57 protein-coding genes (2 of these 57 only partly in view) are annotated in these 56,532 nt (G+C 60.3%); 36 read left to right on the top strand and 21 right to left on the bottom strand.

Going from position 1 to position 56,532, the window contains the following annotated elements; translation table 11 throughout:
* The 15 genes from FRH_RS08870 to FRH_RS08800 all read left to right on the top strand — a co-directional run.
* Positions 1-611, top strand: the 3' portion of a protein-coding gene (locus FRH_RS08870) for an RNA methyltransferase (protein ID WP_139525060.1). The gene continues 136 nt to the left of window position 1, outside the view; the window shows 611 of its 747 coding nt (coding positions 137-747); its start codon lies off the left edge, out of view; the stop codon is at positions 609-611.
* A gap of 103 nt (positions 612-714) precedes the next feature.
* Complete coding sequence (cysE, locus tag FRH_RS08865) at positions 715-1,629, top strand: serine O-acetyltransferase (protein WP_331250811.1); 915 nt, start codon at positions 715-717, stop codon at positions 1,627-1,629.
* A 77-nt stretch (positions 1,630-1,706) separates the two neighbouring features.
* Positions 1,707-2,174 (top strand): Fe-S cluster assembly transcriptional regulator IscR, encoded by a 468-nt coding sequence (gene iscR / locus FRH_RS08860; protein ID WP_139525058.1) that lies wholly within the window; start codon positions 1,707-1,709, stop codon positions 2,172-2,174.
* A gap of 31 nt (positions 2,175-2,205) precedes the next feature.
* A complete protein-coding gene (locus FRH_RS08855) occupies positions 2,206-3,375 on the top strand; it encodes an aminotransferase class V-fold PLP-dependent enzyme (protein WP_139525057.1) in 1,170 nt (389 codons plus the stop codon).
* A gap of 43 nt (positions 3,376-3,418) precedes the next feature.
* A complete protein-coding gene (locus FRH_RS08850) occupies positions 3,419-3,745 on the top strand; it encodes an iron-sulfur cluster assembly accessory protein (protein ID WP_139525056.1) in 327 nt (108 codons plus the stop codon).
* 177 nt (positions 3,746-3,922) lie between these two features.
* Complete coding sequence (gene ndk, locus FRH_RS08845) at positions 3,923-4,348, top strand: nucleoside-diphosphate kinase (RefSeq protein ID WP_139525055.1); 426 nt, start codon at positions 3,923-3,925, stop codon at positions 4,346-4,348.
* 82 nt (positions 4,349-4,430) lie between these two features.
* Positions 4,431-5,615, top strand: a complete 1,185-nt coding sequence (rlmN, locus tag FRH_RS08840; protein WP_139525054.1) for a 23S rRNA (adenine(2503)-C(2))-methyltransferase RlmN — start codon at positions 4,431-4,433, stop codon at positions 5,613-5,615.
* A 115-nt stretch (positions 5,616-5,730) separates the two neighbouring features.
* Positions 5,731-6,465 carry a type IV pilus biogenesis/stability protein PilW gene (pilW, locus tag FRH_RS08835; protein WP_139525053.1) on the top strand — a complete coding sequence of 245 codons (735 nt, stop codon included), beginning with the start codon at positions 5,731-5,733 and terminating at the stop codon, positions 6,463-6,465.
* 40 nt (positions 6,466-6,505) lie between these two features.
* Positions 6,506-7,498, top strand: coding sequence for a RodZ domain-containing protein (locus tag FRH_RS08830; protein ID WP_139525052.1), 993 nt, complete (start codon positions 6,506-6,508; stop codon positions 7,496-7,498).
* 8 nt (positions 7,499-7,506) lie between these two features.
* On the top strand, positions 7,507-8,622 hold the full coding sequence (gene ispG, locus FRH_RS08825; RefSeq protein ID WP_139525051.1) for a flavodoxin-dependent (E)-4-hydroxy-3-methylbut-2-enyl-diphosphate synthase: 1,116 nt from the start codon (positions 7,507-7,509) through the stop codon (positions 8,620-8,622).
* Between the two features lie 69 nt (positions 8,623-8,691).
* Positions 8,692-10,002 carry a histidine--tRNA ligase gene (gene hisS / locus FRH_RS08820; protein ID WP_139525050.1) on the top strand — a complete coding sequence of 437 codons (1,311 nt, stop codon included), beginning with the start codon at positions 8,692-8,694 and terminating at the stop codon, positions 10,000-10,002.
* Between the two features lie 79 nt (positions 10,003-10,081).
* A complete protein-coding gene (locus tag FRH_RS08815; RefSeq protein WP_139525049.1) occupies positions 10,082-10,741 on the top strand; it encodes a tetratricopeptide repeat protein in 660 nt (219 codons plus the stop codon).
* On the top strand, positions 10,741-11,922 hold the full coding sequence (bamB, locus tag FRH_RS08810) for an outer membrane protein assembly factor BamB (RefSeq protein ID WP_281998089.1): 1,182 nt from the start codon (positions 10,741-10,743) through the stop codon (positions 11,920-11,922). The genes FRH_RS08815 and bamB overlap by 1 nt, the downstream gene beginning before the upstream one ends.
* The gene (gene der / locus FRH_RS08805) at positions 11,919-13,322 is read left to right on the top strand and encodes a ribosome biogenesis GTPase Der (protein ID WP_139525047.1); all 1,404 of its coding nucleotides are present in this window, start codon (positions 11,919-11,921) and stop codon (positions 13,320-13,322) included. The genes bamB and der overlap by 4 nt, the downstream gene beginning before the upstream one ends.
* A 189-nt stretch (positions 13,323-13,511) precedes the next feature.
* A complete protein-coding gene (locus tag FRH_RS08800; RefSeq protein ID WP_139525046.1) occupies positions 13,512-14,126 on the top strand; it encodes a hypothetical protein in 615 nt (204 codons plus the stop codon).
* 15 nt (positions 14,127-14,141) lie between these two features.
* Here the strand turns inward: FRH_RS08800 and FRH_RS08795 are convergent, their stop codons facing one another.
* A complete protein-coding gene (locus FRH_RS08795; RefSeq protein WP_219862834.1) occupies positions 14,142-15,014 on the bottom strand; it encodes an ATP-binding protein in 873 nt (290 codons plus the stop codon).
* Between the two features lie 97 nt (positions 15,015-15,111).
* Between FRH_RS08795 and FRH_RS08790 the strand changes: the two genes are divergently transcribed.
* On the top strand, positions 15,112-15,915 hold the full coding sequence (locus FRH_RS08790) for a M48 family metallopeptidase (RefSeq protein WP_139525044.1): 804 nt from the start codon (positions 15,112-15,114) through the stop codon (positions 15,913-15,915).
* Positions 15,916-15,934: 19 nt separating this feature from the next.
* Positions 15,935-16,192 (top strand): hypothetical protein, encoded by a 258-nt coding sequence (locus tag FRH_RS08785; RefSeq protein ID WP_139525043.1) that lies wholly within the window; start codon positions 15,935-15,937, stop codon positions 16,190-16,192.
* A gap of 42 nt (positions 16,193-16,234) precedes the next feature.
* On the opposite strand, the gene aroE is transcribed toward FRH_RS08785, so the two are convergent.
* From aroE to FRH_RS08760, 5 genes are all read right to left on the bottom strand, one after another.
* Positions 16,235-17,053: a shikimate dehydrogenase gene (gene aroE, locus FRH_RS08780; protein ID WP_219862832.1), complete on the bottom strand. Its 819-nt coding sequence runs from the start codon at positions 17,051-17,053 to the stop codon at positions 16,235-16,237.
* Positions 17,054-17,062: 9 nt separating this feature from the next.
* Positions 17,063-17,995: an oxygen-dependent coproporphyrinogen oxidase gene (hemF, locus tag FRH_RS08775; protein WP_219862830.1), complete on the bottom strand. Its 933-nt coding sequence runs from the start codon at positions 17,993-17,995 to the stop codon at positions 17,063-17,065.
* A 98-nt stretch (positions 17,996-18,093) separates the two neighbouring features.
* Positions 18,094-18,651 carry a Sua5/YciO/YrdC/YwlC family protein gene (locus FRH_RS08770; RefSeq protein ID WP_219862828.1) on the bottom strand — a complete coding sequence of 186 codons (558 nt, stop codon included), beginning with the start codon at positions 18,649-18,651 and terminating at the stop codon, positions 18,094-18,096.
* Positions 18,652-18,699: 48 nt separating this feature from the next.
* Entirely contained in the window at positions 18,700-19,821 is a 1,122-nt protein-coding gene (gene dprA, locus FRH_RS08765) for a DNA-processing protein DprA (RefSeq protein WP_219862825.1), read from the bottom strand.
* Positions 19,822-19,854: 33 nt separating this feature from the next.
* Entirely contained in the window at positions 19,855-20,901 is a 1,047-nt protein-coding gene (locus FRH_RS08760) for a LysM domain-containing protein (protein WP_139525038.1), read from the bottom strand.
* 176 nt (positions 20,902-21,077) lie between these two features.
* Between FRH_RS08760 and def the strand changes: the two genes are divergently transcribed.
* From def to FRH_RS08720, 8 genes are all read left to right on the top strand, one after another.
* Positions 21,078-21,590 carry a peptide deformylase gene (gene def / locus FRH_RS08755; RefSeq protein WP_281998088.1) on the top strand — a complete coding sequence of 171 codons (513 nt, stop codon included), beginning with the start codon at positions 21,078-21,080 and terminating at the stop codon, positions 21,588-21,590.
* Between the two features lie 137 nt (positions 21,591-21,727).
* The gene (fmt, locus tag FRH_RS08750) at positions 21,728-22,720 is read left to right on the top strand and encodes a methionyl-tRNA formyltransferase (RefSeq protein WP_219862821.1); all 993 of its coding nucleotides are present in this window, start codon (positions 21,728-21,730) and stop codon (positions 22,718-22,720) included.
* The gene (gene rsmB, locus FRH_RS08745) at positions 22,717-24,048 is read left to right on the top strand and encodes a 16S rRNA (cytosine(967)-C(5))-methyltransferase RsmB (RefSeq protein ID WP_281998087.1); all 1,332 of its coding nucleotides are present in this window, start codon (positions 22,717-22,719) and stop codon (positions 24,046-24,048) included. Before fmt ends, rsmB begins: the two co-directional genes overlap by 4 nt.
* A gap of 38 nt (positions 24,049-24,086) precedes the next feature.
* Positions 24,087-24,293, top strand: coding sequence for a dodecin (locus FRH_RS08740; RefSeq protein WP_044628944.1), 207 nt, complete (start codon positions 24,087-24,089; stop codon positions 24,291-24,293).
* Positions 24,294-24,404: 111 nt separating this feature from the next.
* Positions 24,405-25,778, top strand: coding sequence for a Trk system potassium transporter TrkA (trkA, locus tag FRH_RS08735; protein ID WP_219862816.1), 1,374 nt, complete (start codon positions 24,405-24,407; stop codon positions 25,776-25,778).
* Positions 25,779-25,826: 48 nt separating this feature from the next.
* A complete protein-coding gene (locus FRH_RS08730) occupies positions 25,827-27,275 on the top strand; it encodes a TrkH family potassium uptake protein (protein ID WP_139528406.1) in 1,449 nt (482 codons plus the stop codon).
* Positions 27,276-27,311: 36 nt separating this feature from the next.
* Positions 27,312-28,565: a TraB/GumN family protein gene (locus tag FRH_RS08725; protein WP_219862814.1), complete on the top strand. Its 1,254-nt coding sequence runs from the start codon at positions 27,312-27,314 to the stop codon at positions 28,563-28,565.
* Positions 28,562-29,473, top strand: coding sequence for a DMT family transporter (locus FRH_RS08720; protein WP_281998086.1), 912 nt, complete (start codon positions 28,562-28,564; stop codon positions 29,471-29,473). Before FRH_RS08725 ends, FRH_RS08720 begins: the two co-directional genes overlap by 4 nt.
* On the opposite strand, the gene FRH_RS08715 is transcribed toward FRH_RS08720, so the two are convergent.
* From FRH_RS08715 to FRH_RS08705, 3 genes are all read right to left on the bottom strand, one after another.
* Positions 29,470-30,255, bottom strand: a complete 786-nt coding sequence (locus FRH_RS08715; protein WP_219862810.1) for a DTW domain-containing protein — start codon at positions 30,253-30,255, stop codon at positions 29,470-29,472. The two genes, FRH_RS08720 and FRH_RS08715, sit on opposite strands and share 4 nt — an antisense overlap.
* 77 nt (positions 30,256-30,332) lie before the next feature.
* A complete protein-coding gene (locus tag FRH_RS08710) occupies positions 30,333-30,812 on the bottom strand; it encodes a hypothetical protein (RefSeq protein ID WP_219862808.1) in 480 nt (159 codons plus the stop codon).
* Positions 30,809-31,114, bottom strand: coding sequence for a nucleotidyltransferase domain-containing protein (locus FRH_RS08705; RefSeq protein WP_139528402.1), 306 nt, complete (start codon positions 31,112-31,114; stop codon positions 30,809-30,811). Before FRH_RS08705 ends, FRH_RS08710 begins: the two co-directional genes overlap by 4 nt.
* A 169-nt stretch (positions 31,115-31,283) precedes the next feature.
* Between FRH_RS08705 and bioB the strand changes: the two genes are divergently transcribed.
* From bioB to bioA, 6 genes are read left to right on the top strand one after another with little or no spacing between them, the layout of a single operon-like run.
* Positions 31,284-32,372 carry a biotin synthase BioB gene (gene bioB, locus FRH_RS08700; RefSeq protein ID WP_219862806.1) on the top strand — a complete coding sequence of 363 codons (1,089 nt, stop codon included), beginning with the start codon at positions 31,284-31,286 and terminating at the stop codon, positions 32,370-32,372.
* Positions 32,359-33,504, top strand: a complete 1,146-nt coding sequence (gene bioF, locus FRH_RS08695) for an 8-amino-7-oxononanoate synthase (RefSeq protein ID WP_219862803.1) — start codon at positions 32,359-32,361, stop codon at positions 33,502-33,504. Before bioB ends, bioF begins: the two co-directional genes overlap by 14 nt.
* On the top strand, positions 33,501-34,214 hold the full coding sequence (locus FRH_RS08690; protein WP_139528399.1) for an alpha/beta fold hydrolase: 714 nt from the start codon (positions 33,501-33,503) through the stop codon (positions 34,212-34,214). Before bioF ends, FRH_RS08690 begins: the two co-directional genes overlap by 4 nt.
* A complete protein-coding gene (locus FRH_RS08685; protein ID WP_153843499.1) occupies positions 34,211-34,996 on the top strand; it encodes a methyltransferase domain-containing protein in 786 nt (261 codons plus the stop codon). The genes FRH_RS08690 and FRH_RS08685 overlap by 4 nt, the downstream gene beginning before the upstream one ends.
* Positions 34,993-35,715 (top strand): dethiobiotin synthase, encoded by a 723-nt coding sequence (gene bioD / locus FRH_RS08680; protein WP_139528397.1) that lies wholly within the window; start codon positions 34,993-34,995, stop codon positions 35,713-35,715. Before FRH_RS08685 ends, bioD begins: the two co-directional genes overlap by 4 nt.
* Positions 35,712-36,980 (top strand): adenosylmethionine--8-amino-7-oxononanoate transaminase, encoded by a 1,269-nt coding sequence (gene bioA / locus FRH_RS08675; RefSeq protein WP_219862801.1) that lies wholly within the window; start codon positions 35,712-35,714, stop codon positions 36,978-36,980. Before bioD ends, bioA begins: the two co-directional genes overlap by 4 nt.
* 185 nt (positions 36,981-37,165) lie before the next feature.
* Here the strand turns inward: bioA and FRH_RS08670 are convergent, their stop codons facing one another.
* The 6 genes from FRH_RS08670 to FRH_RS08645 all read right to left on the bottom strand — a co-directional run bounded on the left by FRH_RS08670 (position 37,166) and on the right by FRH_RS08645 (position 44,221).
* On the bottom strand, positions 37,166-37,879 hold the full coding sequence (locus FRH_RS08670; RefSeq protein WP_219862799.1) for an NAD-dependent deacylase: 714 nt from the start codon (positions 37,877-37,879) through the stop codon (positions 37,166-37,168).
* Positions 37,880-37,911: 32 nt separating this feature from the next.
* A complete protein-coding gene (gene aceK / locus FRH_RS08665; RefSeq protein WP_219862797.1) occupies positions 37,912-39,678 on the bottom strand; it encodes a bifunctional isocitrate dehydrogenase kinase/phosphatase in 1,767 nt (588 codons plus the stop codon).
* A 97-nt stretch (positions 39,679-39,775) separates the two neighbouring features.
* Positions 39,776-40,285 (bottom strand): CIA30 family protein, encoded by a 510-nt coding sequence (locus FRH_RS08660; protein WP_139528393.1) that lies wholly within the window; start codon positions 40,283-40,285, stop codon positions 39,776-39,778.
* Between the two features lie 96 nt (positions 40,286-40,381).
* Positions 40,382-41,815 (bottom strand): ethanolamine permease, encoded by a 1,434-nt coding sequence (gene eat, locus FRH_RS08655; RefSeq protein ID WP_239295816.1) that lies wholly within the window; start codon positions 41,813-41,815, stop codon positions 40,382-40,384.
* Between the two features lie 155 nt (positions 41,816-41,970).
* On the bottom strand, positions 41,971-42,813 hold the full coding sequence (eutC, locus tag FRH_RS08650) for an ethanolamine ammonia-lyase subunit EutC (RefSeq protein ID WP_219862792.1): 843 nt from the start codon (positions 42,811-42,813) through the stop codon (positions 41,971-41,973).
* The gene (locus tag FRH_RS08645) at positions 42,806-44,221 is read right to left on the bottom strand and encodes an ethanolamine ammonia-lyase subunit EutB (RefSeq protein WP_219862790.1); all 1,416 of its coding nucleotides are present in this window, start codon (positions 44,219-44,221) and stop codon (positions 42,806-42,808) included. Before FRH_RS08645 ends, eutC begins: the two co-directional genes overlap by 8 nt.
* 212 nt (positions 44,222-44,433) lie before the next feature.
* On the opposite strand from FRH_RS08645, the gene FRH_RS08640 reads away from it, so the two are divergent.
* Complete coding sequence (locus FRH_RS08640; protein WP_219862787.1) at positions 44,434-45,402, top strand: helix-turn-helix domain-containing protein; 969 nt, start codon at positions 44,434-44,436, stop codon at positions 45,400-45,402.
* Here FRH_RS08640 and FRH_RS08635 read toward each other — a convergent pair.
* Entirely contained in the window at positions 45,383-48,187 is a 2,805-nt protein-coding gene (locus FRH_RS08635; RefSeq protein WP_139528388.1) for a GGDEF domain-containing protein, read from the bottom strand. The genes FRH_RS08640 and FRH_RS08635 overlap by 20 nt on opposite strands.
* A gap of 508 nt (positions 48,188-48,695) precedes the next feature.
* Here FRH_RS08635 and FRH_RS08630 point away from each other — a divergent pair.
* The 4 genes from FRH_RS08630 (at position 48,696) to zigA (ending at position 51,655) form a co-directional block, all read left to right on the top strand.
* A complete protein-coding gene (locus tag FRH_RS08630; RefSeq protein WP_176558260.1) occupies positions 48,696-49,058 on the top strand; it encodes a helix-turn-helix transcriptional regulator in 363 nt (120 codons plus the stop codon).
* Positions 49,059-49,271: 213 nt separating this feature from the next.
* Positions 49,272-49,886, top strand: a complete 615-nt coding sequence (locus tag FRH_RS08625; protein ID WP_153843489.1) for a class I SAM-dependent methyltransferase — start codon at positions 49,272-49,274, stop codon at positions 49,884-49,886.
* A 119-nt stretch (positions 49,887-50,005) separates the two neighbouring features.
* Positions 50,006-50,281 carry a TIGR03643 family protein gene (locus FRH_RS08620; protein ID WP_153843488.1) on the top strand — a complete coding sequence of 92 codons (276 nt, stop codon included), beginning with the start codon at positions 50,006-50,008 and terminating at the stop codon, positions 50,279-50,281.
* A 147-nt stretch (positions 50,282-50,428) separates the two neighbouring features.
* The gene (zigA, locus tag FRH_RS08615) at positions 50,429-51,655 is read left to right on the top strand and encodes a zinc metallochaperone GTPase ZigA (protein ID WP_219862785.1); all 1,227 of its coding nucleotides are present in this window, start codon (positions 50,429-50,431) and stop codon (positions 51,653-51,655) included.
* A gap of 87 nt (positions 51,656-51,742) precedes the next feature.
* Here zigA and FRH_RS08610 read toward each other — a convergent pair whose 3' ends face one another.
* The 5 genes from FRH_RS08610 to leuC all read right to left on the bottom strand — a co-directional run.
* Positions 51,743-53,056, bottom strand: a complete 1,314-nt coding sequence (locus FRH_RS08610) for a TRAP transporter large permease (RefSeq protein ID WP_139528383.1) — start codon at positions 53,054-53,056, stop codon at positions 51,743-51,745.
* Positions 53,056-53,562 carry a TRAP transporter small permease gene (locus tag FRH_RS08605; protein ID WP_139528382.1) on the bottom strand — a complete coding sequence of 169 codons (507 nt, stop codon included), beginning with the start codon at positions 53,560-53,562 and terminating at the stop codon, positions 53,056-53,058. Before FRH_RS08605 ends, FRH_RS08610 begins: the two co-directional genes overlap by 1 nt.
* Positions 53,563-53,622: 60 nt before the next feature.
* Positions 53,623-54,621 (bottom strand): TRAP transporter substrate-binding protein DctP, encoded by a 999-nt coding sequence (dctP, locus tag FRH_RS08600; RefSeq protein ID WP_139528381.1) that lies wholly within the window; start codon positions 54,619-54,621, stop codon positions 53,623-53,625.
* Positions 54,622-54,772: 151 nt separating this feature from the next.
* On the bottom strand, positions 54,773-55,411 hold the full coding sequence (leuD, locus tag FRH_RS08595) for a 3-isopropylmalate dehydratase small subunit (protein WP_281998085.1): 639 nt from the start codon (positions 55,409-55,411) through the stop codon (positions 54,773-54,775).
* Positions 55,408-56,532 carry the 3' portion of a 3-isopropylmalate dehydratase large subunit gene (gene leuC, locus FRH_RS08590; RefSeq protein WP_281998084.1) on the bottom strand. 309 nt of this gene lie beyond the right edge of the window, so only the last 1,125 of its 1,434 coding nucleotides appear in the window; the start codon falls outside the window, past its right edge; its stop codon occupies positions 55,408-55,410. The genes leuD and leuC overlap by 4 nt, the downstream gene beginning before the upstream one ends.

The following is a 56,532-nucleotide window of genomic DNA, read 5'->3' as shown; positions in this document are numbered from 1 at the left end:
ACAGCATCTCCCGCGCCTCTGGTGCGGACCACTTGTTGCATCAAGCCACAGTACACGCCACGCTCGAAGACGCGGTGGCCGACTGCACCCTGGCCGTGGGCGCCAGCGCACGCTCGCGCACGCTACCTTGGCCCATGATCTCTCCACGGGCGCTTGCCGAGCGCCTGCCGGGCGAGTGCCAGGCCGACAACGCCCGCGTGGCGCTGGTGTTTGGTCGTGAAGATAGTGGACTGACCAATGCCGAGCTGCAGCGCTGTCATGCCCACGTGCATATTCCCACCAACGCTGATTTCAGCTCGCTCAACCTCGCTGCGGCCGTTCAAGTGGTGGCTTACGAGTGCCGCATGGCGTGGCTTGGCCAATCCGAGGCCCCCGCAATGGCCGATGACAAGGACGAGCTGGCGACCCACGAGGAGCTCGAGCGTTACTTCGAACACCTGGAGCGCACGCTGATCGCTATCGAGTTCCACGACCCTGCACAGCCACGCCAACTCATGGCACGCCTGCGCCGCCTCTATTTACGGTCACGACCGGAAAAGATGGAAATGAACATCCTGCGCGGCATTCTGTCGGCCACTGAGAAAGCCGCCCAGCCACACGTAGAGAAGTAGGATGACAAGGCTAGACACGCGCGCCAGTCAAACGGCGATGACCTAAACTTGAAGTGGTGCTCACGCGCCCCAACATCGCACTGTCGACTGTCGCTGTGCGCTAATGACACGCCAACACCGACGTGCTGCCGCCCTCACCGCCCAAGGATCACCCATGTTTCAACGCCTGCGTGAAGACATCAATAGCGTTTTCGACCGCGACCCTGCGGCACGTAACTTTCTTGAGGTGCTGACCAACTACCCCGGCCTGCACGCCCTGCTGCTGCACCGCTGCAGCCATTGGCTATGGCAAAAGAACTTCAAATGGTTGGCACGGACGCTATCGACCTTTTCCCGCTGGCTGACCGGCATCGAAATCCACCCTGGCGCGTCCATCGGGCGACGCTTTTTCATCGACCACGGCATGGGGGTCGTGATTGGCGAAACCGCCCGCGTCGGCGATAACGTGACGCTCTACCAAGGCGTGACGCTGGGCGGCACGAGCTGGAACAAAGGCAAGCGTCACCCCACTCTGGAAGACGGTGTCATCGTCGGTGCCGGCGCCAAAATACTGGGGCCGTTTACCGTAGGAGCCGGTGCCAAGATCGGCTCGAATGCCGTGGTCACCAAAGAAGTGCCGGCGGGGGCAACCGTCGTGGGTATTCCTGGCAAAATCGTCAAGCGCGCGGATCCGGACGTAGAGGAGGCACTGGACATCGATCCCGCCCGCCGCGAAGCCATCTGCCAGAAATTTGGCTTCGATGCTTACGGCGTCAGCCAAGACATGCCCGACCCAGTGGCACGTTCGATGCAGGCGATGCTCGATCATATGCACGCCGTGGACGAGCGTATCGAGCGCATGTGCTCCACGCTGCGCAAGCTGGACGCTAACTACCGTGACGGCCAGTTGCCAGCCCTGCGGGACGAAGACTTTGCCGAGATTCTGGAGGAGAACGATACTGGCTGCCCTGGCTTGCGTCGCACCCCCCAGGAGCGTAGCGACGAGGCGGCCAAGAGCAGCACGACGCGCAATAGTTGACCAAAGCACTCAGGATTTCCATAATGGCGCAACATTTGCTGCCAGCGCGCTGAACGTTCAGCGACGAGGTACCTGACATGCGCTTGACCACGAAAGGCCGTTACGCCGTTACCGCCATGCTGGATTTGGCGATCAACGCTCCAAGCGGCCCCACCAGCCTGGGCGATATTTCCCAGCGCCAGGAGATTTCCCTCTCCTACCTAGAGCAGCTGTTTGCCAGACTGCGTCGGGCAGGGCTGGTCAGCAGCGTACGCGGACCGGGGGGCGGCTATCTCTTGGCTAGAGCGCCCGAGGCGATCAGCGTGTCTCAGGTGATCGATGCGGTCAATGAAACCGTCGACGCGACGCGCTGTCAGGGGCTTTCCGACTGCCAGCAGGGCGATACCTGCTTGACCCACCATTTGTGGTGCGAGCTGTCAGGGCAAATTCGCAGTTTCCTCGACGATATTACCCTGGCGCAGTTGATACAGCGTCCAGATGTCATTCGTATTGCAACCCGGCAACAGCAGCGGGTCGAGGCTGGCATCCTCGCCTCCTCACCTTGAAAGCCTTTATTTCACGCTGGATCCCATGACGATGACTGCTACCCCTTCGCTGCCCATTTATCTCGATTATGCCGCCACGACGCCGGTCGATGAGCGCGTGGCCGAGGTCATGCAGCGCTACCTCACCGTCGATCAACTGTTCGCCAACCCCGCCTCGCGTAGTCATATGCTGGGTTGGCAAGCCGAGCAGGTGGTCGAACAGGCGCGGCGTCAAGTGGCCGACATGATCGGCGCCGACCCGCGTGAGATCGTCTGGACCAGTGGTGCCACCGAAGCCAACAACCTCGCACTCATCGGCTTCATGCGCGCCAACCGCGAGCGAGGCATGCACCTCGTCACCTCGTGCATCGAGCATAAAGCGGTGGTAGATACCGCCAAGGCCCTTGAAAGCGAAGGCTTCGAAGTCACTTGGCTCACGCCTGGCCATGACGGTCGGGTCACGCCCGAGCAACTGCGCGCCGCCATGCGAGATGATACGGCGCTGGTATCGCTGATGGCGGTGAATAATGAATTGGGCAGCATCCATGATATCGCTGCTCTGGCAGAGGTCGCCCATGACTTCGGCGCGGCGTTTCATAGCGATGCTGCGCAGGCGGTGGGTCGGATTCCGCTCGACGTGGTCGCCCAGCATATCGATTTACTGTCGCTTTCTGGCCATAAGGCCTACGGCCCCAAAGGCGTCGGTGCACTGTACGTGAAGCGCCACCCAGACATTCGCATCGAAGCCCTGATTCATGGCGGCGGGCATGAGCGCGGCATGCGTTCCGGCACGCTGCCCACCCATCAGATCGCCGGGATGGGGGAAGCCTTTGCCATCATGCAGCAGCAACAGGGCGAGGACCAAACGCGCATTGCGGCGTTACGCGAGCGTTTGTTGAGCGGCTTGGCCGACCTAGAGGGCGTCGTTTCCAACTCACCGCTGGAACACGTCGTCCCTAACATACTCAACCTGGCCTTCGAGGGCGTGGATGGCGAGGCCCTGTTGATGGCGCTGCGAGACGTAGCGGTATCCACCGGCTCGGCCTGCAACTCGGCCAGCGTCGATCCCTCTTACGTCCTGTTGGGTATTGGTACGCCCCGTCGGCTGGCACTGTCGTCGCTACGACTCAGTATTGGGCGCTTTACCCAAGAGGCCGAGATCGATCACGCCGCCACCCTACTGCGCCATGCGGTGAGCGGCTTACGTGCCAACGCGCGCTAGACGGCTGACGCACGGCTAACGATTTCTCAAAGGAGAACGCTCCATGGCAACACTGAACATTACGCCCGCAGCGGCAGAACAGATTCACCGAGTGCTGGACGAGCGAGGCCAAGGTTTGGGCCTTCGCGTATCGGTCAAACCCAGCGGCTGCTCTGGCTACAGCTACGTACTTGATTTTGCCGATGAAGCCCAAGCAGATGACGTTCGGTTCGAGGCACATGGTGCCAGCGTGTATGTCGCTCCCGAGGCGCTCGAAATGCTCGACGGCAGCGAAGTGGACTACGTCAACGAAGGTTTGAACCGCTTTTTCCGCTTCAACAACCCCAATGTCAAAGATCAGTGCGGCTGCGGTGAAAGCTTCACGGTCTAGGCCGCACGTTAAAGACCTAGCGTATATCACCGGTATTCATCCCCACCGGGAGGCGCTATAATCGCGGCCACTCGGCAGCCGGTGAAGTAGGCGGCATTGGCCGACCCTTTTTTCCTGCGCCGCCTCGGCTTTCCGAGGCGGCAATTTCTGCTTTATCCCTTTTGAGGAGATTTCTGCATGGCGACTGAACGTACTCTTTCCATCATCAAGCCCGATGCCGTTGCTAAAAATGCCATTGGCGACATCATCGCGCGCTTCGAAAAAGCCGGCCTGAAGGTCGTTGCCGCCAAAATGATGCACCTCTCGGAAGACAAGGCTGGTGGCTTCTACGCCGAGCACAAAGAGCGCCCCTTCTTCAAAGACCTGGTCGGCTTCATGACCTCCGGTCCGGTCGTGGTACAGGTATTGGAAGGTGAAGGCGCCATTGCCAAAAACCGTGAGTTGATGGGCGCCACCAACCCGAAAGAAGCGGCTCCAGGCACCATCCGTGCCGACTTTGCGGAAACAATCGACGCCAACGCTGTCCATGGCTCTGATTCTCCGGAAAGCGCCGAGCGCGAAATTAGCTACTTCTTCGGTAACGACGAAATCTGCCCGCGCTAAATCAAGCGCTGCCGTTTCAACCTTCGTTGCCGGCCATTTTTGCGGGGGCTTTGCCCCCGCCTCTTCCTGAACGCTGACCGCCATGACCACCACCGTAGCTCAACACACGCCTGCCACTCGTACGACGCCGGACAACACCACGGCCGAACACCCAGCACCCGCTCGCCAGAACCTACTGGGACTCTCCCGCGAGCAGATGGAAGCGTTCTTTTTGTCGATCGGCGAAAAGAAATTTCGCGCCACGCAGGTCATGAAATGGATGCATCAGGAGGGCATCGACGACTTTACGGCGATGACCAACCTGTCGAAGGCCCTGCGCGACAAGCTCTCCCAGGTGGCCGAAATCCGCGGTCCAGGCGTCGTCTACGAAGGCACGTCTAGCGACGGCACGCGTAAATGGGTGTTAGAGGTAGAAGATGGCAGCTACGTCGAGACGGTGCTCATTCCTGCCGAAAACGGTAAGCGCCGCACGCTATGCGTCTCTTCCCAGGTGGGCTGCTCACTGGACTGCAGCTTCTGCTCGACCGGTAAACAGGGCTTTCAGCGTAATTTGACCGCCGCCGAGATCATCGGCCAAGTGTGGGTCGCCCAACGCAGCGTTGGCCCACGCCGTGATACCGCCAATCGCCCGGTGACCAACGTGGTCATGATGGGCATGGGCGAACCGCTGCTCAATTTCGATAACGTCGTGCCAGCCATGAAGCTGATGCTCGACGATAACGGTTACGGACTCTCCAAGCGCCGCGTCACGCTCTCCACTTCCGGCGTGGTGCCGATGATGGACAAACTGGGCGACGAACTGGATGTGAGCCTTGCCATCTCGCTACACGCCTCCACCGATGAGCTGCGCAACGAGCTGGTGCCGATCAACCGTAAGTACAACATCCGTGCGCTGCTGGACGCCTGCCACCGCTACCTGGCCAAGTGCCCCGATAATCGTCAGGTCACCATCGAATACACGTTGATCAAAGACGTCAACGATCAGCAGGAACACGCTGAACAGCTCGCGGCACTGCTCAAGGAGCTGCCGTGCAAGATCAACCTGATTCCGTTCAACCCGTTCCCTCATTCAGGGTACGAGAAGCCGTCACGCAACCAAGTGATGCGCTTTCAACAGTGGCTCTACGATTTGGAGTACAACGCCACCGTACGAACCACCCGAGGCGATGATATCGACGCCGCCTGTGGCCAGCTGGTGGGCCGCGTGAAGGATCGTACCAAGCGCAGCGCACGCTACATTCAGTCTGTACAGCTCGACGCTGACTGACCGCTGTCGTCTTGACTTCCAACCGACACAGCGCTTTGATGGACACGTTTTTTGCCGGGCGCTTGGCAATCGCCCGCTGTATGGCAATGGTTCAACCCGACACAAGAGGGCGTAGATGATCGGTCACCGCAGGCGCATTATTTCCATCAGGATGCCCATGCTGTCCGTGCTTGCTGGCAGCCTGCTGCTAGCGGGTTGCGCCACCTCTGGTCAGGCCGTTCGCAGCGATGCCAATCCCGCTGCGGTAGAGGCGTATACCCAGCTTGGCGTCGCCTACTTAGAGCGTGATAACCTGACTCGTGCCCTGAATGCCCTCGACCGCGCTTTGGAGCTAAACCCACGTCATCCCGAGGCACTTCAAGCCCTTGCGCTGGTCTACCAGCAGCAGGGAGAGAGCGAGCTTGCCAACCGTTATTTCGAACAAGCGCTAGATGCCGAGCCATCGTTCACCCGCGCACGTAACAACTACGCCGCGTTTTTGTACCAGCAGGAACAGTTTCCACAAGCCTGCGAACAGTTAGAAAGGGCATCCCAAGATGCCCAGTACGCCAATCGCGCCCAGCTATTCACCAACTTAGGGCAGTGCTATTTGGCCATCGACGAATTGGATAAGGCGCGCGAACGTTTGCAGCGCGCGCAAAGCATCGACCCGCGCAACCCCCGCGGGTATTTAATGTTAGCCGAACTGGAAATTTCACAGGGCAATTATGATCAGGCCTGGGCGCCGCTGCAGAACTACTTGCAGCTGGCAGGCCCCGACCCAGCAGCACTGGAACTGGCGATCGATGTCGCCCTCGCCCGCGGTGACGACGCCGCGGCCACCGACTACCAGCGCTTGCTCAACCGCTGATCAACGCTCTGATCACCACATTATTGAAGGATGCTCAGCCATGAGCGACACACAGTTACACGATAGCGTTACTCCAGCCCCCAGCACAGCAACCCCTGGTGAGTTGCTCTCGCGTCAACGCGAATCGCTTGGTGTTCCGTTAGCGGATGCCGCCCGCGCCCTCAACCTGCGCCCCGCCGTGGTAGATGGCCTAGAGCGCGATCACTACGAAGAGATTCCCGTCGCCGCCTATCGTCGCGGCTACCTTCGCGCCTATGCCAAATACCTGGGCATGGACGACCGCATGGTGCTCGACGCTTACCAAGCGCGCCATGGCACCAGCGATGCCGATCGCAAAGTAGCGCCAGTTGCCGTCACCAAGCCCCCCTCCAAGGTAGGTGCCTGGCTTTTCAAATTGGTCACCCTGTTGGTGATTGCGGGGTTGATTGCCGTGACGGTCGCTTGGTGGCAGAGCCGCGGCGGCAGCGAGCCGCCGAGCATTGGTACCTCTTCCACGATGGAAGATAACGAAGCGCCAATCAGCGAGCCAGCCCCCGAGCCCACGCCAGTCGCCACGCCGGTGATCACGCCCGAGCCTGCCGTCACGCAAGAGCCGACCAACGACACCGCTAGCGATGCCTCGCCCGACAGCGATCTCAGCGATGCGGCCACCGCACCGGTGGCGAGCAATGATGAGCCCGCACAGGCAAGCGATGAAACGCCTGCCGACCAAACGGCCGAGACCGAGGCCGCCGTCGAAGCCACCAACGCGCCTGAGGAAACCGTGGCCGAGGCGGCTCCCGCCGCCAACCCCAACCTGCTCGAACTGACGTTCAACGAGCAATCCTGGACCGAGATTTTCGATGCCAACAACCAGCGCGTGTTCGTCGGCCTGCAAAACCCCGGCACCACCGCCAGCGTTGAGGGCGAACCGCCTTTTCGTTTAACCGTTGGCAACGCCACTGGCGTGGAGCTGCGTTACCAAGGTGAGTTAGTCGACCTTGCCGAGCGCGCCGGTGCCAATAACGTTGCCCGCTTTACCCTGGGAGAGTGACCCGTCTTATGCACGCCCCTTCTCCGATCAAACGCCGCCCGTCACGCCAAATTCACGTTGGCAACGTCGCGGTGGGCGGTGATGCACCGATTTCGGTGCAAAGTATGACCAACACCAACACACTGGACGTCGAGGCCACTGTCGGACAGATCCAGCAGCTGGAAAAAGCCGGGGCGGATATCGTCCGCGTCTCGGTGCCCGATATGGATGCCGCAGAAGCCTTCGGCAAGATCAAGCAGCGCGTGGCCGTGCCGCTGGTGGCCGATATCCACTTCGATTACAAGATCGCGCTACGGGTCGCCGAGCTGGGCGTGGACTGTCTACGCATCAACCCCGGCAATATTGGCCGGGAAGACCGCGTGCGCGCGGTGGTGAGCGCCGCCCGCGACCACGGCATTCCGATCCGTATCGGCGTGAACGCGGGGTCCCTGGAGAAAGACCTGCAAAAGAAGTATGGCGAACCCACACCTGCGGCGCTGGTCGAGTCGGCGATGCGCCATATCGACCACCTGGATCGTCTCGATTTCCAAGAATTCAAAGTCAGCGTCAAAGCATCGGACGTGTTCATGGCCGTGGCCGCTTATCGCGACCTGGCAAACCGCATCGAGCAGCCGCTGCACCTGGGCATCACCGAAGCGGGCGGCTTGCGCTCGGGCACGGTGAAATCGTCCATTGGCCTGGGCATGCTGCTGATGGACGGTATCGGCGACACGATCCGCGTCTCGCTGGCCGCCGACCCGGTAGAAGAGATCAAAGTCGGGTTCGACATGCTCAAGAGCCTGAAGCTGCGCGCCAAGGGAATCAACTTCATTGCTTGCCCGAGCTGCTCGCGGCAGAACTTTGACGTTATCAGCACCATGAACCAGCTCGAAGAGCGGTTGGAAGACGTGATGACACCGCTGGACGTCTCGGTGATTGGCTGTGTGGTCAACGGCCCCGGCGAAGCCAAGGAGACCGATATCGGCCTCACCGGCGGCTCGCCTGCCAATTTGGTCTATATCGATGGCAAGCCGGCGAGCAAGCTGCGCAATGACCACCTCGTCGACGATCTGGAAAAGCTGATCCGCGATAAAGTGCGTCAAAAAGAGCAGCAGCAAGAGAACATGATTGCGCGCAGCGTCTAACGCCCGTGTCGCTGGCCGAGGCGATGTCGACGCCCGCCTCGTCCGCTGCCGCCCCATAAGGAGTTTTCATTGAGCAAGTCCGCCGCTAAAAAGATTCAAGCCATCCGTGGTATGAACGACCTATTGCCCAGCGATAGCCCTCGCTGGCAATTTTTTGAGGGCAAAGTACGCCAACTGATGCACCGCTATGGTTTCGATGAAATTCGTACGCCCATCGTCGAGCAAACGGCGCTGTTTGCCCGCTCGATCGGTGAAGTCACCGATATCGTCGAAAAAGAGATGTACACCTTCGACGACCGCAACGGTGACAGCCTGACGCTGCGTCCCGAAGGCACCGCCAGCTGCGTGCGGGCGGCCATGGAGCACGGCTTGCTGCATAACCAAACCCAGCGGCTTTGGTACCAAGGGCCGATGTTCCGTCACGAGCGCCCCCAAAAAGGGCGCTACCGACAGTTCCACCAAGTGGGGGTAGAGACGTACGGCTTCGAAGGCCCGGACATCGATGCCGAAGTCATCCTGCTCTCGGCGCGCCTATGGCAAGAGCTCGGCTTGATGGAGCACGTCACCCTGGAGCTGAACTCGCTAGGCTCCGCTGAGGCGCGTGCGGCCTACCGCGATAAGCTCGTGGCCTACTTCGAGCAGCACCAAGACGTACTCGACGATGACTCCCAACGCCGCCTGACCAGCAACCCGCTGCGCATTCTGGACTCCAAAAACCCGGACATGGCCGACATGCTCGATGCCGCCCCGCAGCTGATGGACCATCTGGACGACGAGTCCCGCACGCATTTCGAGCAGCTCAAAGCGATGCTGGAGGCTGCCGGTATACCGTACGTGGTCAACCCGCGCTTGGTGCGCGGCCTGGACTACTACTGCCGCACGGTGTTCGAGTGGACGACCACCGCGTTGGGCAGCCAAGGCACCGTGTGCGCTGGTGGCCGCTACGATGGCTTGGTCGAGCAGCTTGGTGGCAAACCCACGCCGGCCGTGGGCTTTGCCATGGGCATCGAGCGCCTGGTGCTGCTGCTGGAAACGCTCGACCTGGTGCCCGATGAGGCCATGGGCGGCTGCGACGTCTATCTGATGCCGATGGACGACAGCGCTAGTGTGGCCGCCCTGACACTCGCCGAGCAGCTGCGTAGCGCGCTGCCCACCCTGCGTCTGCAGCTGCACTGTGGCGGCGGCAGCTTCAAAAGCCGCATGAAAAAAGCCGACAAGAGCGCCGCGCCAGTGGCGATTTTGCTGGGCGAAGACGAGCTTGCCCACCAAACCGCCACACTGAAGTATTTGCGCGATGATCGCGAGCAGCAGCAAGTGGCCCAAGCCGAGCTGGCCGACGCGCTTCGCGAGATACTGTCGTCGAACGTACCGTCTCACTAACGTAACTGCCCAGCACGGTTTGGGCAGATGAACATCGTTGGCCGCAGCAGCGGTTGACCCATGGAACAGGAGGCCGCCCGTGGCGGAGCTGAGAAGCGAAGAAGAGCAGCTAGAAGTCGTCAAACGCTGGTGGAAAGAGAACGGGACCTCGCTGATCGCTGGTGCCGTACTCGCGGCGGCGGGTGTCTTTGGGTGGAACGCATGGCAAAACTACCAAGAAGGTAAAGCGGAAGCCGCCTCTGCCCGTTATCAGCAGCTCATCAATATGACGGCTGGCACGACCTTGGAAGACGACCAGCTGAGCGAAGCACAGACGCTGATCGATGAGCTCACCGACGACTACGGCAACACGCTGTATGCCGAACTGGCACAGCTCTTGGAGGCTCGTCTTGCCGTCGATCAAGACGATCTGTCCACGGCCAAGCAGGCACTGCAAGACGTCGCCAGCCACTCATCGCGCCGCTATGTGCAAAGCGTGGCGTGGCTGCGCCTAGCGCGCATCGAGGTCGCGCAGGGCAATCCAGAAGCCGCGCTCGCGCTGCTCGACCAGCCCATTTCCGATGCACTGGCGGCTCAACAAGCCAATGTGCGGGGCGATGCGTTCTTCGCACAGAACCAGCCCGAGCAAGCGCGCGAAGCGTGGCAAACTGCGCAGTCCATCGCCCAAAACCAGAACCAGCCGCTGTACGGCGTACAGTTCAAGCTCGACGATCTCGGCGCCGAGGAGGCGACACAGTGATGACGACTCACCCGTCTAAACCGCTCTTTTCCAAACACCTGATGCGTACCACCCTGGGAGCCCTCGCGCTAGCGCTGCTAGCCGGTTGTGCCAGCAAAGGCCAACCTGCTTTTACTCCCAAAGAGCTGCGCAGCTTCGATGAAACCTCGTCGCTGGATAGCGTTTGGGACCGCCGCGTCGGCGATGGCTTTGGTCGTGCCCGCTACCCCATCGCCCCGTCGCGTGAAGGCAATACGCTCTTCGCAGCGGATGCCAACGGTTTGGTCGCCGCGTTCAATGCCGACAGCGGCGCGCGTGAGTGGGAAGTCGAGCTGGATAGCCCGATTTCCAGCGCGCTGAACGCCATTGCAGGTCACGTCTATCTCGGTACCCGTAACGGTGAGGTGATTGCCCTCGACCAACGCGACGGCAGCGTTACTTGGCGCTCGCGGGTCTCCAGCGAAGTGCTGGCGGCTCCGCAGGCCAATCAACAATTGTTGCTGGTTCAGAGCGTGGACGGCCAGATCACGGCCCTGGATCGCGCTAGCGGCGAAGAGCGCTGGGTGTATACCAGCTCGCAGCCTGCCTTGACGCTGCGTGGTACCGGCACGCCAATGGTCATCGACCCGGTCACCTTCGTGGGCCTAGCCAACGGGCGTCTGGCCACGCTCGATAACCGTAGCGGCCAAGCGCTATGGGATATGCAGATTGCCACCCCACGCGGACGTAGCGATGTCGAGCGACTGGTAGACCTAGCGGGCCAGCCAGTGCTCAGTCCGGATGGCCGTCTGTTCGTGACTAGCTACAACGGCCGGGTTGCCGCACTGGAAGCCACCCGTGGCGGCGTGCTATGGGAAACCAGCCTCTCCAGCCGCCATACACCGATTCTAGTCGGTAATGTCCTGTTCGTAGTCAGCGACGATAGCCATCTCGTGGCACTCGACGCCAATAGCGGCCAGGAGATCTGGCGTAACGACGATCTCGAAGACCGCTGGCTCACCGCTCCCGCCTTTGCCGATGGCCGTATCGTCGTGGGCGATTTCGAGGGCTATGTCCATCTGATCGACGCCCGCGATGGCAATCTGGTCGGCCGCACCCGAATCGATGATTCGGGCATCAGCGTGCGCCCGGTCACGGAAGGCAGCACCATTCATGTCCAGGCCAACAATGGTCGCCTGGAAACCCTGGAAGTCACTCCATGACACCCGTCATTGCATTAGTCGGTCGCCCCAATGTGGGTAAATCGACGCTGTTCAACCGTCTGACCCGCTCGCGCGATGCGCTAGTGGCAGACTTCCCTGGCCTGACCCGTGACCGTAAATACGGTAACGGCATGCTGGGTGGAAAGGCGTACACCGTCATCGATACCGGCGGTATCAGCGGTGACGAAGAAGGCATCGATGCTGCGATGGCCGAGCAGTCGCTGGCGGCCATCGACGAAGCCGATATCGTGCTGTTCCTGGTCGATGCCCGCGCCGGACTGAACGTCGCGGACGAAGCCATCGCCAATCATCTGCGCGTCAATCAGAAAAAAACCTGGCTGGTGGTCAACAAGACCGACGGTTTGGAAGAGCACTCGGCCATGGCCGACTTCTGGACGTTGGGTCTGGGCGATCCCTGGCCGATTGCGGCTGCCCATGGCCGCAACGTGTCACTGCTGATCGATACGGTGCTCGAGCCCTTCCCTGAGCGGGATGCTAGCATCCCGGCCGACACGGGAACCAAAGGTATTCGTATCGGGGTCATCGGCCGCCCGAACGTGGGTAAATCCACGCTGGTCAATCGCCTGCTAGGCGAAGAGCGGGTGGTGGTGTTCGATGAAGCGGGCACCACCCGCGACGCCATCGAAATCCCCTTCGAGCGCAACGGCAAACCCTACGTGCTGATCGATACCGCAGGTATTCGGCGACGCAAGAACGTGCGTGAAATCGCTGAGAAGTTCTCGATCATCAAAACACTGGATGCGATCAAAGAGAGCCACGTGGCGGTGATGGTGCTGGATGCCCGCAGTGGTCTCGTCGAACAGGATCTTCACCTGCTGGATTACGTGCTCACCACGGGCCGTGCGCTGGTACTGGCCGTCAACAAGTGGGACGGCCTAGAGAGCGACGCCAAAGAGAAGATGCGCGCCGATATCAAGCGCCGTCTGGGCTTTGCTGATTACGCCGAGCTGCACTTCATTTCCGCGCTGCATGGCACGGCGGTGGGCGATCTCTACCCTTCTATCGAACGGGCGTTCAACGCTGCCAACGCGCACTGGTCGACCAACCGCCTGACCACGTTGCTGCAGGATGCGGTCAGCCAGCATCCGCCCCCCATGGTCAACGGCCGCCGCATCAAGCTGCGTATGGCGCACCAGGGCGGCAGCAATCCGCCGATCATCGTGGTACACGGCAACCAAACGTCGTCGCTGCCCGAAGCATATCGCCGCTACCTCACCAACACCTTCCGTAAAGTGTTGAAGGTGCGCGGTACGCCGATGCGCTTCGAGTTTCGTTCCGGCGACAACCCCTATGACCCTATGGCGGGGGCCAGCGACAAAGAGAAAGCCAAAAAGCGCGAGCTCAACCGTACCAAAGAGGCACGCAAAAGCCGCCGCTAAACGCGGCTTCGTGTCTTCACGCCCGCTGCTGTCGCAGCGGGCGTTTTTATTGTGTCATTACTGACAAATATGCTTGACAGAAACCCTCGCCCACCCTCAAATAGCGGCGCTTTTCTGGTCCAGCTTCATCGCTACTCACCTTACCTACCCTTAGCTCATTCACCCTTGTCCTTCTCAGGAGGGAGTCACATGCACGTTGTTTTTCGTCGCGGACGCGGCCTGGTGTTACTGCTGTTAGCCAGCCTGTTGACGGGCTGTTTGGCGCTGCCACAAACAGGGTTGTTTGCCTTTCGCTTGGCGGTCACCTCGCTCGGTATCGAAGACGTGCGTATTGGCCCCTATAGTGTCAATGCCGGGCTGGACACCAGCGACCTTTCGAGCCTGCTGGCCTCTAGCCTGGGCACAGGCAGTCTACCGGTGCAGGCCACGCTGGCGATGGGGCTTGGCTTACCCATTGGCATGCCGCCGGTCGAGATGTCAGGCTTTCGCTGGACGCTGGACATGCCTGGCGTGGACCCAGTGCAGGGCAATTATCAGCAGAACGTTACCCTCACCTCTGGCGAGGACGCCAATCTGCGCCTGCCGGTGGCGTTCGATATTCTCGCCGCCGACCGTCAGCAAATGACGCCGATGTTGACGTTAGCTCGCCAGCTCGCAAGCCAAGGGGAACTGCCCGCAGGCAGCGAACTGGCCATTACTCCTGGCGATTTGCGCGGATTGGGCATGACACTGCCGTCAGGCCTGCTCACTCCGACGATTCGCCTGAACGTCGGTGACGACGGGCAGCTCATTCCTCAACGCTGAGTCTTGCCAAGCGCGTTACTCACCGCGCTCATGCAGCCGTTTGCGGCCCACGTACTGGGCCGCAAATTGCCACGCCGTGCGGCCGCTTCGCCCTCCGCGCAGCGTGGCAAAGCGAATCGCCTCTGCCCGTGCCGCATCGTCCCAGTCCTGGGACGTGCCGATACGCCCCACCCAGTGTTCGCATACCTCCAAATAGGTCGCTTGGCTGAAAGGGTGGAAACCCAGCCATAGGCCGAACCGATCCGACAGCGAAATTTTCTCCTCCACCGCGTCGCCATGATGCAACTCCTCGCCGACCAGCCGTGAACCGCTGTTATCGTCCATGGACTCCGGCAACAGATGGCGACGATTCGAGGTCGCATAGAGCAATACGTTATCCGGTGGCCCGGTCAGCGCGCCGTCTAGCACGCTCTTGAGCGCCTTATACGCGTCATCGTTACCCTCGAAGGAGAGATCGTCACAGTACACCACGAAGCGTTGCGGCTGATGTCGAAGCTGTTCCACTAGCAGCGGAAGACTCGACAAATCATGTCGGTCAACCTGGATCAGCCGTAACCCCTCTGTGGCCAGCGAGTTGAGCAGTGCGCGTATCACCGATGATTTTCCGCTTCCACGGGAGCCCCACAGCAGCGCATGGTTGGCAGGTAGCCCTTGTAAAAAGGCGCGCGTATTATCGACCAACGCCAGCTTTTGCCGCTCGATACCGAGCAGGTCGTCCAGCGTCATCGTGTCTCTTGGCGGCACGGGCACCAACCGCCCACCCAGCGGGTGGCGTTGCCAAATGGCCGCCACGTGTTTTTCCCACTCGACCGGGACAGGTGCGGGTGGCAGCCAGTGGTCGACATGATCGAGTAATCGCGCCAGGCGTTGGCTTAATTCGGCATCCATCGTCATCCTCAGAGTGCGTTATGATAGGGGTTGATTTACCACGGTCAGTGGTTATCTTGTGTGCAAGGATACCTACTCGTCTATAAGGAAACTGTCTATGCGTTGGCTTCGCCCATTAGCGGTGACGGCGCTGTGCGCCTCGATCGCAGCCTGCTCGACCTCACCCACCGGCCGCTCACAGCTGTTGCTGCTCTCCGATGATCAGCTGAATCAAATGGGCCAGCAGGCCTTCGCCGAATATCAGCAAAACATTCCGACCGCTGGCCAGGCGAGCCACCGCTACGTGCAGTGCATCACCAATGCGATCGTCGACGTTCTCCCCAACGAACAGCGTAACCTCGATTGGCAAATTCGTGTCTTCGAATCCGAACAGCCGAATGCCTTCGCCCTCCCGGGCGGCTACATGGGCGTCAACACCGGCATGTTGGATATTGCCACCACGCAGGACCAGCTCGCCTCGGTCGTCGGCCATGAAATCGGCCACGTGCTCGCGCGTCATGCCAACGAGCGCGCCTCCACCCAAAGTGCCACGTCGCTGGGTCTCTCGGTCATTTCCAGCACCTCGGGGATGCAGACCCCGGCAGGCCAGCAGCTCATGGGCGTGCTCGGCTTGGGTGCCGAATACGGGATCGCGCTGCCGTTCTCCCGACGTCATGAGAGCGAGGCCGATGTGATTGGCTTACAGCTCATGGCGCAGGCGGGGTTCGATCCGCGCGAAAGCGTCACGCTATGGGAGAACATGCAGGCCGCATCGGGCGGCGGCGCGCCTCCCGCCTGGATGTCGACCCACCCGAGTCAAGGCCAGCGGATTCAAGGCCTGCAAGCCAACATGGATCAAGCGCTGGCCACCTACGAGCAGGCGCGCAGCAGCGGCCGCACGCCCAACTGCCCACGCCCGTAGCACCACTTAGAGGTTTTCGATGATCCGATTGGGTTTACTGCTATTAGTGCTACCAATTCTGGTGCTACTGGGCGTCTATTTTTGGGAGTTGGGGGACGTCCGCGCTTGTCAGCTCGATGGTGGCTATTGGAACTATCTGGATGGTGCATGCTATGACACGCCGCAGCCTTTCGTGTCGTGGCTCGAGCGTTCACCACTGCTGGTCAACGGCGGCATGCTGCTATCCGTGGTGGGGCTGGTGATGTGCATGGTGGGGTTTTATACCAAATCGCGTTAGGTCACGACGACACGATGGGGGCACTCGCCCCCATCGCCCTGCTCAATAATTGAGCGATTGACGTAGCAGCGTGCGTACGCTGGCCGTTTCGGGTCTCACGTTGCGCCATGCAAAGAACGACTCGGCCGCCTGCTCGACCAGCATACCCAAACCATCCAGCAGCTTTGCGCCGCGCGGTCCTGCCCACTGAAGAAACACCGTCGGCTCGGCGCCGTACATCATGTCGTAGGCCCAGGCACCTTCGCCAAACAGTGTCTCCGGTAGCGGCGGCAGCTCGCCTGACAGGCTGGCACTGGTGCCGTTAATGACCACATCGAACGGCCCCTCTACCGACGCAAAGCCACCGCCATGAATACGCCCCAGATCCACGAACGCCTCCGCCAACTGCTCGGCTTTTGCCACGGTCCGGTTGGCGACGACCACCTCGCTGGGTTTTTCGGCCAGCAGTGGCTCTAAAATGCCACGCACGGCACCCCCAGCGCCGAGCACCAGCACGCGCTTACCCGCCAGAGGGACGCGGTGATAGGCCAAATCACGCACCAATCCAATACCATCGGTCGTATCACCGTAGGTGCGCCCGTTACCCCCCACGATCAGCGTATTGACCGCTTGGGCGCGCTTGGCGCGATAGCTCAACGTATCGCAAAGCGCAAAAGCATCGCCTTTGAACGGTACGGTCACGTTGGCACCCCGGCCACCGCCCGACACGAAAGCTCGCCATGCGTCTGTAAAACCATCCTCAGGCGCCAGTTCCGCCGTGTACGTCATGGGCTGCTGGGTTTGACGGGCGAACTCACCGTGAATCAGCGGTGATTTCGAGTGTTTGATCGGATTACCAAACACGCAGTAACGGTCGCTCATCGACACTCCTTAGGCATGGCGCTGCTGGGCGGCTTCGGTCAGCCAATCGCGGGGCACCAGATAGTCGTGCAGCACGGCTTCACGGCTACCTGCCTCAGGCGTGAAGGCGTACTCCCAGCGGGCCAGCGGCGGCATGGACATCAAAATCGATTCCGTGCGTCCGCCGCTTTGCAAGCCAAACAGCGTGCCTCGGTCCCACACCAGGTTGAATTCGACGTAGCGGCCACGCCGATAGAGCTGGAACTCCCGCTCCGGCTGGCCCCATGCGTCCTGTTTCCGGCGCTCGACGATGGGGAGGTAAGCGTCCAGAAAGCTATCGCCTACCGCGCGCTGGAAGGCAAAACACTCTTCGAAGCTGCCCTCGTTCAGGTCGTCGAAGAATAGGCCACCCACCCCGCGAGTCTCGTCGCGGTGCTTGAGGTAAAAGTAGTCGTCGCACCACGCTTTGTAGCGCTCATAAACACCCTCTCCAAAGGGCGCGCAGGCGTCGCGTGCGACCTGATGCCAGTGCACTACGTCCTCGAACACGGGATAGTAGGGGGTCAGGTCGAAGCCCCCGCCAAACCACCACACCGGTGGCTCGCCCTCTTTTTCGGCAATGAAAAAGCGCACGTTGCCGTGGCTGGTGGGTACGTTGGGGTTCTCCGGGTGCATGACCCAAGAGACGCCGACCGCGTGAAAACTGCGTCCGGCCAGCTCCGGCCGTGCGGCGGTGGCAGAGGGCGGCAATTGTGCACCGTACACATGGGAAAAGTTGACGCCGCCTTTTTCGAAAACAGCGCCCGACTCCATCACCCGCGAGCGCCCTCCGCCCCCCTCTTCTCGCTGCCAACTATCCTCTTTGAACGCGGCCCGTCCGTCAGCGGCGGCAAGCCCTTCACATAGGCGCTCCTGAAGATCGAGTAGATACGCTTTGACGTCGTCTAGGTGCTCGTGGGCCACGTTGACTCCTGGTGAGGTGAATCGTGAATCGTGAATCGTGAATCGTGAATCGTGAATCGTGAATCGTGAATCGCTGACAGTGTGACGAAGCCGAGCGGCTAGTCACGCATCACTTTGCCGGTCACTAAATCGCGGATGGTGCTGGGTTTGGCATTGCCGCCCAATTCGCCCGCCACGATAGCTGCGACGTCTTCGCCAAAAATGGTGGCGACCTCTTCTGCGCTCATGGCAGGCGGGTCACCGGCTCGGTTGGCCGAGGTGGAAACGAGCGGACCACCAAACGCCTCGCACAGCGCTTTCATCAGCGGATGGTCGGTGACGCGTAGCGCCACGCTTTGATGAGCGCCGCGCACCAGGCCGTGGCTCCTGCCGTTATCGGGCACCAACCACGTATGGGGACCGGGCCAACTGGCGGCCAGCGGCGCATGTAACGCTAACGGTAGCTGATTGAGCCAGGGCTGAAACTGCTGAATGGTCGCCGCCACCAAAATCACGCCCTTGGCCGGGTCGCGCTCCTTCATACGCATGAGATGCGCCAGCGCTTCGTCATTATCGGGGTCACAGCTCAACCCCCACACCGCTTCGGTGGGGCAGGCAATCACACCGCCTTTACGCAGCGCAGCTACCGCCGCTTTCACGTCAACCGCCGGTTTCATAGACGCTCCTGATAAGCTCTCAGCCAATCGAACAAAGGTGACTGCATCTTACCACGGGGCCGTCACTCTCACCCAGCCACCTGCCTGCTGCGTCGCCTGACCTTCGAGCTCAAGCATTAACAGCCGCTGTTGGCAATCACTGACCGAGAGACCGGTGGTTTGCACCAGCAGATCGATCGGCGTTGGCGAAGTGCCCAGTGCATCGAGCAGCGGGTCGCCGGTGATAGGCGAAGGGCTGTCGGTGCCGTGGGAGACCGGCTTGGCACCGACAGCCGCCTCTTCGTGCAGGTAGTGGGGCGCCCATTGCTGCAATTCTTCGAGCATGTCGTCCACATGGCGCACCAGCGTGGCCCCGCTACGCAGGAGTTGCAGGCAGCCACGGGCTTGCACGTTATGCACCGAGCCCGGCAACGCAAAAAGCTCGCGCCCTTGCTCCAGGGCAAGGCGGGCGCTGACCAGCGAACCGCTTTTTTCGGTGGCTTCGACCACCAGAGTGCCAAGCGATAGTCCAGTGACGATACGATTACGGCGGGGAAAAAAGACCGGACGAGCCGTCGTGCCCGGCGGGTGTTCGGACAGCACCAAACCGCCGGCCTGGGTGCTGAGCTGTTCATAAAGATCCCGATGGCGTGCGGGGTAAATGACGTCGATACCGCTTCCCAGCACGGCAATGGAGGTGCCACCCGCCTCCAGCGCGGCACGCTGGGCAATGCCATCGACCCCCAAGGCCATACCGCTCACCACACACCAGCCGCGCCCAGCCAATTCGCGGGCAAACGCTTGTGCATTGCGACCGCCCTCCGACGTGGGCCGGCGGGTACCGACCATGGCAATGCCCGGGGCGCTCAGGGCACGTAAATCCCCCTGCGCCCACAGTACCACCGGTGGGTCTGGAAGCTGATCGAGTAACTCAGGCCAATCGGGATGATCGCGGTGTAGTAGATGACGATGAGGCGCGCCTTGCAGCCAGGTCAAGGTGTCGTCCACCGCGTGTTGCAAAGGGCTGCGCGTCGGGTGAGCGAGCCACAGGCGTAACGCATTGGCGGCACTACTGGGCAACGCCGCCAACCAGCCTTGCGGCCACGATGGCTGCCGCGCCACCAGTTGTGCAATGCGCGTTGCGCCCATCCCAGGCAGTGCATGCACTGCCAGCCACTCCTTGGCATCCATCGCTGTTCCCTCTTGTAACGGATGATTCGTTCGTTAGCGCGTGGGCGAACGCACGCGATCCCCGACGGCCAATACCCGTGACGCCTGCATGACCAGAGCGAAACTCATGTGATCGTAAGGTCGAAAAACCATCACCAGCCCCGCTTCAGTGTCAGGTAAGCGCAGCAGCTCTTGGGTGCGAGGATCGGTGACGAGCTCGCCCTGCTGGTCGACACGCAGGACGTGCCCCGGCTGCAGGCCATCCTGGGTGCCTAAGTCCAGCGCAACGATCTGTAGGCGCCCAATAAAACGCACCCCGCCCGGTACTGCAACGATCTGTCCAGAGACGTCATTCAACGGTGCGCGGGGCTCGAACGACGCGCTCAGCTCACGATCCTCTAGGGGCAGCAGAATGTCGTTGTTACGTACTTCCTGATAAGCACTGAGCACCTCGACCCGGGCGATATCGCCCTCGCTGCTGACGTAGCGCGCTTCGCCAATATTGATCAGCTCATCGCCCAACCGTGTGCCATCGGCGGCGATGTAGGGCTCGCCGGGTCGATAAATGCCTAAGCTCGCGCGCTCCGGCAGCTCTCCACGCACGTACAACCTATCGCCTGCCCCGCTAATCAGACGCTGGTTGTCGCCGCCTACCACGTAGGCGAGTTCCTGCAGGGGCTCGCCTGGCTCGACCACGCGATGCTCGCGCAAAAACGCGCGGACCACTTCCATCGGGATGGGAGTAATGGCCTCACGCTCTGGCACGGTGCGCATTTGCGGGGAGAGTTTGACGATGCTCTGACCACGCTCCAACGTGACGCAAGGCTGGCCTTCGCAGCTGCCCAGCAGCAGCACGTCGCCAGGATAAATGAGGTGTGGATTGCGCACCTGTGGATTCGACCGCCACAGCGACGGCCACTGCCACGGGGAGTGGAGGTAGCGGGCCGAGATATCCCATAGGGTATCGCCAGGCACTACCTCGTAGCGCTGCGGCGCATCGTGACGTAAGCCTTCCAGAGCTAAAACAGCTTGGCTGGACAACAGCACCCACGTTAAGAGCACGCCAAAGACGCTATAATAAAGAGGCTTTCGGGCCGCCATCCGGTTCTCTCCAGGCAGTCGTTGGTAAAGCAGAGGAAGAGGGCCACACGGTGTCGCGCGTGCCCAGGAACGCCATCAGCATGATATAGTGGCCCATAGTAAAGTAGTTAGGCGCGCTGACACAGGTTCGCCGCTAACTCATCTTAAAGACTCAGCATAACGGTGATTGTAACGCCATGGCCAAACTTCCTATTCTCGAATTCCCCGACGAGCGCCTGCGCACTAAGGCGGTACCGGTGGAAACCGTTGACGACGAGGTCCGCCAGCTCGTCGACGATATGTTGGAGACCATGTACGACGCACGCGGCATCGGCCTTGCTGCAACGCAAGTCGATGTCCATCGCCGCGTGGTCGTCATGGATGTCAGCGACGATAACTCCCAGCCGCTGGTGCTGATCAACCCGCGCTACGAGCCCATCGGTGATGCCAAAGAGCCGCTCTCCGAGGGCTGCTTGTCGATCCCTGAGTACTATGCCGAAGTACCGCGCTACCTGAAAGTGATGCTCAACGCGCTGGACCGTAACGGAGAGCCCTACGAGTTGGAAGCGGACGGCTTGCTGGCCCACTGCATTCAACATGAACTCGATCATTTAGAAGGTGTCCTGTTCGTGGATTACCTCTCTCCGCTCAAGCGCGACCGAGTGATGAAAAAAATGCAGAAGCGCCACAGGCTGATGAACGACGCCTAATCGGCACCTCATCACCTGGCCACTGGCCGAGCTGACACGCTGACTCACAGGCTGAATGCCTGCACGATAGCGCTGCCTCTCGGCCTTTGTGCGTTTCATAGATGGCACTTTCTCTCTTCTCCTAGGGGCTCTCCACCATGTCACCGTTACGCGTTGTTTTTGCTGGCACGCCAGACTTCGCCGCCTCCAGCCTTGCTGCCGTTCTCGACAGCGAACATGAAGTGGTGGCGGTTTACACCCAACCCGACCGTCCCGCTGGACGTGGCCGCAAGCTCACGCCCAGCCCGGTCAAACAGCTGGCACAAGCGCACGGGCTGCCGGTGGTCCAACCCGTCAGCTTGAAAGACGCCGATGCGCAAGCCGAACTGGCGGCGCTGAATGCCGATGTGATGGTGGTGGTCGCCTATGGGCTGCTGCTGCCCCAGGCGGTGCTGGATACGCCGCGGTTAGGCTGTATCAACGTCCACGCCTCGCTGCTGCCCCGCTGGCGCGGCGCGGCGCCGATTCAGCGCGCCATCGAAGCGGGTGATAGCGCCTCCGGCGTCACCATCATGCAGATGGACGCGGGGCTGGATACCGGCGCCATGCTCTACGACGTGCGCACCCCGATCACCGCACGCACCACGGGCGGCGACCTCCATGATCGGCTGGCCATTCAAGGCGCCAATGCATTGGTGACCGTACTCGATCAGCTGGACAGCGGAAGCCTGGAGGCCACGCCGCAGCCCGACGAGGGCGTGACCTACGCCGCCAAACTTAGTAAAGCCGAGGCCGAGCTCGACTTTAGCCAGCCCGCCGAGCAGCTGGCGCGTAAAATCCGCGCCTTCAACCCTTGGCCGGTGGCTTGGTGCACCCTGGGGAACGATCGTCTGCGGCTGTTGATGGCCAGCGTAGAGCCCGGTGAGCAGTCGCCCGTCGCCCCCGGTACGCTGTTGGCACATGGCGACGAACACCTGCGCATTGCCTGCGGTGCCCAGGGCCAGGAAGTGCTGTGCGTTAGCCGTGCCCAGCTGCCCGGCGGCAAAGCCATGGCAGTGCGTGATCTTTTGAATGCCCGCCAAACGCCCTTGAGCGAGGGTGTTCGCCTTGGACAGCCTTCACAGCCAGCCTCGCAAGGAGCGCACCCATGAGCGAGCGACCCACCAAAGGCGGTAGCGGCCTGGACGTGCGCGCGGCGGCGGCCAGAAGCCTGGTGCCGATTCTCACCGATAAAGGCTCCCTGGCCGGGCTCGATGAGCACAGCGTCATTGCCAGAGACCGCGCGCTGCTCAAAGAACTCTGTTACGGCACCTGCCGACGTTTGCCGCGCCTGCAAGCGTTGGCCAGCCGCCTGCTGAAGCAGCCCTTCAAAAAGCGTGACGCGGATATCCAGGCGCTGCTGCTGATCGGTATCTATCAACTGCTCTACATGCGCACACCTGCCCACGCCGCCGTGGGGGAAACCGCCGGGGCCGCTCGCCTGCTGGACAAAGAGTGGGCAACTCGCGTGCTCAACGGTTGCCTGCGCCGACTACAGCGCGAGGCCGATGCGCTGCAGGCCGAAGTGGACCGTGATGAGAGCGTGGCCTTGGAACACCCCCAGTGGCTGCTCGGCAAGCTGCGCAGCGCCTGGCCCGAGCAGTGGCGTGCCATTGCCGAGGCCAACAACGAACCGGGGCCGATGACGCTGCGCGTCAACCAGCGCCACAATGATCGTGAAGCGTACCTGCAGCGACTCACCGAGCAGGGCTTGGATGGCCACCTCTGCCTCCATGCCCCCGATGGCATCACGCTGACTCACCCTTGCGATGTCTCGACGCTGCCTGGCTTCGAACAGGGCCACGTCAGCGTGCAGGACGAGGCGGCACAGCTCTGCGCCGCGCTGCTGGGCCCGGCTCTCGCGCCACGTCCCGGCGCCCATGTACTGGACGCCTGCTGCGCCCCTGGCGGCAAAACTGCTCACTTGCTAGAGCAGTTCGACATTTCCCTGACCGCGCTGGATAGCGACAACCAGCGGCTGGCAAAAGTCGACGACACGCTCGGCCGTTTAGGGCTCAGTGCCGAACTAAAGCACGCCGATGCCACCACCCGCGACTGGTGGAGCGGCACGCCCTTTGATGCCATTTTGCTGGATGCCCCCTGCTCCGGCACCGGCGTGATTCGTCGCCATCCGGACATCAAAGCGCTACGCCGTAAAGAGGACATTCGCCAGCTTGCCAAGCTCCAGCAACGGCTGCTGGATAATCTATGGCCACTGCTACGCCCAGGTGGGACCCTACTCTACGCTACCTGTTCGGTGCTGCCCGAAGAGAACGCCGCACAAATCGATGCGTTTTTAGACCGCACCCCGGACGCCCATGCCACCACGCCCCATGACGTGGCCTGGGGTGAGCAAAGCGGCACGGGCCGCCAGCTGTTTCCTGCCGTGAACAGTCACGATGGCTTTTTTTATGCCAGACTAGAGAAGCGTACGGCTTAAGCACTAGGCCGCCTTTTCATGACACGCAAGGAGACAGCATGAGTCATCATACCTATAAACATATCGAGCTAACCGGTTCATCCGAAAAAGGAATCGAGGACGCCGTGCAGAATGCCCTGACCAAAGCCGCCGAAAGCGTTCGCAATATGCGCTGGCTTGAAGTCACCGACACGCGTGGGCACATCGAGGATGGCCGCGTGGCACACTGGCAGGTCACGATCAAAGTCGGCTTCACGCTGGAATAATCCCTACCTGCTTTTCGACGGCGGCTGGTTTACACTGGCCGCCGTCTTTGTTGCAGCGCACACTGCGTGCTGATAAAACGTTGGCGCTCATAACGGAACCGATGCTTAGCGATGAAAATCATCATTCTCGGCGCCGGCCAAGTCGGCGGCACCCTTGCGGAGCACCTTGCCCGCGAGGAGAACGACATCACCGTCGTCGATACCGACGGCGCAAAACTGCGCGAGCTGCACACCAAGCTGGATATCCGCACGGTGACCGGCGCAGGCTCCTACCCGATCGTGCTGCGCCAGGCGGGCTGCGAAGACGCCGATATGCTGATCGCGGTGACCAACACCGACGAGATCAATATGATCGCCTGCCAGGTGGCCCACACGCTGTTTCGCACCCCCACCAAAATTGCCCGGGTCCGCTCCACTGCCTATCTGACTCGTAAAGGCCTCTTTGCCCACGAAGCCATTCCCATCGACGTGCTGATCAGCCCCGAGCAGGTGGTGACCGACCACGTGCGCCGCTTGATCGAGCACCCCGGCGCGCTGCAGGTGCTGGAGTTTGCCGGCGGGTTGGTACAGCTGGTGGCGGTGAAAGCCTTCTACGGCGGTCCATTGGTGGGCCAGGATTTGGCCTTTCTGGGCAAGCACATGCCCAACGTGGAAACCCGTGTCGCGGCGATCTACCGCCGCAACCGACCGATCATCCCCCGGGGCGACACCATCATCGAAGCCGACGACGAGGTGTTTTTTCTCGCCGCCCGGCGAGATATCCGCGCGGTGATGAGCGAGCTGCGCAAGGTAGAGCGGGACTTCCGCCGGGTCGTCATCGCCGGAGGCGGCAATATCGGCGAACGCTTGGCGGAGCACTTGGAGCACAGCCATCAGGTCAAGATCATCGAGCACAGCCTGGAGCGCTGCACCACGCTCTCCGAGCGGCTGGATCGCACCGTGGTGCTTCACGGCAGCGCCACCAGCAAGCGGCTGTTGGAAGAGGAAAACATCGAAGACTGCGATATCTTCTGCGCGCTGACCAACGACGACGAAGTGAACATCATGTCGTCGCTGCTGGCCAAACGGCTGGGGGCGAAGAAGGTCCTCACGCTGATCAACAACGCGGCCTACGTGGATTTGGTGCAGGGTGGCGATATCGACATCGCCATCTCCCCCCAACAGGCCACCATCGGCAGCCTGCTGACCCACGTACGCCGGGGCGATATCGTCAACGTACACTCGCTGCGCCGGGGCGCGGCAGAGGCGATCGAGGCCATCGCCCACGGCGATAAGCAGTCGTCGAAAGTCGTGGGCCGCACCATCGCCGATATCGACCTGCCCGAGGGCACCACCATCGGCGCCATCGTACGCGGCAAAGAGGTGCTGATTGCCCACGGCGATGTGAAGGTGGAGAGCGGCGACCACGTGATTCTGTTCGTGATCGACAAGCGGCGTATTCGCGACGTGGAGCGTCTGTTCCAAGTCGGGCTAACGTTTTTCTAAGGAGCGTGCCAGCGTGATGACACAGCCACAACCGGGGCGAACAGCACGATGAGTTTGCGGGTCATTTTACGAATTTTGGGCCTGCTGCTGATGCTCTTCAGCCTAACGATGCTCCCTCCCATGCTCATGTCGCTCTGGTTTCGTGACGGCGTTTGGCATGCCTTCATGAGCGGTATTGGAATTACCGTCATGACGGGGCTGCTGCTCTATCTGCCCAACCGCCGTGCCCATAAAGAGCTGCGCATCCGCGACGGGTTCATCATCGCCGCCATGTTCTGGACCGTGCTGGCGCTGTTCGGCTCGCTGCCGCTGATGCTGTTTGGCGAAGATGCGCTAAGCATGACCGACGCGGTGTTCGAGTCGTTCTCCGGCCTGACCACTACTGGAGCCACGGTGATCACCGGCATCGATTTCTTGCCTGAGTCGATTCTTTACTACCGCCAGCAGCTCCAGTGGCTGGGCGGCATGGGGATCGTGGTATTGGCCGTGGCCATTTTGCCCACCCTGGGCGTCGGCGGTATGGCGCTCTATCGCACCGAGATCCCTGGCCCGCTCAAGGACTCCAAGCTCACACCACGCATCACCGAAACCGCCAAAGCGCTTTGGTACATCTACGCGACGCTGACCTTCGCCTGCACGGTTGCCTACATGCTGGCGGGCATGAACTGGTTCGATGCCCTGGGGCACAGCTTTTCCACTGTCGCCATTGGCGGCTTTTCTACTTACGATGCCAGCATTGGCTATTTCGATAGCGCCGCCATCGAACTCATCTGCGTGGCCTTCATGCTGATTTCCGCCTTCAGCTTTAGCCTGCACTTCATTGCCTGGCGGGAAAAGCGCTTGCTGCACTATTTCCAAGATCCCGAAGCGCGCTTTCTGATGCTGTTTTTAGCCGGGCTCACCACCATCACCGTGGTGACCCTATGGCTCACCGATACCTACGAGAGCATCACTGGTCTTCGGCACGCGCTTTTCGAGGTGGTCTCGGTGGCCACGACCGCGGGCTTTGCCGTGGCGGACTTTTCCGGTTGGCCAGGGGCGCTGCCGTTCTTGCTATTCGTGGCGGCATTCGTCGGCGGCTGCTCGGGCTCCACCGCCGGGGGCATGAAGGTCATCCGTATCATTCTGATTTTGAAGCAGGGCATGCGCGAGGTGATGCGTCTGATCCACCCCAACGCGGTGATTGCCGTCAAGGTCGGCAAAGTGAGCGTGCCTGATAGCATTGCGCAGGCCGTCTGGGGATTTTTCTCTGCCTATGTGATGCTGTTCTTTTTGATGCTGGTGGGTGTGATGGCGACGGGCGTCGATCAGGTGACGGCATGGTCGACCGTTGGCTCTGCACTGAACAACCTGGGTCCTGCGCTCGGTGAAGCCAGTAGCCACTATGGCGACTTGCCAAGCCTTGCCAAATGGATCTTAGTACTGGCCATGTTACTGGGCCGCTTGGAAATTTTTACGGTATTGGTGCTGTTTACCCCCGCCTTTTGGCGGCGTTAAACACACTGCGAGTGACTTATTCATTGAGACTTTTTAATGACCCAAGATGATGCAACACCGCTGGCTCAAGAGAGCCTCGTGCTGCCCACGACTAGCGGCCCGCTGACGACCGTTCAAGTGGGCACGACGCACTATACCCTGCTGGGAACGGCCCACGTGTCGGCCGAGAGCGCGGACGACGTTCGCCAATTGATCGACAGCGGCCAGTTCGACGCCGTGGCCATCGAGCTGTGCGACGCTCGTCACCAAAGCATGGACAATCCCGACGCCATGGGCGAGCAGGACCTGTTCCAGGTATTCAAGCAGGGCAAAGCGGGGATGGTCGCAGCAAGCCTCGCCCTCGGCGCGTTCCAGCAGCGTATTGCCGAGCAGTCTGGGATTCAGCCTGGCGCCGAAATGCGCGCTGCCGTGGAAGAGTGCCGCTCGCGCGACCTACCGCTACTGCTGGTCGACCGGGATGTAGGCATCACCCTCAAACGCATTTACCGCAACGTGCCCTGGTGGCAGCGCTTCTCGCTGTTTTCCGGACTAATTGGCAGCGTGCTCTCGCGTCAGGACGTCTCCAAAGAGGATATCGAAAAGCTCAAAGAGGGCGACATGCTGGAAGCGACCTTCAGCGAGTTTGCCGCAGAGTCGGAGGCACTCTATACGCCGCTGATTCGTGAACGCGACCGCTATATGGCACTGCGTTTGGCGGAAGACGCACCTCCCGGACGCTACCAGAACGTGCTGGTGGTACTGGGCGCCGGACATTTGAAGGGGACGAGCGAGCACCTGGAAGCACCGCTGCCGGAAAGCCCCACCATCGAGAGGGCGTCACTCGAAGCGACACCGCCGCCCTCCAAACTGTGGAAAGCCACTCCCTGGCTGATTACCGCGCTGGTCATTACCGGTTTCGTGGTGGGCTTTTCGCGCAATACCGAGCTTGGCTGGCAGCTAGTCATCGAGTGGTTTTTGATCAACGGAATTCTATCCGGCGGGGCCACCATTGCCGCTCTCGCCCACCCGGTGACGGTCATTGCCACCTTCTTTGCCGCGCCGCTCACATCGCTCAACCCAACGATTGGGGCCGGCTTCGTGGCCGCTGGGGTAGAGCTCTATATGCGCAAGCCCAAAGTGCGCGACTTCTCTAGTCTGCGACACGACGTGACGCAGCTGAAAGGCTGGTGGAAGAACCGCGTCTCGCGCACCCTACTGGTGTTCATTCTCGCTACGCTGGGGTCGGCAGTGGGCACCTGGGTCGCTGGGTTTAGAATCGCCGGTGCGCTATTCGGCAGCGGCGCTGCGTGAGTTCGATCAAGCAAGCCCCCTGGCAGGCCGACGCACTGCTTCTGCTGGTCACGGTCGTGGCGGCCGGTGGCTGGATATTCTCCAAGGAGGCGCTGGTGGGCATGCCGCCGCTGCTGTTCATCGGCACGCGCTTCTTACTCGCCGGGCTGATCCTACTGGGATTCTCTTGGCCTGCTCTGCGCCGTATGCCGATACGCCGGATCCGCCGTGGCCTGCTGGTCGGCGTTTTGTTCAGCGCCGCCATCGCGTTTTGGGTACTCGGGCTGCACTACTCCGATCACCTGGGTGAAAGCGCCTTCATCAATAGCCTGGGCATCCTGCTGGTTCCCGTCGTCGCTCGGCTGCTGTTTGGCGACCGCCCACCGCGCAGCACGTGGATCGCGCTGCCTATCGCGCTACTGGGTTTTGCCCTGCTCTCACTCAATGCGGGATTTCGGATCGAGGCCAGCCAGCTATTGATGGTGTGCGCCGCGCTCTGCTTTGCGCTTTTGATCAACGTCAATACCCGCGTGGTTCGTAACGTGGCGGCGCTGCCGCTAACGACGCTTCAGCTTATCTCGGTCGGCGTGGTGCTGACGCTGCTCTCTTTGGCAGTCGAGCATCAGCCGCTGGCGCTCGGCCCTTCGATTCTTGGCTGGTTCATGGCCAGCGTGCTGCTGGCTAGCTCGCTGCGCTTCTTTCTGCAAATCAAAGCGCAGGGCATGACCACGCCCAGCCACGCAGCGGTGATTCTGATGCTGGAAGCGGTGTGGACCGCACTGTTTGCCGCCTGGTGGTTTGGCGAAACCATGACCGCACTGCAACTGCTGGGCTGTAGCCTGATCTTCATGGCACTACTGATCAATCGCTGGTACTGGGTCCGCAAAGTGCTGCTGCGCTGGCTGCCCGGCACCACGCCTTCTCGCTAGTCGCGCTCGGCGGTTCCTGCTGCCCGCTGCCTCTCCAGCAGGCGCTGCATGGCCGCCGTCGGCTCTTCGATCTTGCGATAATAGCGGCTCTCTGCGTAGCTATCGTTGAACACGTCAAAGTAGTCATCCAGCACGCTAGCCGCTGCTTCATCGCCACTCTGACGCAGTAACTCAATAGCGACTTCAGCAGTGCACAGATGCGCTTTCGAGGCGGGCTTGCGCAGCCGGTAGCGGGTCTCCCGCTCGGTACGCAGCGGCAGCACCGGTAGTGCATCCAGGTAAGGGCTTTTGCGGAACATACGCCGCGCCTGACGCCAGGTGCCATCCAAAATGATGAATACCGGTATGCGCGCCTGCTGCTTGGCAGCATGCACCGCGCCGATATCCACCACGCGGTCGGCGTAATCCGGCTGATCATCGGGGAAAATCACGAACGGCGCGTAGCGCGGATCGTCCAACAGCGCCGCCAGCGTGTCGTCCGGCGCGGTGCGATACCAGGTGAAGACGCGGGTATTGGTGAGCACATCGCCAATCAAACGCCCGGTATTGGTCGGTTTGTAGTGCTCGATGGAGTGGGTCAACAGCCATACCTGAGCGTCGCTCTCCGCCTTGACCTGATACGGGCAGAGGCAGTTCAGCTCAGGTAAGTTGCAGCCCTCACAGCGCGTCACGAAGCTGCCCCGCGCTTTGAATTCACGACGAGGCGGGCGCGGATGCCCGGTGGCCGGGTCGCGGTCGGTCAATGCATCATGTTCAGGGGGCAGCGAGGTCGCGTCAGGCATCTGCGCTCCAGTGGGTCATCAAAGGGCGCAGAGTATAAAGCAGCGTGGGGTTGAACAGCCAGATGCTATTCCGGCAGCTATCTTTCAAATGTCAGCGACAACTTTTGGCCAATACGCTCAAGCATAGCCACCAAACTAGGCACAGATTCAATGGCGAGCATCAATATTGCGGCATTTTTATCCGGGTCGTCTGGATACTCATGGGCAAAGCGATTGCGAAGCATCCGTAGAGACTGCCACTGCTCACTTTCTTCCAAATAGCCCAATTTCTCTAAACGATGGAGCTTATCCAGCATTGGGCGATCTTCGTAGGGCTCTTGCAGGTAAAGCAGCACCGAGGGGAACAGCCGAGTCCCCATCGCATCTTGTAATTTGCCAAATCTTAGTACGAATTGATCCAAGCTTTGAATCTGCGCATCGTCCAGCGCCGCTAATTGACTCCCCGACAGCGGCAAGCATGGTGTAAGAGAGGAGAGCGCATAGTCAATAAAATGCATATGCCGTTGGCACTCACGCCATGCTTCTTGCAAACGTAGTAGTGCAATATCCTGTGTCATAATGGAAGCCCTGCCCGCTCAGCAATGCTAAAAATGGCCGGATAATTCTGGCGGTTGGGATAATCAATCAGCATATCGATTTTTTGCTCGCCGAGTAGCTGCTGAAGCTTTACTTGGCAGCGCATTTCAGCCCGTACTATGTCATTGACATCGCGGATATCGGTTGTGATCAGAAGATCAATATCGCCACCTTTGGCTTGATCATCCGTGCGGGAGCCAAAAAGCTTTACATTCGCTTGCGGCCCAAAACACGACTTCACGGCGCTGACGATGGCCTGACGCTGAACATCATTTAAGCGCATCGTTGACCTCCTTAGCCTACGCACTAGCCATTTATTACTTTCAAAAGGCTAGCATATTTTAGCCTTTCTTATCCCCACTCATGGTAAACCAACCCTCTTCAAAAAGTTGACACCTTCAGCACAGCCCCGCTAGAGTTCTGTCAACCTTCAAAAGAATATAGGTTTACCCGTGACCGCCACCTCGACTGCTTTTCACGCGGCGGATGCCGCGCCGCGCCACGACTGGACGCTTGACGAGATCAACGCGCTGTTTGCGCTGCCCTTTAACGACCTGCTGTTTCAAGCCCAGCAGGTGCATCGGGCGCATTTCGACGCCAACGCGGTGCAGGTGTCTACCCTGCTGTCGATCAAAACCGGGGCCTGCCCGGAGGACTGCAAGTACTGTCCCCAATCGGGTCACTACAACACCCAGTTAGAAAAAGAGAAGCTGCTGGAAATCGAGAAGGTAGTGGCCCAGGCCAAAGCAGCTAAAGAAGCAGGCGCCAGCCGCTTTTGCATGGGGGCCGCATGGCGTAGCCCACGGGATAAAGATTTAGTGGCGGTGGAAGAGATGGTGCGCCAGGTAAAGGCGCTAGGGCTCGAGACCTGCATGACGCTGGGCATGGTCGACGGCGAGCAGGCCACGCGGCTGGCCGCTGCCGGGCTCGACTACTACAACCACAACCTCGATACCTCCCCCGATTTCTACGGCGAAATCATCACCACCCGCACTTACAGCGACCGCTTAGAAACCCTGGCCACCGTGCGCGACGCCGGTATGAAAGTGTGCTCTGGCGGCATTTTAGGCATGGGTGAGGGCGCACAGGATCGCAGCGCATTGCTGCAGCAGTTGGCCAAGCTCTCGCCGCATCCTGAATCGGTGCCTATCAACATGCTGGTCAAGGTACCGGGGACACCGCTGGAAAACGTCGAGGATTTAGACCCGCTGGCGTTCATCCGCGCCATCGCCGTGGCCCGTATCATGATGCCCCAAAGCCATGTGCGGCTCTCTGCGGGTCGCGAGCAGATGAGCGAATCCACCCAGGCGCTCGCTTTCCTGGCCGGTGCCAACTCCATCTTCTACGGCGATAAGCTGCTGACCACCAGCAACCCTCAAGCAGAGCGCGACCGCGCGCTGTTTGCCAAGCTGGGCCTGCACCCCGAGCGCCGCGACACCTGCGAAGACGACACACAGCATTCCGAGCGGCTGGCCCAACAGGCGCAGCGACACGCCCAGGCCGAACGCGCTGCGGCGCTGGCGGTGGATGCCAGTGTCTGAGGTGTGGCACCAGCGCTTGGCGGCAGCCCGCCACGAGCGCGAGCGTCAGCAGCGCTGGCGCAGCCGCCGGGTTTCTGCCCATGGGGCACTCGACTTTTCAGGCAACGACTATCTAGGCCTTGCCCAAGACCCACGCGTACAGGCGGCTCAGGCGGAAGGCGCGAAACGCTTTGGCGCCGGGGCCGGGGCGTCGCACTTGGTCAGCGGGCACCTGGGCATTCACGATGCGTTGGAAGAGGCGCTGGCCGAGTGGACCGGGCGCGAGCGGGCGCTGCTGTTCTCCACGGGTTATATGGCGAACCTGGGCGTACTGCAGGCGCTAGCGGATTCGAACACCGCGGTATTTCAGGACCGTCTCAATCACGCCTCGCTACTCGACGGGGCCGCGCTGAGCGGCGCACGCTCCCGGCGCTATCACCACCGCGATGGTCACGATCTACAGCGCCTGCTCGAGCGCAGCACGGCCACCCATAAGCTGGTGGTCAGCGACGGCGTGTTCAGCATGGATGGCGATATCGCCGACATCGAGCAGCTCGCCCACCTCAGCCAGCAGCACGACGCCTGGCTGATGATCGACGACGCCCATGGTCTCGGTGTACTGGGTGAACACGGCGCGGGCTGCGTAGAAGGTTTTGATAGCCACGCCGTGCCGATCTTGGTCGGCACCCTGGGCAAGGCACTAGGCACCGCAGGCGCATTTGTGGCGGGTGACGCCGCGTTGATCGAACACCTGATTCAGTTTTCCCGCAGCTACGTGTATACCTCCGCCCAGCCGCCCGCGATTGCTGCCGCCACGTTAGAAGCACTCACCATCGTGCAGCGGGAGCCCGAGCACCGCCAGCGGCTCACTCGCCACATACACTACTTTCGCCAGCAGGCGGCCGCCTTAGGGCTGCCACTCGGCCACTCCCAAACGCCCATCCAGCCGCTGCTACTGGGGAGCGAACAGCGTACCCTGGCCTGGGCGTCCACGTTCGACCAGCACGATATCCAGGTAGGGGCGATTCGACCGCCCACAGTGCCCAACGGCGAGTCGCGGCTGCGCATCACCCTGAGCGCTCGCCACACCCAAAGCGATATCGACAGGCTCTTGGAGGTTGCTGCTGCCTGCCTGCGGGAGAAGCAACAATGAAGCTCATCCTGCTGTCAGGCTGGGGCGTTGATTACCGCATTTGGCAGACGCTGGCGGCGCACTGGCACCCTACCATCGAACCCACCCCAGTGGAGTGGCCCGGCTACGGTGAGTCTCCAGCGCTGTCCACGCCGATGAGCATCGCCGCCCTGGCCGAACGGATGGCCCCCGAGCTACCCAGCGATGCCGTCTGGGTAGGCTGGTCGCTGGGAGGGTTGCTGGCCACAGCGCTGCTCGATCACTTGCCGCCGCCCCAGGCCCTGCTGCTACTGGGTGCAGGCAGCCGTTTTTGCAGTGACGGGGAGGATGGCGGTGTGACGTATGAGGAGCTGGCCAGCTTTCAGCGCGCCTTCCATCGTGATCCGGTTGCCACGTGGCGGCACTTTCTACGCTGGCAGGCCCAAGGCGAGCCCAACGCCCGCGAGGCCCACCGCCAGCTACGCGCACGGTTAGGCGAGACTCCCCACGCCGATACCGACACGCTCGCGCAAGGGCTCATGTGGCTCGAGACGCTGGATAACCGAGCACTGCTCGCGCACCCTCCCTGCCCTATCCGCCGATTGGCGGGAGCCCATGACCCGCTGCTACCCGGCCGCTCTCGCCAGCAAGCGCTACGGCTGGAAGCCGCAGGACACTGCCCCATGCTCTCCCAGCCCGCCCCACTGGCGGCACGGCTGGCCGAGCAGGCCATCCTCCAGGAGCCGCGATGAACTCACCGGCTACCCCGCTTCCACTCACCCACTGGCAGGAGCGTGTGGCTCGGGCCTTTTCCCGAGCGGCACCACGCTATGACACCCTCGCCAGCGCCCAGCGCGATATCGGCGAGGCGCTTTGGCAAACGCTGCCCGAGAGGTCTCATCACGTGCTCGACCTGGGCTGCGGCACCGGCTACTGGACCCAGCGGCTAGCGGAACACTATCCCGATGCTGCCATCACCGGGCTCGATCTAGCGCCCGGTATGCTCGCCCAGGCACAGGCGCAGTATGGCGATGCCATACGCTGGGAGCAGGGAGATGCCGCCGCGCTACCGCTCAGCGATGCCAGCGTGGATCTCGTGTTCTCAAACCTGGCGATTCAGTGGTGTCCGGATATCGGCGCAGTGATGCAGGAGCTCGCCCGGGTGCTCGCCCCGGGTGGGCAGGCGCGCATCACCACCCTGCTGCCCGGCACGCTGAGCGAAGTCGCCACCGCTTGGCAGCGGCCCGAGGCGCTGCTGCAAACACCGGATGCCAGCACCGTACAGCGGGCGATTCAGCAAAGCGGCCTGCGCCTCATCCAGCATACCCGTGCGCAGCGGCGGTTTTTCTATTCCGATATGAACGCCGTCATGGCCTCCATCAAAGGCGTAGGCGCCCAAGTAGCCAGACCCAACGCTCGACTGACCCGCCAAGCGCTCATTAATGCCCAGGCTCGCTATGAATCGCTGCGCACACCGCAGGGGCTGCCGGTGAGCTACCACTGCCTGACGCTACGACTGGAAAGCGCGAGATGAACAACACTTATTTCGTTACTGGTACCGACACCGATGCGGGCAAGACCCTGGCCACCAGCGCGCTGCTGTGCGCCGCCCGCCAGCGCCAGCTCACCACGCTAGGGTTGAAGCCCATTGCCTCAGGTAGCGAGGCCACGCCCAACGGCCTGCGCAACCGCGATGCCCTGGCGCTACAGGCGCAAAGCTTCCCGCCAGTGGATTACCCAACGATCAACCCCTGGACCTTTGCTCCCGCCATTGCACCGCATCTCGCCGCCCTGGAAGCAGGTGCGGTGCTTAACGTGGCAAGCGTTACTCAGGCGCTCAGCGACACGTTAACCGGCACGCCACGGGATCTGACGCTAATCGAAGGCGCAGGCGGCTGGCGGGTGCCGCTGAATGATGCAGACGACTTTTCCGACCTGCCTTGCGCGCTCGGGCTGCCGGTGATCCTGGTGGTCGGGCTAAAACTGGGCTGCCTCAACCATGCTCGGCTCACTGCCGAGGCCATCGCTGCCGATGGCTTGACGCTGGCGGGCTGGGTGGGCAGCGTGGTAGATCCTGCCTTTGCCAGCGATAGCGCACGCTTCACGGCCAATGTGGCGCTGCTGAAGCGCGCCTTACCTGCTCCCTGCCTAGGGCTCATTCCTCATTTGGCACACGCCGATGCCTCCACCGCGCAGCGCTTTATCTTCCTTGATGCGTTGCTCCCTTTTGCCACCCAGGAAGCAACGCTATGAACTCTCCCGTTTGGCACCCCTACGCCCACCTCAAGACCCAAACGCCTGCGCCCAAGGTGGTGGGTGGCAGCGGCAGCTACTTTACGCTAGACAGCGGTGAGCGCCTGCTGGATGCCACCTGCTCCTGGTGGTGCATGATTCACGGCTACGGCCATCCGCGCCTCGTCGCCGCCATTCGCGAGCAGGCGGGGGAGCTTTGCCATGTGATGCTGGGTGGCCTCACCCACGACCCCGCCGACCAGCTGGCGCGGGCGCTGGTGCGCATTACCCCGCCGGGGCTGAATCATGTTTTCTTCTCCGATAGCGGCTCGGTGGGCATGGAAGTCGCCATGAAGATGGCGCTGCAGTACCAAGTGCTCTCGGGCCTCCCCGGCAAGCGCAAAATGCTCTCGCTGATGAAGGCGTATCACGGTGACACCACCGGCTGCATGGCGGTGTGCGATCCCGAAGAGGGCATGCATGGTCTGTTCGCCAGCCTGCTGCCCCAGCACCACTTCGCCCCAGCCCCCACGGCCCCCTTCGACGCGACGCCAGAGCAGGTAGAGCGGGACCTCGCCGGGCTGCGGGAGGTGCTAGCGCGCCACCACCATGAGATTGCTGCACTCCTGATGGAGCCGCTGCTGCAAGCGGCGGGCGGGCTGAACATGACCTCGCCGGACTACCTGCGCGGCGCACGGGCGCTGTGCGATGAGTTTGGCGTGCTGCTGATTTTCGACGAAGTCGCTACCGGCTTTGGCCGCACCGGCAAGCTGTTTGCCGCCGACCACGCGGGCGTCACGCCAGATATCATGGTGCTCTCCAAAGGGCTGACCGGCGGCTACTTGGGCCATGCGGCCACGCTGGCCACCGACCGGGTTCACGGGGCGTTCATTGGCGACAGCGAGCACCACGCGTTCATGCACGGCCCCACCTTTATGGGCAACCCCCTGGCCTGCCGCGTGGCGCTGGAGAGCCTGAAGGTGTTCGAGGAGGAGCATTACCTGGAGAAAATTGCCGCGCTCAGCCAAACGTTACAGCGCGAGCTATTAGAAGACGTAGCGCTGCGCGCACATCCGGCCGTCGCGGACGTGCGCGTGTTGGGCGCAACGGCGGTGATCGAAGCCCACAGCAGCGAAGCGCTGAAAGGCGTTGCCGCATTTGCCCGAGCGCGGGGCGTGTGGCTGCGCCCCATTGGCCGCTGGCTTTACACCATGCCCGCCTATATCGCGACAGATGCCGAGCTCACCCAGATTACTGGGGTGATGAAAGCGTGGTTTTTAGAATAGTGCCTCTAGTGTGCTATCGGCCGGTTCGAACAACCCGTAGCGGGGGTCTTTCGCCAGGGCCGGTCAATGTTCCCAACCATCCCGGCATTCCCGCCATCCATGGCGGTCAGATGGCGAAAGTAGCGCCCATGGAGGGGTTCACAGCGCCCCCGCCTAGGGTTGAGCGAACCTCCCCAGTAGTTAAATCAAGGTAAGATCAAATTCCCCTGCTTACGCCACTGGTTAACCAGCGCCGGCACGCCTTCCCCCGCCGTGGTATTGATCGCCAGCACGCCGGGTGGGCTTAGCTCATCGGCGTCGGGGTCTACCAGCGCGCAGGGAGTGTCGGCATCGATATAGGTGAGCAGCGATGCGGCGGGCATCACTGCCAACGAGGTACCCACCACAAGCAGAAAGTCCGCTTGGCTCACCAGCTCGCAGGCCTCTTCGAACAGCGGTACCGCTTCGCCAAACCACACCACGTCTGGGCGCAGCTGGCTGCCCTTATCGCACACATCGCCCAGGGCAATTCCGCCCTTTGACAGCGGGTAGCGCAGCCGCGCATCCACCGATGAGCGGGCCTTTGAAATCTCGCCGTGCAGGTGCAGCACGTGACGGGAGCCTGCCCGCTCGTGCAGGTCGTCGATGTTCTGAGTAATCACGCTGACCTTGAAGCCCTCCTGCTCCAGCGCCGCCAGCGCTTTATGGGCAGCGTTGGGCTTTGCACGGCGAATCTGCTCCCGGCGCTGGTTATAGAACGCCAATACCCGCTCTGGGTCTTGCCGCCACCCTTGCGGCGTGGCGACCTCCTCTACTGGGTGATCCTCCCAGAGGCCATCGCTGGCGCGGAAGGTTTTGATGCCGCTCTCCGCGCTGATTCCCGAGCCGGTAAATACCACCAAGTGCGGGGCTGAAGTCATGCTGTCCTCGGCTTACGTCGTCCAGTAAACGCCTAATGTACCAGTTGCCCCACGGTGCCCGCGAACCGCTGCTTGTTGCGATACGGGTACACGTCGATCACCCGCCCCTCCAGAATCGCCCGCTGCAGCCCCAACCAGTAGTCCGGGTCGAACAGCTCCGGATGCTGCTCCATGAATAGTGCGCGCAGTTCCGGGTTGGCAAACATGAACGGGCCAAACTCTTCGGGGAAGATATCGTTGGGGCCAATGGACAGGCTGGCCCCGCCATCCATGTAACTGTCGACCCCCTGGGATTTGGGAATATGACGGAAGCGGCACTCGGTGAGATAGCTCACCTCGTCGTAGTCGTAGAAAATCACCCGCCCGTGGCGCGTGACGCCAAAATTTTTCAGCAGCATATCGCCAGGGAAAATATTCGCCGCCGCCATCTGCTTGATGGCGTTGCCGTAATCTTTTAGCACCATCACTCGCTCATCGGCACTGCACTGCTCCAGATAGATATTCAGCGGCGTCATCATTCGCTCGGTGTAGCAGTGCTTGATGATCACCTTGTCCTCTTTCAGCGACACTGTGGAGGGAGCGACCTCCAGCAGGTGGGCCAAACACTCCGGCTCGAAGTGATCCTGGCGGACGATAAAGTTGGAAAAATCCTGAGTGTCGGCCATGCGCCCTACCCGGTCGTGGCGTTTTACCAGCCGGTACTTCTCCCGCACGATGGCGTGGGTGACCTCTTTGGCGGGGTCGAACTTATCCTTGATGATCTTGAACACGGTACGAAAGCTCGGCAGCACGAATACCGCCATCACCATGCCCCGTACCCCCGGCGCGATCATGAAGCGCTCTTCGCGCTTGGCCACCTGCTGATTCAGCGCGCGGAAAAATTCGGTTTTGCCGTGTTTGAAAAAGCCAATGGCGGCGTACAGCTCGCCCTCGGGCTTGTGGGGCATGAGCTGTTTTAGATAGGCGACGAACTCTCCCGGCACCGGCACGTCTACCTGGAAATAGGCGCGAGTGAACGAGAAGATGATCGACACTTCATCGGTTTCGGTGAGGACCGTATCCAAGTGCAGGCAGGGATCGCCCCCCTGCTGCTCGCCATACCCTTCCCCATGTAGAACGGGCAGCACCAAGGGGACCTGCTCGCCGCCACCTAGAAGTCGCCCCACCAGATACGCCCCTTTGTTGCGGTAAAACACGCTGTTGAGTAGTTCTACCTGGGCATCGTCTGCCTGCCAAATCGCAGCAGGGAGCTGAGCTTCCAGCAATCCAGCGCCGAGCTGGCTGTCGCGCTCGACGTCGGCAAAGGGGGACTCGAACGGGGCTTCGCTCAGCGCCCAAGCGAGCGCCCCTGCCCAGTCGCCGTTGACGTCATACCGACGGCACAGATCGATGCCCGAGCGGTGCGCGGCATTCTCCCGGGAGCTGTAGACGAACATCCAGTCGTTGCGGATATGGCGATGCTGAAACACCGAACAGAACAGCGAATTGAAGAAGGTTTCCGCCAGCTCGTAATCCAACCGCTGGCTGATCAACTGGGCGTAGTGTCCGCGTGCTTCCTGCCAGGTTTCGCAGTGGGCCAGCACCTCCTGGGCAAAGGTGCGCTGCAATCGACCGAGCGTCTCCTCGACTTTTTCACCGTACAGGTTGATCCGCGCGGCGGAGGCTTGCTGCGCCTCTCGCCAGGCGGCGTCGCGAAAGCGGCGGCTGGCATCGGAAGTGATCTGCTTGAAGCGGGCACGGTACTCATCGAAACCGTGCAGCACGGTGGCCGCTAGGCGGTACGCGGGGGAGTGTTTCATCACGCGGGCTCACGTCGAAAGAGAGCTTCCCAGGGTCCGTGAACGGCCCACTACATACGAGACGACCTTAGTCCTGTCAGTGTTAGCCCTGTCAGTGTCAGCTCTGTGAATACGGCGCAATGGAGGCAACCTCCAGACGAAACGGCCCCGCGGTGCGGTCGGCAATCAAAAATCCGAGCTGGTGAATAGTCGATGGGTCGAGAGCCGGCGCGCTGGAAAGCAGCGTGCCCCGGCGCACCGCATCGAACTGCGCCCAGGTGAATCGATGCGTTTCCCACTGGTGAGCCGTGGGCGTGAAGGCCACCCGGTAGGCGCTGGCCTCCTTTAGCGCGCTGCTTTTGAACCGTAGCTGATAGGTACGACCATCGCCACGCACGCGCAGCGTAACGCCTAGGCCGTGGGCTAGGGTCGGCTCGAAACCGTCTGGTTCACGGCGCACCGAGGCAAAGCCGCCGCCGTTTTCCAACGACACCTCGCCATAAAAGCAGCCAGCGCCCGCGTCCAAACGAAAGCCGCTGTGGGACACGCCGCCCATCACGCCATCGTCCACCGCGTACCAGCGCCGCTGCTCTGCCTCGGCCATGTTCGATTCGTTAAAGTTCAGCATCCTTCGAGCTCCTCCTTGTCCGCCAAAGACAACGCCCCTGAGCAAGAGCCCAGAGGCGCATTGACATGGTTCAGACTAGGCGATGCGCCGCCGTGATTACAGCTTTGCGGAAGCAGCCGCCGGAGCGACGGGCTCGGCCTCCTCCGGCGAGGCGGTCACTAGCGCGAACTCCTCTTCGGCGGTTTTCGCCACCAGATGGTGTTTGCTGTAGAGGAAGTAGTACGCCGCTCCAGCAATGAACAGCACGATGGTGTAGTTGAACGCCCGAGGATCGAAGGCATAAACGCCGGTCAGCGCGACGAGCGAGAGCACCAGGGAGATGCCTGAGGTGACCACGCCGCCTGGGGTTTTATAGGGGCGCGGCAGATCGGGCTGCTTGAGACGCAGCCAAATATGGCTAAAGGCCATCAATGCATAGGAGATAGTCGCACCAACGACCGCCATGCCTAACATCAGATCGCCTTCGCCGCTCAGCGACGCGAGAAAACCAAAGATGCCGGGCACTATCAGCGCTAAGTAAGGCACTTTACGCTCGCTGGTCAGCGACAGCGGTTTGGGCAAATAGCCTGCCCGAGAGAGCGCGAACACCAGGCGACTGTAGCCATAAATGATCGAGAAGAAGGAGGCGATCAAACCCGCCAGGCCCAGCACGTTGACCAGGGTCGCCAGCGTCGGGTTACCTGCAGCATTCAAGGCATCCACCAGCGGCACGCCGCTTTGGCCAATCATCTCCGCACCTGCGGCACCGGCTAACAGCACCACCACGAGCAGGGCGGTGAAGAGCAGAAACAGCATGGCACCGATAATGCCTTTAGGCATATCGCGAGCAGGGTCTTTCGCCTCTTCGGCCGCCAACGGCACCCCTTCAACGGCCAAAAACAGCCACATACCAAAGGGCAGCGCCGCCCAAATGCCGTACCAGCCAAAAGGCATGAAGGTGCTCGCACCCGCCGCCTCGGTGGGGGCAATATCGAACAGGTTGGCCGCATCGAAGTCACCAATTAGCGCTACCGCAGTGGCCAGAATGGCAAAGACCGCCAAACCGCTGATCACCATCATCACTTTCAGCGCTTCACCGACACCCGCCAAGTGAATGCCAATGAACACCGCATAAAACAGCAGATACACCAGCGGCCCGTTAACGCCTAACAAGGCCTCTACCGCCGAGCCGATAAAAATCACGATGGCCGCCGGGGCCAGCGCGTACTCGATCAACACGGCAAGTCCAGTCAAATAGCCGCCCGCAGGCCCCATGGCTTGCCGAGCGAAGCTGTAACCGCCCCCAGCGGCAGGAATCGCAGCGGACATTTCCGCCAGCGCCAGCACCAGCGCGAGGTACATCAGCGCCATCAAACAAGCAGCAATCGCAAACCCGCCCCAGCCTGCTTCAGCGATGCCAAAGTTCCAGCCCGCAAAGTCACCGGAAATGACATAGGAAACCCCAAGCCCCGCGAGCAGCATCCAGCCTGCCGTACCTTTACGCAGCTGGCGCTTGGCCAGATACGCCTGATCAACCGTTGGTTGTGTCATCGTTTTGCCCTTTTCAGTGTGGAACGCAATGGGTGTCAGCGGCGTGCTGTGGTCCTGGTTCCGTCTTGTTATTGGGAGAGCCATCAGCGGTGTTATTGAAATGACGTCAGCGGTGTTATTGAAAATATCGTTAGCGTTGTTGCGCGTGGTGACCGTCAATCGGCCACCAGGAAGTTTCGAGTCGAACCGCTGCCGCCCTCCAAGACGTTATCTTCGCTGCGATCTTTGAGCTTCACGCCGGAGAGCTTGCGCTCCCGCGCCTCGGTTAACAGCAGCAGCAAACGCCGGGCCGCTTCTTCATACGCAAGCCCGGCCGGGCGCACGTTGGAGATGCAGTTGCGCCGGTCATCTTTTAAGCCCACCTCGGGGCCCCAGGTCATATACAGCCCTAAGCTATCTGGGGAGCTAAGGCCGGGGCGTTCGCCGACCATGACCAGCACCGCGTCGGCGTTGAGCAGCGCGCCCACTTCGTCACCTATGGCCACGCGACCTTGCTCGACAAGGATCAGCGGCGCGAGCTGCCATTCGTTCTTGTCGCGCCCGAGTGCGTCATACAGCGCGGTGAGAAACGGGGCGCTGTTTTGCTGTACCGCCAGCGCCGAGAGGCCATCGACGATCACCACCGCCAAATCGAACCGTTGGCCGCCCTCTGCCGCTTGCTGCAGCGCCTGCCGGGAGTGTTCATTGAGCCGTCGGCCATAATCAGGCCGCTGCAGGTACATCGCGCGGTCCTCTGCACGGCTATGTACTGCAAGCGGTGTGGTGCTCAAGCCAAGCGTTTGGGTCAGCTCCTCGGCCAGCGTCTGGCAATCCAGCGGGCAGTGGACCGCATCTTGGGCTTGGGCATGGGCGAGCTGAAACGCAAGCAGCTGCTGGGTGGGCAGGCTCACGCCCGCACGCCCTAGCCCAATGCGCGCATCGGTGAAGGCGCGCAGACGCTCCCAGGGGTTCTCGATGACGATCGGCGCAGTGGTTTCCTGCGTGGGGTGTTTAGGCATCTTGGTCGCTCCCCTTCGGCAAGTGGCGCAGGCTGTTGGCAAAGGCAGCAGGCAGCTGGTCGTTCAGGCGATGGGTGCTCACATCTTGAAAGATCTGCATCTTGGCCAGCCACTGCTCGAACTCCGGTGCGGCTTTTAACCCCAACACCCGACGGGCATAGAGCGCATCGTGAAACGAGGTGGTTTGGTAGTTGAGCATGATGTCGTCAGAGCCAGGAATGCCCATCACGAAGTTGCAGCCTGCCACGCCCAGCAGCGTCAGCAGGTTGTCCATGTCGTTTTGATCGGCGTTGGCGTGGTTGGTGTAGCACACGTCGCACCCCATCGGCACACCCAGGAGCTTTCCGCAGAAGTGATCCTCGAGCCCGGCACGGGTGATCTCTTTGCCGTCGTACAGATACTCGGGGCCAATGAATCCCACCACCGTGTTGACCAGCAGCGGATTGAACTTGCGCGCCACGGCGTAGGCCCGGGCTTCGCAGGTTTGCTGGTCGAGCCCGTGATGGGCGTCGGCGGAGAGCGAACTGCCCTGGCCGGTTTCGAAATACATCACGTTGCGACCCACGGTGCCGCGATTGAGCGTTTGTGCGGCGGCTTCTGCTTCCGCCAGGATGCTCAAATCGAATCCAAAGCTGCGGTTGGTGGCTTCGGTGCCGCCGATGGATTGAAAGACCAGATCCACCGGAGCGCCCTGCTCGATGGCCTCCAGCGTGTTGGTCACGTGAGTCAGCACGCAGGATTGCGTAGGGATCTCGTATTTCTGGATCACGTCGTCCATCAGGCGCATCAGCTTGATGCTTTGGGCGACGTTATCGGTGGCCGGGTTGATACCGATCACCGCATCGCCGCTGCCATACAGCAGGCCATCGAGAATACTCGCCGCGATGCCGGTCACATCATCGGTGGGGTGGTTGGGCTGTAAGCGGGTCGAAAGCCGCCCCGGCAGCCCAATGGTGTTGCGAAATGCCGTCGTCACTTGGCACTTTTTGGCCACCAGCATGAGGTCTTGGTTGCGCATCAGCTTACTCACCGCCGCGGCCATTTCCGGTGTAATACCGGGGCGGGCAGCTGCCAGCGCTTCGCTGGTGGCGTGGTCAGAGAGCAGCCAGTTGCGAAAATCGCCTACGGTGAGGTGCTTTAGCGGTGCAAATGCCTCTACATCGTGGTCGTCGATGATCAGACGGGTGATTTCGTCCTGCTCGTAGGGGATCAGCGCGTCGTTCAAAAAGGTGGTGAGCGGTAGCTCCGCCAGCACCATTTGGGCGACGACTCGCTCTTCTGCCGATTCTGCCATCACCCCGGCAAGGCGGTCGCCCGAGCGCGGCGGCGTGGCTTTGGCCATCAGTTCGGCGAGTCCGCTAAAGCGATAGCGGCGGCTTCCCACCGTGGTGTGATAGGTCTGCGCCATGGGCCTTCCCTTCTCTTACCTATTCGATACTCAAGGCGCGGTATGCGCGTTGAGGAACAAAACTTGCTTGTTCTCACAATAGCGCTATCACTTAACGGGGAGTATCGAGTTTTGGCAAAACACACCAAGGATATAAAAACCAATAAGAAACAGTGGATTAATAACGACAACAAGGCGTGGGCGCCAGTCGGTCACGCCACTAGGAGCGGGTGATGTCCTCGACGCCGACTCAAAGCGCACCAAAAAAGTGCATTCAAGAAGCCTTCGATGCCGATGAGCATGCGCAAAATCTGACCCGCTGGCAGCAGCAGTACGACCAGCTCACCCCGGGACGTTTTTACGGACGGCTGGATGAAATTGCGCTGCCTGCCCTTCAAGTCTTCAAAGAGCACACGGGCCAAGCGCTGCGTCAGGAGTGTCGGGTGTGGGAGAACTCACTGTGGCTGGGGATTCCACCCCGCTCGGCGGGGTCGCGTATCAATGGACAACCCCTCGACGCACAGCAAGTAATGTGCCGCCCCGGCGGGCGCGATTTTGAATTGGTGACCCCGGAAGGCTTCGATATTTACGGGGTGGTGATACGTCTACCGGCGTTATACGCCGCTGCCGAGCGCCAGGGCATCACGCTGGATGAGCAGTGGATGACTGCGCCCCGCCGTCATGTGAACCCTGTCACGCTGCGCGCCTTACTGTTTCTTTTGGAACGCCTGTTAGGCCAGCAGCAGAGCGCCATCGCCGAGAGGCTGCATCAGGATATTCTCTTGACTGGCCTGTTAGAGCTGCTGGATGCCCAGCAGCCCAGCAAAGAGCTGCCCCCTAGCTACGTTCACCGAAAGGCCGTCGTCGACCGGGTCAAGCAGTATGTCGATGCGCATCTAGACGCGCCGATTACCATGGAAGCATTATGCGAGCTGACACATGTGAGCCGACGCACGCTGCAATATAGCTTTACGACGATTTTAGGTATCAGCCCGCTGCAGTTTCTAAGACTAACGCGGCTGAATCGCGTTCGCCGTGCGTTACGCGCGGCCGAGCCGCCCCAAACGGTCACCGAGATTGCGACGTACTGGGGCTTTTGGCATTTGGGGCAGTTCGCCCACGACTACAAGCAGCAGTTTGGTGAGTGCCCGTCGCACACGCTCAATCAGTCTCCAAACGGCACTATGTCAACCAGTGCTTAGCAAACTGCTCGGCACTCAGCGGTCGGCCATAGTAATACCCTTGGGCCTGGGTACAGCCCATGGCCAATAGCGCCTCACTTTGCGCTTTGGTCTCGATGCCCTCTGCAATGGTTTCCAGCCCTAACGTTTTGGCCATGGCGATGATAGTGGCCACGATGATGCGGTCATTGTCGCTAGTGAGCATATCGCGCACGAACGAGATATCGATTTTGATCCTATCGGCGGCAAAGCGTTTTAAATAGGCCAATGACGAATAACCGGTACCAAAGTCATCGATCGAGAGCCCCATGCCATGCCCCTTCAATATCTCGGTGATGGCGATGGCATCGTCTGGGTGGGCCATGATCCCGCTCTCGGTGATTTCGATACTCAAGGCGTGAGGAGACACGCCGTGCGTGCGGCAACTGGCCAGCAGCGTCGCCACCAGATCGCTATCTTCGAACTGGTCGGCCGCAATGTTGATAGCTAACGGCACGTGCAGTTGCAGACCTTGACGCTGCCACTGGGCTAACTGCTGGCAAGCTTTATCGATGACACAGTTGCCAAGCGGCACGATCATTCCACGCTCTTCGGCAATGGCGATGAACTGCCCGGGCGAGACGTCTCCCAACTCGTCGTCCCACCAACGACACAGCGCTTCCGCCCCAATGAGTTGGCCACTGCGCATATCCACCTGCGGCTGGAAATGTAAATAGAACGAGTGGTTTGCAATCGCCAGTGCCAGGCGCTTGGCAATATGCAGCTGTTGTGCGACCGCATGCCCCATCCAATACTCGAACGTACGCGTCGACAGTTTCTGGCGCTTTGCTTGGTACATAGCGATATCGGCATGCTTCAAGAGCGCTTGCGCCGATTGACCGTGGGCCGGGTATAGCGCGATTCCCACGCTCACTGACAGTTCAGACGAGTGCTGCTCTATCATGATCGGCTCATGGAGACTCGCACAGAGGGTGTCCGCTATTTGTTGGGCGTGTTGCTCGTCGTTCGCTTCCTGGCAAATGATCACGAACTCGTCTCCACCTAGCCGGGCGACAAACTCTCCCGTAGGCAGTACGCTGCGAAAGCGCTGCGCGACTTCTTTTAGCACCAAATCACCGACATCATGGCCAGCGGTGTCATTAATCTCTTTGAAGTGGTTGAGATCGAGCAGCAATAGCGCAAAAGGTAGCTGCGCTTCGGCGTTGACACACTGCTCGAGCCGCTGCATGAAAGCCGTGCGGTTGGGTAACCGAGTGCCTGCATCACAATAGGCCAGTTGGCGTATGCGAGCCTCGTCACGTTGGCGGCCAAGTTCGGACGCTGCTCTTGCGGCGAATATTTGCAATACCGCGCTGACGATTTTCGTCTCCGAGAGCGGTGCTTTGAACATCACGCCAATAATGCCAATAGGACGCCCATGGGCATCGTCCAAGCGTCGACCAACGTATGCGTTGACCCATGACAGTGCGCCATTGGACTCGACCGGCAAACGAATACCAGCCCCTTCGAGCACGATACATTCACGCTGTGTCAACACGTCCTGACAGGGCACGCCTGCCAAATGGTAGCTAAACGCAGGCTGACGCTCGCCGTTAACGTAGAGCGACAACACATTGGCAACGTTGGGGTCCTGATCATCGAGCGTCGCAATGAAGCCGACATCGGCAGCCAACGCGTTGGCCATGTGATCGGTCAATTGCGTCAGGAAGGCTTCGCCGTGCTGCGCCGACACGGCGGTGGCCACTTGAGCCACCGCATGCTGGATACGCTGTTCGGCTTGACGGTGTCGAAGGCTGTCGATACCAAAGGCGATATCGTCAGCCAGTTCACTCAATAAGCGCACTTCGGCAGCCGTCATGGGCGCATCATCGCTTTGATAGAGCGTGATGACACCGAGCAGTTGCCCCCGATACACCAACGGCAACGCCACCAACACGGCGACGTCTAGCGCCACCAGCGTGGCATCGTGCCCCGAAGCGTCGGGATCGAGCCGAGGCGAATATACCACCGGTGCACGGCGGGCCATCGCTTGGTGACGTAGTTCGCGGCTATAGCCCTCCACCAGCAGCTGCTTTGGACTTAACCAACCCGACACATCGGTTTCTCTATCGACACAGGCTTTTAGCCCCCCTTCGACGCCTTCCTCCCCAGGCAGACCATGATGCACCCAAGCCGCCGTGTAGCCTCCGACGTCCACTAGAACGCGGCACGCCGACTGCAGTAGCGACGTTTCATCGTGGGCGTGAAACCGTGCGTCATTTCCTCTACTCAGCAACCTCAACGCCCGTTGCTTACTGGCAATACGCTGATCGGCCTGATGACCGATGATCTGACGGGAGAGTTCGACGCCTGCTAACGAGGCAACGATACGCATGACCTCTTTCGTGTATCGAGGCAACCGAAGCGGTCGCGAATGCATGAGCACGAGAATCCCATGGCAGCGGCCCGATGCATCAGCCATGGGGACACCGAGATAACTTTCGACACTGAGCGCTGTCAGTCGAGCATCGTTAGGGAAGCAGGCACGCGCCTGGGAAGTGATATGAAAACAAGCGTGCGCACTCTTCACTCGCTCACAGGGGGTGCCACAAAGCAGATAGGAGGTCGCCTCGACAAACGTACCTTCGGACCACATGGCCAATGGCGTGGCGGTATCGCGATGATCGATACGAGCGACCAATGCGTGGTCGACGCTGAGCAACTTCGCCAAGGTGCTTGCTAAATGGTGAAAGAACCCGCTTTTATTGACACGGGACAATCCTTCGGCGAGCTGTTGGAAAATTTCTGGTGCCGTCGTAGGAGACATGATATTAAGCGCCTTCGGGTTTGATAGGTAAGCCACGTTGGCAAGCCAAATGCTTTGATCAAAGCCGAATTGACCGCTGTGTGATCATCCCTGAACCATACAGTGATAGTGGCTGTTACGTTTGAACAGCTACCTTAAAGAGCATTGTCCGTCCTTGTTATTCATGCCAATGGATACCACCTGAACCATAGTGTTCAACAGGGATGTCTTTTAATGACTTAACGTACGGCAGACATCTCATCTCTTGCTCTTCCAGCCAACACTTCAAACAATAACGCTTATGGCCATTACTATACGGCCTTTAAGTTTTAATGAATCTCACCACGTTTTTATTTTAGATGATCAATTTAAATAGATTTAACTTTGTTAGTTATCGCCTTTCAGTACGCGTTGCAAAAAAAGCAGATGATGCCACTCATTATCAACCTGCGAAGGTGATATTCAACCTAAACAGTCCTTCATGTCAATAGGCCGTTCCCCAACCATTCAAGGTTATATGGAGGACCGTGTGAATAAAACCGAACAGAAACGGCTAGCTAGCAACATCGGCAGAGCCATCGCCAAACAGCGAATACGCAGCCAGTTGACCCAAGAAGAAGTAGCCGAACGCCTTGGGGTTGGCAACGAAGCCGTTTCTCGAATCGAGCGAGGGCGAGTTATTCCCAATATTATACGCTTATTAGAATTAGCCGAGATATTCAACTGCGAAGCAGCGGAGCTTTTAGGCCAAGCCAGTATTCATGTCGATGATCAAACACACCGAATTAAAGCGTTATTAGCTCCATTAAAACAACGTGATCGAGAGTTGATGTTAGAACTCGTAGAGAGCTTGGCCATACGTTTTCAACAAGACGAATCGACCGAAAAGTAGCCTCACGCCCAACGAACACCTCTTCGGATATCGCCACATCGCTTGGCGTTTGTCGTGGAATGCGCGTCATGTTTCCAGCGTTTTGGAGCTTATCAACGCTTCGTGCTATAGATACTGGACGGAGTAGCTATTGAGCACCTTATGCAGTGCGCATGATCCATACCCAGCATGACGCAACCTCTGCGCTAGCCCAACCGTCTCTTGAGGGGCCCTATGCTGAATACGACGACCTGGAATCGCCTTCGCTATAGTGCCTATGCACCTTTCTATGATGCGGTCGTATCGCGAGCGTTACGTCGTCCACGGCGTGTCGCGCTCAGCCACGTCGACTGGGAGCCCGGTATGCGCATTCTTTTGGTGGGCGCAGGAACGGGCTTGGACCTTCCCTTCATACCCCATGGGCTAGAAATACACCTGACCGACCTTACACCTGGTATGGTCCGACGCGCCAGCGCCAGGGCCGAGCGTTATCAGCGAGATGTGGCTTGCCATGTCATGGATGCCACTCAACTGCTCTATCCCGATGAGCACTTCGATGTCGTCGTCATGCATCTGATTTTGGCGGTGATGCCCTGCCCCGAGCAGGGACTGACCGAGGCCTACCGTGTGCTTAAGCCCGGTGGGCAGCTGTGCGTTATGGATAAGTTCCAACCCGATGACCAACCGTCGGGCTGGGGACGACGCGCAGTCAACATCCTTACCTCCTTCATCGCAACCGATATCACACGGCAAGCCACGCCCATGCTCCAACACGCAGGTTTTCGTATTCAGCGCGACGAACCGGTGCTCATGAGCGGCCTCTTCCGCGCACTGCTTGCAGTGAAATAAGTGAGCGAAATTGCTAGCCATCAACAAAACTCTATACAATAAAATATCAATGTATAGATTTTGCACATAAACCGACATAGCATGACTGTCCTGCTTCATGTCACCGACGAGGACGCGCCATGCCTAAAGCGGCGGTCAAACGCTTTCGCTGCCTACCTGAGGATGAACAATCACGCGTCATCGAAATGGCCTGGGAAGACCGCACACCTTTCGAAGCCATCGAGCGGCTCTTTGGATTGGACGAATCCGATGTGATCGAGGTGATGCGTCACCAGATGAAGCCAAGTTCATTCCGCCTATGGCGCAAGCGGGTCACGGGCCGCACGACCAAGCACCGAGCCCTGCGTTCGCCCGATGTCATGCGTGGCTACTGCCCTACTCAATACAAGCGCTAAGCTTTTCTTCTCACCGCTGCCTAATGCCTCTCATTTCACTGGCAAAGTCGCCGTGCCGCCCACGTTCATGTCGCCATGACAGGATATGTTCAGCCGCCACTAAGTGTTATATTATCACATAACATATAAAAGTGAGAGGACCTATCCGTGTCTGCATTTTCTCCCCTGCCCGTGACCGTGCTTTCAGGCTTCCTGGGTGCCGGTAAAACCACCGTGCTCAATCATATTCTCGCCAATCGCGAGGGCCGACGTGTTGCGGTGATCGTCAACGACATGAGCGAGGTCAATATCGATGGTGCACTGGTGCGTGGCGGGCCTGGCGAGCCGACGCTGGATAGCGACGTCGCCTTGAATCGCTCGGAAGAGCGCCTCGTCGAGATGAGCAATGGCTGTATTTGCTGCACCTTACGCGAGGATCTGCTGGTGGAGGTGAGCCAACTGGCCCGTGAAGGGAAGTTCGATTACCTGGTCATCGAGTCCACGGGCATCTCCGAGCCGCTGCCCGTGGCAGAAACCTTTACCTTCGAAGACGAAAGCGGCCAAAGCCTTTCCCAGGTCGCAAGACTGGACACGCTGGTCACCGTGGTCGATGGTGCCAACTTCCTGGCCCTGTATCAGGAAGCGCAGAGCCTGGCCGAGGCGGGAGAAAGCCTGGGCGAGGACGATGAGCGCAACGTTGCCGACCTGCTGGTAGATCAGATCGAGTTTTGCGATGTGCTGCTGATCAGCAAGACGGACTTGATCAGTGAGACTGAACTGGCGTCATTGAAAGCGATTCTACGCTCGCTCAACCCGGAGGCCGAGCTGGTGCCCATCACCCAGGGCGGTGTCCCGCTGGACAAGGTGCTGGATACCGGCAAGTTCGATTTCGAGCGCGCCCAGCAGGCGCCCGGCTGGCTCAAAGAGATGCGCGGAGAGCACGTACCGGAAACCGAAGAGTACGGCATTGGCAGCTTCGCCTACCACGCCCGCCGCCCCTTCCACCCGCAAAAATTTCACGACCTGCTGAATGCCGAGTGGTTCGGCAAGGGCCTGCTGCGCTCCAAAGGCTTTTTCTGGCTGGCTACTCGCCCCCGCTACGCGGGCCAGTGGAGCCAGGCAGGCGGCATTGCCCATCACGGCCCTGCCGGGGTGTTCTGGAAGGCCATCCCGGAAGCCAACTGGCCGGAAGACCCGGAATACCGCCAGTTCATTCTGGAGAAATGGCAAGAGCCATTTGGCGACATGCGCCAGGAGCTAGTGTTCATTGGTCAGAACATGGATCAATCCCGCATGCGTGCTGCGCTGGATGAGTGCCTGCTGAGCGAAGCAGAGTTGCTGGAAGGCATGGAAGCGTGGAAGCAGCTCCCGGACCCCTTCCCTGCCTGGGAATAAACGCACGCCGCCCACCAAGCGTTCCCCAAAACAAAAGAGAGGCAGCCGCCTCTCTTTTGCGATGATCTTACGCTCCCCTGATATCGTTCACTGCAGCAGGCTGGGTAGCCAGGTCGCCAGCCCCGGAAACACGACCAGTACGGCCACCAGCAGCATCGAACAGAGAATGTAGGGGATCGCCGCCGAGTAGATTTCGCGCATGGTCGTCCCTGCGGGCGCCACACCCTTCATAACGAACAGCAGTAGACCCAAAGGAGGCGTCGAGAAACTGATCTCCAGCGCCAGCAAGACTACGACGCCAAACCACACCAGATCGAATCCCAGCGCCTGCGCCAACGGGAAGAAAATCGGCACGGTCAGCATCATGATGGAAATCTGCTCCATGAACGTGCCCAGTACCAGAAGCACCGCAAACATTGCCAACAACATCAGCAGAGGCGATAGGTCGAAGCCGGTCGCCCAGGCAATCAGTCCCCCCGAGGCTCCCGAGAAGCCGAGCAGCTGGCTGAACGTGGCCGAGCCGAACACGATCAGGTAGGCCATCAGCGTGACTTTCAAAGCGCCGGTCACGGAGAGTTTGAACGCTTCCCATGTCATGCAGCGGAAGATGAACGCCAGGATGATGACGCCCAACGCGCCAAACGCAGCGGCTTCAGACGGAGTGGCAAAACCAATCAGCATTAACGCAACGATAATGACCATGACACTGAGCATGGGCAGGATGTCAGTCACGATCAGCTTCAGCTTCGCCGCCATCGGCACCGGTTCGAGTTCGTAGTTCGGCGCCGCTAGCGGATCCAACGTCGTTTGAATGAAAATAGTAGCAATGTAGAAGCCTGCCAGCGTTAGTCCCGGCAGGATACCGGCAATCAGCAAAGCGCCGATATCCACTTTTGCCAATGTCGCTAACAGTACCGCAAGCGCGGAGGGTGGAATAATGATCGCTAAACCACCGGTTCCCAGGATCGGGCCAATGGCCATTTTCTTTTTATAGCCACGGCGCTGCATTTCAGGCACCAGTAACGATCCCATCAACGCCGTAGAGCCCATGGAAGAGCCGCTTAACGTGGAGAATGCCGTACCGCCCACGACCGTGACGTACGATAAACGCCCCGGCACTTTACCCATGAGTTGATCGACGGCATTGAACATTTTCATGCCCAAACCGGTTCGGAAAAACAGCTCCCCCATTAACAAGAACAGCGGTATGGGCACTAGGTTGAAACTCGACAGTGCACCAAACCCGTTATTGAGCATCTGTAGGATGCCCGCTTGCCCCCCCATGAAGTGCCATGCACCAATGACGTTAGCGGCTAAAAAGGCTAGGGCGATAGGGGTGCCAATCGCCATAAAAAGCAGAATGAGCGAGAGTAAAAAGGCGAGCGCAAAGTACCATTCCATTATTCTTTAATCCCCGCTTCGCCACTATGAAGAATGTCTTGACCCACGACAAAGCGGCCAAACTCGATTGCCATCAACGTAAAACTGATAGGAAATACAACCGTCAATATCCACTTAGGCACGAAAAAGGCGCGTACGTCATAATCGTTACGCTCTATATTCATCATGACCAAGTCCAACCCCTTCCACGCCAACACACCGCACACCACGACGCACAGCAGTGACACGCCCCTGCTGAGCACATTTAGCACGGCCGGCGGCAGCACCGAGGTAAGCAATTCGATGTGAACGTGCCCTTTTTGGCGTACCAGCCACGGCGCCCCCAAGAGCGTGAGGTAGAACATGGCGTACTCGGTCGACAGAAAGAACCAAGCCGACGGCTGGAGCCCTAAGTTACGAATGACCACCGAGAGCACCACGGCCACCATCAGCCAGACAAGCATGATGGCGGCGAGCAGAGCCATGCCGTTAAGCAGCAGCAGATAGCCGCGTTGTGCGTAGCGCATAAGACACCCTGGAAAATAGCCACAACATGGGGCGCGCGATGGCTCGGCGCCCCCTAGGTGTTATAGATCGTTGAATTTTTCGATCAGCGTATCGTAGTGCTCGAGGCCCATCGGGTGACGCTCCATCTGGCGACGCATGCGCTCCCAGGTCGCATCTCGGGCAGCATCGGAGAAACGCTGAGCCGCTTCGCCTTCCAAGGTAACGACCTGCATGCCATCGGCTTCCAACTGTGCCTGCTGCTCATCGGCCAGCGCCGCCAATTGTTCGGCGCTCTCACGCTCGTGCTCGATGGCGACCTCCTGCAAGATTTGCTGGGACTCTTCGCTGAGTTGGTTCCACTTGCTCAGGTTGACGATCACGCCCATGTCCGTGGAGAAGAAGGCAGGATCGACCCGGTAGTTGAGGAAACGATCCCAGTTGAGATCCTTCAGGCCGATCTGCGTCCAGCCGGTGGCATTGACCACGCTGCGCTCCAGGGCCGCGTAAACGTCGGTCGTCGGCAGGCTAATCGGCTGCGCTTTTAAATAGTCCTGAAAGAAGGCGTCGTAAACGGGGTTACTGCGCAGGCGCAGCCCCGAAATACTGAGGTTGCCCTCTTCGTCCAGGCTCGGCTCGTCAATGGTGTAAAGGTTGTAGCTGACCCCGCTGTCGAACCAGCCCAAGTAATAAGTCCCCATTTTTTCCTGGTGGATCTGGTTGAGAAGGTCGATACCGCCATTCTCACGGGCATAAATGGCATTGGTATTGGACGCGACCATGGCATCCCGCTCGGGCACCGTGCCGGCATAGAAACTGGCGGCGGTGTAGGCCATGTCCACCACGCCATTGCGCACTGCGTCCGGCTGCTCGGAAAGCCCGATGACCTCGGGGCCGCCACGCACGTTGATCTGCACCACGCCTTCACCGCGCTCATTCACTTTATCTACAAATTCCAAAAAGCTTTGGGTGTAAATCAAGGAGGGAGGAAAGGCGTGGACGGCGTTGATTTGGTCCACTGCCAAGGCATGGGTCGAGGCCAGCGCCGTGAGCATGCCCAACGTAAGGGTTACTTTTTTCATGTGTGTCTCCTGCACAAGGTGATCTGTTGTAGCGGTTATTGTGTTGATCTACTGCCTAAAACCATTGTTGCAAGCGTGCGTCGTGTTGTTATCGGTCCGTCATGTTAGGCGCGGGGTGGCTGCTCTGACGGCAGCTTGACCCGGGGCAATGTTATCCTCTGCTGATGATCTCGTCACTGGGCGGCGCCGGCGCTACCCATGGGAACTGCTGTTCGTAATCCGCGGCGAACGCATCGATCTTTTCAAGATGCTGGCGAGTCATATCGATATCGTCCCAACCGTTCAGCAGCTTGGTGCGCCACACGGCAGAGACACTAAAGGGTACGTTCAGCTCGCCGACGCGAATCTGCTGCGCTTCCAAATCCACCACGATAGGCGCAGGCGCCTCGGCCAGGGCCTGCAACAGCTGTTCGGCGACCTCTTCCGTTACGACGGCGGGCAGCAAGCCATTGTTGACGGCGTTGGACGCGAAGATATCGCCAAAGCTCGGCGCCACGACGCAGCGAAAACCATCGTCCACCAGCGCATAGACAGCCGCCTCGCGGGAAGAGCCGGCGCCAAAGTTGCGTCGACTGACCATGACTTCCGCCTGGCTCGCCATGGGGTGATTGAGCATGACGTTCGGCACTTGCTGGCCCTGTTCATCATGGCGCACGTCATACAGTAGAAACTGCCCGTACCCCACGCTGCGTGGCTCCTTCATGAAACGGGCAGGAATCAACTGGTCGGTATCGACGTTCGCGGCGGGTAACGCCACCCCCAGGGTATCCAGGATGGTGATGGGTTTCATGATGGCTCTCCAGAGGCGCGGGGTGAGGAGGAAGCAAGCTGGCGTACGTCAGTCAGCCGCCCGCTGATGGCCGCCGCGGCGACCATGGCGGGCGACATCAAATGGGTACGCGCGCCCGGGCCTTGGCGTCCTTTGAAGTTACGGTTGGTAGTCGACGCACAGCGTTCGCCGCTGGCCACCAAGTCACCGTTCATGCCCACACACATGGAACAGCCGGAGTGGCGCCACTCCAGTCCCGCCTCGATGAAGATACGGTCCAAGCCCTCCGCTTCCGCTTGCGTTTTCACCAGCGTCGAGCCGGGGGATACCATACCGGGCACGCGGCTTTTGCGGCCAGCCAGCACGGCGGCGGCGGCACGCAAGTCTTCGATCCGGGCATTGGTGCAGGAGCCGATGAAGACGCGGTCGATGGTGATATCGGTGAGCTTTTGCCCTGCCACCAGGCCCATATAAGCTAGGCTCTCCTGGGCCTGGCGCGCTTTGGACGGGTCATCCAATTGAACAGGATCGGGCACGTGCTGATCAATGGGCAGCGCCTCTTCCGGCGAGACGCCCCAGGTCACCGTAGGGGCGATCTCGTCGGCATTCAGCACCACTTCCAGATCGAACGCCGCGTCAGGGTCGCTGCATAGCGTCGCCCAGTGTGCACAGGCCTGCTCGAAAGCCTCGCCCTTCGGGCACCAGGGGCGCCCACGCAGGTAGTCGAACGTCGTTTGATCCGGGGCGATCATACCGCAGCGCCCGCCCCCTTCGATGGAGAGATTGCACAGCGTCAGCCGCGCTTCCATGGAGAGCCCCCGAATCGCCTCGCCTGCGTACTCGATGGCATAGCCGCGGGCGCCGTCGGCTCCCAGTTTGGCAATCCAGGTAAGGGCGATATCCTTGGCAGTGATCCCTTCCGCCAGCTGGCCCTCCACTGTAATACGCATCACCTTGGGCTTGCTCTGCCACAGGGTTTGGGTGGCCAGCACATGGGCCACTTCTGACGCGCCAATCCCGAAAGCAATACTGCCGAACGCCCCGTGGGTGGCGGTATGGCTGTCCCCGCATACCATCACCATGCCGGGCTGGGTAAGCCCTTGCTCAGGGCCTAGTACATGTACGATGCCCTGGCGTGGGTC

Origin of the sequence: Halomonas sp. A020 (assembly GCF_027943625.1) — a bacterium.
GTDB classification, from domain to species: domain Bacteria; phylum Pseudomonadota; class Gammaproteobacteria; order Pseudomonadales; family Halomonadaceae; genus Vreelandella; species Vreelandella piezotolerans.
Note: the sequence above shows the minus strand (reverse complement) of the source record. Positions and strands in the feature narration are given on the sequence as shown.

Bases quoted from the DNA above. Each gene is read 5' to 3' on its own strand.
- FRH_RS08740 (WP_044628944.1), top strand. From the start codon at position 24,087: ATGAGTCATCATACCTATAAACATATCGAGCTAACCGGTTCATCCGAA.
- bioA (WP_219862801.1), top strand. From the start codon at position 35,712: ATGAACTCTCCCGTTTGGCACCCCTACGCCCACCTCAAGACCCAAACG.
- FRH_RS08620 (WP_153843488.1), top strand. From the start codon at position 50,006: ATGCCTAAAGCGGCGGTCAAACGCTTTCGCTGCCTACCTGAGGATGAA.
- FRH_RS08725 (WP_219862814.1), top strand. From the start codon at position 27,312: ATGACCCAAGATGATGCAACACCGCTGGCTCAAGAGAGCCTCGTGCTG.
- trkA (WP_219862816.1), top strand. From the start codon at position 24,405: ATGAAAATCATCATTCTCGGCGCCGGCCAAGTCGGCGGCACCCTTGCG.
- FRH_RS08715 (WP_219862810.1), bottom strand. From the start codon at position 30,255: ATGCCTGACGCGACCTCGCTGCCCCCTGAACATGATGCATTGACCGAC.
- FRH_RS08760 (WP_139525038.1), bottom strand. From the start codon at position 20,901: ATGGCGGCCCGAAAGCCTCTTTATTATAGCGTCTTTGGCGTGCTCTTA.
- ispG (WP_139525051.1), top strand. From the start codon at position 7,507: ATGCACGCCCCTTCTCCGATCAAACGCCGCCCGTCACGCCAAATTCAC.
- fmt (WP_219862821.1), top strand. From the start codon at position 21,728: ATGTCACCGTTACGCGTTGTTTTTGCTGGCACGCCAGACTTCGCCGCC.
- FRH_RS08790 (WP_139525044.1), top strand. From the start codon at position 15,112: ATGCGTTGGCTTCGCCCATTAGCGGTGACGGCGCTGTGCGCCTCGATC.
- FRH_RS08770 (WP_219862828.1), bottom strand. From the start codon at position 18,651: ATGAAACCGGCGGTTGACGTGAAAGCGGCGGTAGCTGCGCTGCGTAAA.
- leuD (WP_281998085.1), bottom strand. From the start codon at position 55,411: ATGAAACCCATCACCATCCTGGATACCCTGGGGGTGGCGTTACCCGCC.
- FRH_RS08705 (WP_139528402.1), bottom strand. From the start codon at position 31,114: ATGCGCTTAAATGATGTTCAGCGTCAGGCCATCGTCAGCGCCGTGAAG.
- der (WP_139525047.1), top strand. From the start codon at position 11,919: ATGACACCCGTCATTGCATTAGTCGGTCGCCCCAATGTGGGTAAATCG.
- FRH_RS08730 (WP_139528406.1), top strand. From the start codon at position 25,827: ATGAGTTTGCGGGTCATTTTACGAATTTTGGGCCTGCTGCTGATGCTC.
- FRH_RS08830 (WP_139525052.1), top strand. From the start codon at position 6,506: ATGAGCGACACACAGTTACACGATAGCGTTACTCCAGCCCCCAGCACA.
- bioD (WP_139528397.1), top strand. From the start codon at position 34,993: ATGAACAACACTTATTTCGTTACTGGTACCGACACCGATGCGGGCAAG.
- FRH_RS08645 (WP_219862790.1), bottom strand. From the start codon at position 44,221: ATGGCGCAGACCTATCACACCACGGTGGGAAGCCGCCGCTATCGCTTT.
- def (WP_281998088.1), top strand. From the start codon at position 21,078: ATGGCCAAACTTCCTATTCTCGAATTCCCCGACGAGCGCCTGCGCACT.
- FRH_RS08795 (WP_219862834.1), bottom strand. From the start codon at position 15,014: ATGGATGCCGAATTAAGCCAACGCCTGGCGCGATTACTCGATCATGTC.
- FRH_RS08635 (WP_139528388.1), bottom strand. From the start codon at position 48,187: ATGTCTCCTACGACGGCACCAGAAATTTTCCAACAGCTCGCCGAAGGA.
- bioF (WP_219862803.1), top strand. From the start codon at position 32,359: ATGCCAGTGTCTGAGGTGTGGCACCAGCGCTTGGCGGCAGCCCGCCAC.
- FRH_RS08710 (WP_219862808.1), bottom strand. From the start codon at position 30,812: ATGACACAGGATATTGCACTACTACGTTTGCAAGAAGCATGGCGTGAG.
- FRH_RS08685 (WP_153843499.1), top strand. From the start codon at position 34,211: ATGAACTCACCGGCTACCCCGCTTCCACTCACCCACTGGCAGGAGCGT.
- aceK (WP_219862797.1), bottom strand. From the start codon at position 39,678: ATGAAACACTCCCCCGCGTACCGCCTAGCGGCCACCGTGCTGCACGGT.
- eutC (WP_219862792.1), bottom strand. From the start codon at position 42,813: ATGCCTAAACACCCCACGCAGGAAACCACTGCGCCGATCGTCATCGAG.
- dctP (WP_139528381.1), bottom strand. From the start codon at position 54,621: ATGAAAAAAGTAACCCTTACGTTGGGCATGCTCACGGCGCTGGCCTCG.
- FRH_RS08850 (WP_139525056.1), top strand. From the start codon at position 3,419: ATGGCAACACTGAACATTACGCCCGCAGCGGCAGAACAGATTCACCGA.
- cysE (WP_331250811.1), top strand. From the start codon at position 715: ATGACACGCCAACACCGACGTGCTGCCGCCCTCACCGCCCAAGGATCA.
- FRH_RS08625 (WP_153843489.1), top strand. From the start codon at position 49,272: ATGCTGAATACGACGACCTGGAATCGCCTTCGCTATAGTGCCTATGCA.
- aroE (WP_219862832.1), bottom strand. From the start codon at position 17,053: ATGAGCGACCGTTACTGCGTGTTTGGTAATCCGATCAAACACTCGAAA.
- FRH_RS08610 (WP_139528383.1), bottom strand. From the start codon at position 53,056: ATGGAATGGTACTTTGCGCTCGCCTTTTTACTCTCGCTCATTCTGCTT.
- FRH_RS08605 (WP_139528382.1), bottom strand. From the start codon at position 53,562: ATGCGCTACGCACAACGCGGCTATCTGCTGCTGCTTAACGGCATGGCT.
- dprA (WP_219862825.1), bottom strand. From the start codon at position 19,821: ATGGATGCCAAGGAGTGGCTGGCAGTGCATGCACTGCCTGGGATGGGC.
- eat (WP_239295816.1), bottom strand. From the start codon at position 41,815: ATGACACAACCAACGGTTGATCAGGCGTATCTGGCCAAGCGCCAGCTG.
- FRH_RS08660 (WP_139528393.1), bottom strand. From the start codon at position 40,285: ATGCTGAACTTTAACGAATCGAACATGGCCGAGGCAGAGCAGCGGCGC.
- FRH_RS08640 (WP_219862787.1), top strand. From the start codon at position 44,434: ATGTCCTCGACGCCGACTCAAAGCGCACCAAAAAAGTGCATTCAAGAA.
- FRH_RS08670 (WP_219862799.1), bottom strand. From the start codon at position 37,879: ATGACTTCAGCCCCGCACTTGGTGGTATTTACCGGCTCGGGAATCAGC.
- FRH_RS08800 (WP_139525046.1), top strand. From the start codon at position 13,512: ATGCACGTTGTTTTTCGTCGCGGACGCGGCCTGGTGTTACTGCTGTTA.
- FRH_RS08785 (WP_139525043.1), top strand. From the start codon at position 15,935: ATGATCCGATTGGGTTTACTGCTATTAGTGCTACCAATTCTGGTGCTA.
- ndk (WP_139525055.1), top strand. From the start codon at position 3,923: ATGGCGACTGAACGTACTCTTTCCATCATCAAGCCCGATGCCGTTGCT.
- rlmN (WP_139525054.1), top strand. From the start codon at position 4,431: ATGACCACCACCGTAGCTCAACACACGCCTGCCACTCGTACGACGCCG.
- pilW (WP_139525053.1), top strand. From the start codon at position 5,731: ATGATCGGTCACCGCAGGCGCATTATTTCCATCAGGATGCCCATGCTG.
- FRH_RS08690 (WP_139528399.1), top strand. From the start codon at position 33,501: ATGAAGCTCATCCTGCTGTCAGGCTGGGGCGTTGATTACCGCATTTGG.
- iscR (WP_139525058.1), top strand. From the start codon at position 1,707: ATGCGCTTGACCACGAAAGGCCGTTACGCCGTTACCGCCATGCTGGAT.
- bamB (WP_281998089.1), top strand. From the start codon at position 10,741: ATGACGACTCACCCGTCTAAACCGCTCTTTTCCAAACACCTGATGCGT.
- FRH_RS08855 (WP_139525057.1), top strand. From the start codon at position 2,206: ATGACTGCTACCCCTTCGCTGCCCATTTATCTCGATTATGCCGCCACG.
- rsmB (WP_281998087.1), top strand. From the start codon at position 22,717: ATGAGCGAGCGACCCACCAAAGGCGGTAGCGGCCTGGACGTGCGCGCG.